Below are 57671 nucleotides of genomic sequence, written 5' to 3'. Positions count from 1 at the left end.
TCACTTCGCCGCGGGGTTCGACCACGAAGACCTGCGCACCGGCAAAGCGTGCGGAGAGTCGGTCGATGAAGGATGCTTGCTCTGCCATGGGGCTTGGCGTGCTCTTGTCAGGAGGAATGTCAGCGGGCGATGGTCTGCGTACGCCAGATCTTCTTCTGCAGCTGCAGGATCCCGTACACCAGCGCTTCGGCGGTAGGCGGACACCCGGGAACGTAGACGTCCACCGGGACCACGCGGTCGCAACCACGCACTACTGCATAGGAGTAGTGGTAGTAGCCGCCACCGTTGGCACAGCTGCCCATCGAAATGACCCACTTCGGGTCCGGCATCTGGTCGTAGACCTTGCGCAGCGCCGGGGCCATCTTGTTGACCAGGGTGCCGGCCACGATCATCACGTCGGACTGACGCGGCGACGGGCGGAACACCACGCCGTAGCGGTCAAGATCCAGGCGCGCCGCGCCGGCATGCATCATCTCCACCGCGCAGCAGGCCAGACCAAAGGTCATCGGCCACATCGAGCCGGTCCGCGCCCAGTTCAACAGCGCATCGACGCTGGTGGTCACGTAGCCCTTTTCGAGCAGCGGGTTGTCGCCTTCGGGGCGCAGGATGTCGTCGACCCGCCCTTCCGGGACCGGGTTGTTCATCAGGCCATCGAGAGTCTGAATCACTCCCATTCCAGCGCTCCCTTCTTCCAGACGTAAATGAAACCGAGGAAAAGCATGCCCACGAACAGGCCCATCGTGACCAGCGAACGCGCACCCAGTTCCATGAAGACCTGGGTCCACGGCACGATGAAAATGATTTCCAAGTCAAATACGATGAACTGGATCGCGATCAGGTAGTAGCGCACATCGAACTTCATGCGCGCGTCCTCGAAAGCCTCGAAGCCGCACTCGTACGGCGAGAGCTTTTCCAGATCAGGACGTCGTGGACCGAGGAATCGGCCGACCAGCATCAGCGCAACGCCGATACCGGTGGCAACGATCAGAAACAGCAGAGACGGCAAATATTCGGCCAGCACAGCGATTCTCTCTTGCCTCTGCCGCTGCGCCTGCAGGCGCTTTGGCATGGGGGAGTGGACGGACTCCGCACCCTGGCGCCGTGCGCGCCAGACGAAATCCGCTTACAAACAATGGTGCCCAAGAGGGGACTCGAACCCCTACGACTCTCGTCGCTACCACCTCAAGGTAGTGCGTCTACCAATTCCGCCACCTGGGCTTACGATCGCACCGGGGGTTACTTCCCAATGCGCCGCATATTGTAACCGTCTTCAGCGATTCTGGGTGCCTTCCGAAGGCTTTTCTTCACCAGAAGTTTTCGCTCCCGCCTCAGCCGGCACAGTGGCCTGCGGAACCGGCTGCTGGACCGGGGTCTGGACGGGTGCTGCCGGGGCCTTCGGCACGGCCGGCAACTCACCTGCCGGCGCTGCCGGCACGCTTTCCACCGGGGCCGACATCAGGCCCAGGTCCTGCTGCGCTGCCGGGCGCGAGCCGTGGCTGGCGTACCAGGCCATGAAGAGGCTGATGCCGAAGAACACCACGGCCAGCCACTTGGTCGACTTGGACAGGAAATTGGACGCGCCGCGCGCGCCGAACACGGTCCCCGAGGCGCCCGCGCCGAAACCCGAACCCGCGGCCGCGCCGGAACCACGCTGCATCAGGATGAGCGCGATCATGGCCACCGCCACCAGCACGTAGACCACATTGAGGATCAACATCAGCATTTCGAATCCGTCCTCGGACATGTCGCGCCGACGGTCGGTCGGCACATTATCTTGTTAGCGCCCGGCCGCCGCATCGACGATGGCCAGGAAGTCCGCGGCCACCAGGGAGGCGCCGCCCACCAGCCCACCATCGACATCGGGCTGCGCGAACAGTTCCCCAGCGTTGTCGGGCTTCACGCTGCCGCCGTAAAGGATCGGCAACGAATCAGCGATTCTAGCATCCAGCTTGGCCACTTCGCCACGGATGAAGGCATGGACCTGCTGGGCCTGCTCTTTGCTGGCGGTCCGGCCGGTGCCGATGGCCCAGACCGGCTCATAGGCGACCACGGCATGCTGGAAGCCGGAGGGGCCCACCAGGGCCAGCACCGGGGCCAGCTGGGCGGCGATGACCTGCTCGGTCTGGCCGGCCTCGCGCTGCTCCAGCGTCTCGCCCACGCAGAGCACCGGGACCAGGCCGGCATGCAGGGCGGCGGCGAACTTGCGTGCCACCAGCTCGCTGGATTCATTGTGGTACTGGCGGCGCTCGGAATGGCCGACCAGGCCATAGCGGGCGCCGACCTCGGCCAGCATCGAGGCCGAGACCTCGCCGGTGTAGGCGCCCTTCTCGTTGGAGCTCACGTCCTGGGAGCCAAAGGCGATGGCCCGGCCCTCGAAGTCCTCGACCAGTTCGCCCAGGTACGGCAGGGGCGGCAGGATGACCACCTCCACCCCATCGCGCGGCAGGCTGGCGACCAGGTCACTGACCAGGTCGGTGGCGAATTGGCGGCTGCCGTGCAGCTTCCAGTTACCGGCGACGATCTTGCGGCGCATGGCGGGGCTCCAGTTGGGTATCAACGGGCAATGATACCGGATGTAACGAATCAGCGCCCCGCCGAAAACGCTTACATTTCAAATGGATAATGATCTGTGGCTGGGTTTGGCGCGAAGAGCGCGGCTGTTCATTGTTGTCGGAGAGGGGGCCGGGTCCGGTACGCCCCTCCGGGACACGCACGTAAACCCATCCCTGGGGGCTTGTCGAAAACATCCATGTTTTCGACAGTCCCTCCGGGGCGTACCGGCCCCAGCCCCCTACAGATGATGGCGACCGGACGGCAGAAGCGGCCCATTCCGATCCGGTCGACGGACTGCTTGAGGGGTGAGGACCGGTGCACCCCGCAGCGACGCTCCAAAACATGGATGTTTTGGAGCAGCCCCCAGGGATGGGTTCACGGCGTGTCGCGGAGGGGTGTGCCGGGCCTCGCCCCGCGCTGATAGCAATGAGCAGCCGCGCCGTTCGCGACAAACAAAAAGGCCACCATGACGGTGGCCTTTTGGCAGCCTTCCGGGGCGTACCGACCAGCGGTCGGTACCTGCCGGTTCGGTCGGATGGGCGGTTACTTCAGCTTGATCTCGCGCAGGCGCTCTTCCAGGAAGCCGTGGGCAGTGATCGGCTCCGGGTAGCGGCTCGGGTTTTCCGGGGTGATGCAGGTCGGCAGCACGTCGATCAGGAAGTCCGGGTTGGGGTGCAGGAAGAACGGCACCGAGTAACGCGGCTGGCGCGCCTGCTCGCCCGGGGGATTGACCACGCGATGGATGGTGGACGGGTACACATGGTTGGTCAGGCGCTGCAGCATGTCGCCGATGTTGACCACGATGGTGTCCGCGTCGGAGGTGAACGGCACCCACTTGCCTTCGTGCGACTGCACTTCCAGCCCCGCCGCGCTGGCACCGACCAGCAGCGTGATGAAATTGATGTCGCCGTGTGCGCCGGCGCGCACGTTGGGAATGTTCTCGGCGGTGATCGGCGGGTAGTGGATCGGGCGCAGGATCGAGTTGCCGTTGTTGGTCTTGTCGGCAAAGAAGTCGATCGGCAGGCCGATGTGCAGCGCCAGCGCCGACAGGACCCGCGAGCCCAGGTTGTCCAGGGCCTGGTACAGGCCGTAACCGCGCTCACGGAAACCGGGAACCTCGGACGGCCACAGGTTCGGGGCCATCACGTCACGGTACTTGGAATCGTCCGGGATCTCGCGGCCGATGTGCCAGAACTCCTTCAGGTCGAAGTGCTGGGAGCCCTTGGCGGTTTCCACGCCGAACGGGGTGTAGCCGCGGGCGCCACCGCTGCCCGGCACGTGGTACTGGCGCTTGGTCTCCTCCGGCAGAGCGAAGAAGGCCTTGAAGACGTCGTAGGCCGCATCGATGTCGGCCTGCGGGATGCCGTGGTTGCGGATGCCCGCGAAACCCCATTCGCGGTAGGCCGCGCCCAGCTCTGCAACGAAGGCGTCGCGGTCACTGTCAAAACGGGTGATGTCGAGGGTCGGAATCTGGCTCACAGCGTTACCTGGCTTGTTCTTGGATGGACGAAGGGCCGCACCTGTGGCCCGGCTGAACATTGTGACAGATCGGGCTCATGCCGCCACCGATACATTGATACAAGCCGATACAATGCGCGCCACCCGGGCTGTGTGAACGGGCCAACGACGCTGCCGCCGCCACGCGTCCCCTCCTCTGCTGCAGCACTCGATCCGCCCTATGGACGCCACCTCGCCGGTTCCCGCTGAGCCCTCTTCCTTCGCTGGCAGCCCCCGGCAGGCCGACGCCGGTGCGCCCGTCGCCGATCCCCACGCTCAGGCCCTCGCGGCGGGCGCGGAGGCTGCCGGCCACCGCGTCATCCCGCTGAAGATCCTGCATACCGAAGCGGCCAAAGGCTTTGGCGGTCAGGAGATCTACATCTACCGGCACATGCTGGCCATGCGCGAGCGCGGCCATGACGTGTCGCTGCTGTGCCAACCCGGCGCGCGGCTCGGCGAAATCGCACGGGAAGCCGGGTTTACCGTGCACACCCTGAAGATGGGCGGCCTGCTGCGCCTGCTGCGCGGCATCGGCACGGTCTCGCGACTGGTGCGACGCCACGGCTACCACGTGGTCAACACGACCAGCCGGCGCGACAGCCTTATCGCCGCTGCCGGAGCGCGCCTGGGCGGCACGCCCCTGGTGGTGCGCTCGCGTCACCTGATGAGCCCGGTCAACTCACTGCTGACCTACACCGGCCTGCCGCACCGGGTCCTGACCGTCAGCAGCTTCGTGAAGCAGTTGCTGGTGACGCGCGGCATCGCCGGGGAGCGGATCGGCATCGTGCCGCCGATCGCGGTCCCGCCGCAGTGGACGCAGATCAACAAGGACGATCCGTGGCAGTGCCTGCAGGAGACCCGCACCGAGGTGCGGCGCGAACTCGGTTTCGACGAGGACCAGATCGTGGTCGGCTGCGTGGCGGTGCTGCGTGAGCCGAAGGGCCACGCCGACCTGCTGCACGCCATCGCCCCGCTCTGCCGCCGCCACCGCAACCTGCAGCTGGTGATCGTCGGCGACGGACAGCCGGTGATGGACCGCCTGCTGGCGCTGCGCGCGGAACTGGGCATCGCCAGCCAGGTGCACCTGCTGGGCTACCGCCTCGGCGCGTGCCGGCTGATGACCGCCTTCGACATCTTCGCGCTGGCCAGCCACAAGGAAGCGGCCGGCACCGTGTTCCTGGAAGCAGCTTACGTCGGCGTGCCGATCGTGGCCACGCGGGTGGGTGGCGTGCCGGAAATGGTGATGGAAGGGAGCAATGCTATGCTCGCGCCGCTTGGCGACCCGGCCGCGCTGACGCACGCGCTGCAGACGCTGGTCGAAGACCCGCAGGAGCGCCGCCGCATGGGCCGCGCCGGCTGGGAATGGATGCACAGCGCGCAGCGCTTCACGCCGGCCGGCCACACCGAAGCGACCGAACACTATTACCACCAGTGGTTGAAGGAACTTGGGCATGGCCAACGCTAGATCCGTCCCGGTGCTGATGCATCACCATGTATCGCCCTCGCCGGGCATGATCACCGTGTCCCCGGAGAACTTCGAAAGCCAGATTGCGTGGCTGGCCGCCGACGGCTGGACCTCGCTGACGCTGGAGCAGTACGCCGGCTTCCTCGCCGGCCAGCCGGTGCCGCGCAAGTCGATCGTGATCACCTTCGACGACGGCTACCTGGACAACTGGGTCTACGCGCACCCGATCCTGCTCAAGTACGGCATGCACGCGGTGGTGTTCGTGGTGACCGGCTGGATGGGCGATGGCCCGGAACGGCCGCATGCCGGCCAGACCGGCGCGACCCTGCCGGCAACACCGGACCATCGCGGCTGCGAAGCGGCGATCCTGGAACAGGACCGCGCCGACTCGGTGATGATGCGCTGGAGCGAGGCGCGCGCGATGATCGCCGCCGGCACCTTCGAAGTGCACTGCCACACCCATACGCATACGCGCTGGATGAAGCAGGCGATCAGCCGGGCGCAGAAATGCGTGGGTATCGAGAGCGACCTGTCGCGCGCGCGCGCGGTGCTGCAGCAGGAGCTTGGCAGCGTCTCGGACACGCTGTGCTGGCCGTACGGCGATTTCGACGAGGACTACGTGGCGATCGCACGGCAACAGGGCTTCACCCACCTGCATACCACCCATCCGTTCGGCCGCAATGTGGTGGGCGGCGATCCTGGCCACATCTATCGCTTCGCCATCCGCAACCGTCCGGCACGCTGGCTGCGCAAGCGGATCGCGTTGAGCTACCACCCGCTGATCGCGCCGCTGTTCAACCGCTTCAAGGCGAAACAGAAGAAGATGGCGCCGGGGCCGTAACGGCCCGGAAACGAACGCGTGCGCCACGAAAAAACCCGGCCGAGGCCGGGTTCTTCGTTTGCGCCGCCTGCGACATGTCAGGCCGCTGCGGCGGCCTTCACCGCATCGGACAGGTTGTCCAGCGTGGCCTGCATCAGGTCGCTGCTGTCCGCTTCGACGGTCACGCGTACCACCGGCTCGGTCCCCGACGGCCGCAGGAACGCACGACCGCGGCCCTGCACCGACTGCTGCGCGGCCGCGAGAGCGGCCTGCACGCTGTCGGACTGCACGACGGCCTTGGCCGAGACACCGGCCAGACGCACGTTGACGGTCTTCTGCGGCACTTTGTGCAGGCCCGACAGCGCCTGCCGCAGCGATGTATTCTCACGCCGCAGCACTTCCAGCACCTGCAGTGCGCTGACGATGGCGTCGCCCGTGGTGGCGCGGTCCAGGCACAGCAGGTGACCGGAGGCCTCACCGCCGAGCACGCCACCGCCTTCGACCAGCGCCTGGTGCACGTAGCGGTCACCGACGTTGCTGCGCAGGAACTGTATGCCCAGCCGCTCCATCGCCTGCTCGAGCCCGAAGTTGGTCATCAACGTGCCGACCACCGGACCGCGCAGGCGTCCATTGCCGCGCCAGGAGGGCGCCAGCACGTACAGCAGGTCGTCGCCATCGACCGGGTTGCCCTGATCGTCCGCCATCAGCACGCGGTCGCCGTCGCCATCGAAGGCGATGCCGAGATCCGCACCGGTCTCGCGCACCTTGGCGGCAAGGTTGTCGATGTGCATCGACCCGACGCCGTCATTGATGTTCACACCGTTCGGCTCGGCGCCGATGGCGACCACCTCCGCACCGAGCTCGCGGAACAGCAGCGGCGCGATGTGGTAGGTGGCGCCGTGGGCGCAGTCGAGCACGATCTTCAACCCGCGCAGGTCGAAGGCACGCGGCACGCTGGCCTTGCAGAATTCGATGTAGCGGCCCACCGCGTCCCGGGCGCGCATGGCCTTGCCGAGACGGTCCGATTCGGCGGTGGTGAACGGTTCGTCCAGCGCTGCTTCCAGTGCCAGCTCGGTGGCGTCATCGAGCTTCTCGCCATCGGCGGAGAAGAACTTGATGCCGTTGTCGTAATGCGGGTTGTGCGAGGCGCTGATGACGATGCCGGCGTCGGCCCCGAGCGTGCGGGTCAGGAACGCGACGGCCGGGGTCGGCATCGGCCCCAGCAGCTGCACGTCCGCGCCGGCGGCAACCAGCCCCGCCTCGAGCGCGGCTTCGAACATGTAGCCGGAGATGCGCGTGTCCTTGCCGATCACCACCACCGGGCGGTGGCCCGGCCGATGGCCGTTGCGCGCGGTCAGCACGCGACCGAGCGCGTTGCCCAGGCGCAGCACGAAATCGGCCGAGATCACCCCCTGGCCGACCCGACCGCGGATGCCGTCGGTGCCGAAATACCTGCGCGCGCCCATCAGGCAGCGGCGTCCGCGGCAGGCGCGGGCTGGCGGCCCAGCATGGCCAGCAGCTCGGACAGACGGTCACGCATTTCGCGGCGATCGCAGATCTGGTCGATCGCCCCATGCTCCAGCAGGAACTCCGAACGCTGGAAGCCTTCGGGCAGCTTTTCGCGCACGGTCTGCTCGATCACACGCGGACCGGCGAAGCCGATCAGCGCCTGCGGTTCGGCGATGTTGATGTCGCCCAGCATGGCAAACGACGCCGACACGCCACCGGTGGTCGGGTGGGTCAGTACCGAGATGTACGGCAGGCCGGCATCACGCAGGCGACCCAGCGCGGCCGAGGTCTTGGCCATCTGCATCAGCGAGAACAGGCCTTCCTGCATGCGCGCGCCGCCGCTGGCGGAGAAGCACACGTAGGGCGCACCGATCTCCAGCGCCTTTTCGGCGGCCAGCGAGAAGCGCTCCCCCACCACCGAGCCCATCGAACCGCCCATGAAGGCGAAGTCGAAGGCCGAGGCCACCAGCGGGCGGCCTTTCATCAGGCCCTGCATGGCAATCAGCGCGTCGTACTCGCCGGTGTTCTTCTGCGAGGCCTTGATGCGTTCGCTGTACTTCTTCTGGTCCTTGAACTTGAGCAGGTCCGTCGGGCCCAGGCGCGCGCCGATCTCGGTGGTGCTGTCGACGTCGAACAGCGCCGCCAGACGCGCGCGTGCGCGGATGGCCATGTGATGGCCACACTTGGGACAGACCTCGAGGTTCTCCTCCAGCTCGGGACGGTAGAGCGCGCTGCCGCAGCTGCTGCACTTCTCCCACAGGCCCTCGGGGACGCTGCGCTTCTTGCTGGGGACGTTGTCGGTGCGGATGCCAGACGGCATCAACTTGCTGAGCCAACTCATGCGGGATGCTACTTCCGTTCAGGGCGGCCCGGGGGCCGCAAAGGCCGACAGTCTAGCTCACCCGTACGGTGCCCGGGACCCCCTGCCCGTGCAGTAAAGCGGGCGTGAAAACCGTGCTGGGGCGTACGTTCGAGGGGGCGCGGCGGTCGGCGTTACCGCACGTCCAGCGCCTCGCGCAGCGGTTGCAGGAACGTCCGGGCCACGTGCGCGGCGGCAGCGGCATCACCGGTCCCGGCCAGGGCGGCAACCAGGGCGCTGCCGACCACGACACCATTGGCCTCCACCGCCATCGCCGCCGCACTGGCCGCATCCTTGATGCCGAAACCGGCCACCACCGGCACGTGGGAGCGCTGGCGCAGGTCGCGCAGGCGGGCGCTGGCGGCGCTGCTGTCCAGGCGGTCGGATGCACCGGTGACGCCGGCGAAGCTGACGTAGTACAGGTAGCCCTGGGCCATCGTGGACAGGGTGTCCAGCCGTGCATCGGCGGTGGTCGGCGAGGCCAGCAGGATCAGGGCCAGGCCTGCGGCCGCGAAGATGCTGCGGGTTTCGTCGGCCTCTTCCGGCGGCAGGTCCACCAGCAGCACACCGTCCACGCCGGCGCGGATCGCCGCCTCGGCAAAGCGTGCGGTGCCGTGGATCTCGACCGGATTCAGATACCCCATCAGTACCACCGGGGTGGCAGCGTCGTCATGTCGGAAGGCAGCCACGGTCTCCAGTACGTAGCGCAGCCCTGCACCACGCGCCAAGGCGCGCTCGGAGCTGCGCTGGATGGTCGGTCCGTCGGCCATCGGGTCGGAGAACGGGACGCCCAGTTCGATCACGTCCGCCCCCGCGGCAGCCAATGCGTGCATGACCGGCACGGTCGCCTCCAGGCCCGGGTCACCCGCGGTGATGAAGGGAATCAGCGCCTTGCGGCCGGAGGCACGCAGACGGGCAAAACAGGCATCGATACGGTCCACACTCATGTCAGGCACATCCTTCGAACGTTTCAACGGCGCCGCTGGCGCCCCAGTACATCTTCGTTATCGCCCCATCGACGATCTCCAGCCGGATCGCCAGATCCGAGCCCGGGTCCTGCCAGGTGAGGTACTCGCCCGCGTCAGGGACATAGGCATGCGGCTGCACGGTGCTGCCGCTGGGCAGGCGCCGCAGGGCGTCTTCGCGCGACATGCCCAGGCGCAGTCCGAACGGCCCGGGCTGGGTGATGGTCTCGCCCGATCCGTCCAGCAACGCCAGGTCGAAACGCAGCACGTGCTCATCCTGGATCATCATCGAAACGCCCTCGGGCAGACTGCCGCGCTCATAGAACTCGCAGCTCCCGGGCGCCCCGCCCTCGCTCAGACCCGCCGAATGCCACTGGTCATCGGCATCGGTCACGCTGAAGCGCTGCCCGATCACGATGTCGCCGGCATGGTCCAAGGCAACCGAGACCACCGCCGGAGCCGCGGCGTCGGGGGCAACCGGCTCGACGGCCGGTTCGGGCGCCGGGTCGTCCTCGATCGGGCGGTTGGCAATGTCGTCTTCGTTGCTTGCCGGCATCCGTGCCGGTGCGATCGCCGCGGGCGCCGCAGGCGCGGCCGGCAGCACCGGCGGGTCCGGCGGGGTACAGCCGGTCAGGCCGACCACGATCAGCAGCGCACTTCCCTGGCGCAGCAGGGGGGTCACAGCATCAGACCCTCGCGCGCGGCGATGGTGTGCACGTCCTTGTCGCCCCGACCGGACAGATTGCACAGCACCAGCTTGTCGCTGGGCAGCGCGCGCGCCAGCTTGATCGCCTGGGCGACCGCGTGGCTGGATTCCAGCGCGGCGAGGATGCCCTCGCTGTGGGCCAGTTGATGGAACGCGGCCAATGCTTCGTCGTCGGTGATACCGACATACTCGGCGCGACCGGCATCGGCCAGGAAGGCGTGCTCCGGGCCCACGCCGGGGTAGTCCAGGCCGGCTGAAACCGAGTGGGTTTCGATGATCTGCCCGTCGTCGTCGCAGATCACATAAGTGCGGTTGCCATGCAGCACGCCCGGGCGGCCGGCCGCGATCGAGGCCGCATGACGACCAGTTTCAATGCCGTCACCGGCGGCCTCGGCGCCGACGATGCGCACATCGCGATCGTTGAGGAAGGCATGGAACAGGCCGATCGCGTTGCTGCCACCGCCCACGCAGGCGGTGATCGCATCGGGCAGGCGGCCGTAGTCGGTGAGCATCTGCGCGCGCGCTTCGCGCCCGACGATGGCGTTGAAATCACGCACCATGCGCGGATACGGGTCCGGCCCGGCGACGGTACCGATGATGTAGAAGGTATCGCGCACGTTGGTGACCCAGTCGCGCATCGCTTCATTGAGTGCGTCCTTGAGCGTGGCCGACCCGGAGGTGACCGGCACCACCGTCGCCCCGAGCAGCTTCATGCGGTAGACGTTGATCTTCTGCCGCTCGATGTCGGTGGCGCCCATGTACACCACGCATTCCAGGCCCAGCCGCGCCGCCACGGTGGCGCTGGCGACGCCATGCTGGCCGGCACCGGTCTCGGCGATGATGCGCTTCTTGCCCATGCGCGCGGCCAACAGCGCCTGGCCGATGGTGTTGTTGATCTTGTGCGCGCCGGTGTGGTTCAGGTCCTCGCGCTTGAGCAGGATCTGTGCGCCACCGACCTGACGGCTGAGGCGTTCGGCGTGGTAGATCGGACTCGGCCGGCCCACGTAGTGGGTGAGGTCCTTGTCGTAGGCGGCGATAAAGGCCGGATCGCGGCGCGCCTCGTCATAGGCGGCGGCCAGCTCCTGCAGCGGCCCGATCAGGGTTTCGGCGACAAAGCTGCCGCCGTAACGGCCGAAATGCCCCTGGGCATCCGGATAGGCATGGAAATCGGCGATGGGGGATGCGGGGGTGGAGGACATGGCGCGACAACCGGTGGAGACAGGCTGACACTTTAACGCACGGGTCATGACAGTAATATCGACAATATCTGCCATGACCTGTCAGGAAAACTCACATGAGCACCTCCCCCCTGCCCCCGCTCAACGCCCTGCGCAGTTTCGAGGCAACGGCCCGGCTCGGCGGCGTGGGCCGCGCGGCCGCGTCGCTGCACGTGACGCATGGGGCAATCAGCCGCCAGTTGCGCGTGCTGGAAGACGTCCTGGGCGTGGCCCTGTTCGTGCGCGACGGCCGCGGACTGCGGCTGACCCCCGCCGGCACCGTGCTGCAGACCGCCTGTGAGGGCGCTTTCGCGCAGATCCGCGACGCGGTTGCGGTGATCAGTCGCGAGCAACGGCCGGGGCCGCTGGTGCTCGGCTGCAGTGGCAGCATTCTGGCGCGCTGGATGATTCCGCGGCTGCAGGCACTGCAGGCTGCCCTGCCCGGGCTGCCGCTGCACTGGTCGGCGCAGGATGGCAGCTTCACCGCCGACCAGCAGGCGCTGGATGCCATCCTGCTGCTGGCGCAACCGCCGTGGCCCCGCGGCTGGCGGGTGCGCGCACTGGCACCGGAACGGGTCGGCGTGGTGGTGAGTCCGCAGCACCCTGCCGCTGCGCGCCTGCGCGGGAAGCCGCCGCACGCGTTGCTGGACGAAACGCTCCTGCAGACCACCTCACGCCCGCAGGCGTGGCCGGCGTGGGCAACGTCGCAGGGACTGGACCCGGCGCGCCTGCAACTGGGCACCGGGTTCGAGCATCTGTACTACCTGCTGGAAGCGGCCGTGGCCGGGCTGGGCGTGGCGATCGCCCCCGAACCGCTGGTGGCCGACGACCTGGCGGCAGGGCGGCTGCTCGCACCGTGGGGGTTCGCCGCCACCGGCGGCTTCTGGGTGCTGGCAACGCCGGAGGGGACCCAGGATGCGCGGGTGGACGCCTTGGCGGACTGGTTGGCCGGACAACTGACGTGAACCGGTCTCCCGGCCCACGGTCGGGCGCTGCCGTCGAATGCCGCCGTGGAGGCTAATCCGCCTCGTGGCAGTCGGCGCGGCGCACTTCCTCGACGAACTTGCGCATCTTGTAGCCGTCCTTGATGCCCGGTTCGGTTTCGATGCCGCTGGACACATCCACGCCCCACGGCAGGGTGGCGACGATGGCATCGAATACGTTGTCCGGGGTGATGCCACCGGCCAGCAGGAAGGGACGGTGCAGGCCGGTGGGCAGACGCGTCCAGTCGAACGCGACGCCGGTGCCGCCGCCACCGCCCGGTGCGTGGCTGTCGAACAGGAAGCCGGCCGCGCCGGGATAGCGCAGCTGCAGCTGACGGGCGTTGACGTCGTCGCGCCCGCCCATCGCCACGGCCTTCAGATAGGGCATGTTGAAGCTGCGGCAGAACGACTCGTCCTCGTCGCCGTGGAACTGCAGCAGGGTTGGCCGCACGGTACGCAGCACTTCGCGGACTTCCTCCTTGGTGTTGTCACGGAACAGCGCGACCACGTCCACCATCGGCGCGATGGCCTGGCGCATTGCGCGGGCCTCAGCCGGCGCGACGCGGCGCCTGCTCTCGCGGGCAAAGATGAAGCCGACCGCGTCCACGCCCAGCTCGCCGGCCAGGCGGACGTCGCCGGCCCGGGTCATGCCGCAGAACTTGATGCGGGTGCGATAGAAGGAGCGGCTCATAAGGTGACCTCGGCGGGCAGATGCCAGTTGTCGGGATACAGGGGGCCAACGAACACCAGTCCCTGCGGGGGGGCGGTGGGACCGGCCACGGTGCGGTCCTGGCCAGCCAGCAGCTCGGCCATCCACGACACCGGCTTGTCCCCACAACCGATCAGAATCAGTGAGCCGACGATATTGCGCACCATGTGATGAAGGAATGCATTGGCCTGAACGCAGACCTCCACCACCTCATCGTGGCGGACCACGCTGATCGCCTGGAGCTCGCGGCGGGCATGCAGGGCCTCGCACTGGATGCTGCGGAAGGCACTGAAGTCGTTCTCGCCGAGCAGCGCCTGGCCAGCCGCGTGCATCAGCCCGGCGTCCAGCGGGCGACGTTCCCAGCTCAGGGTCTGGCGGTACAGCGCCGGCCGCACCTGACGGTTGAGCAGCCGATAACGGTAGCGTCGCGCCCGGGCCGAGAAGCGTGCGTGGAAGTCGTCGGCCACCGGCACGCACCAGCGCACGGCGATCGAACGCGGCAACCGGGTCGTGGTGCCCAAGGTCCACCCGCGCGGATCGCGCACCACGTCGGTATCGAAATGGACCACTTGGCATTCGCCGTGCACGCCGGCGTCGGTGCGGCCGGCGCACGTCACCTGGATCGGTGCATCGGCCACCGAGGACAACGCCTCCTGCAGGCTGGCCTGCACGCTGGGACACCCACTCTCGCCCAGCTGCTGCCAGCCCTTGTACTCACTGCCGTCGTATTCCACGCCCAACGCGTAGCGCATGCTCAACCTCTGTTTCGTCGGGGAACCGGGCCGGCGTCGGCCCGGGAATCAAGCGGGGAAACGACGGGCAAACGCGTCGTTCATCCCAGGCGCGCCAGCAGCTCGCGCGCTTCGGCCTGCATGTGCGGGTCCGCGCCCACGGCGACTTCCTGCAGCAGCGTGCGCGCGGTTTCGGCGTCGCCCAGGTCCAGGTAGGCGATCGCCAGCTCCAGGCGGTCGCGTCCCGGCGCGGGCCCGAACACGGTGCCATCGGCAGGCGCGTCCCCTGCCTCGATCGCATCGTGGCCTGCGGCGGCGATGTCCGTCGGGTCGGCGTCGGACACCGGCTCGGCCGGGTACTCGAACACGCCACGGAAGGACGGCTGCGCCGCCGCTTCCAGCGCATGCGCCGGCGGGCCCGGCAGCACCGGCGCGGCCTCGGGCGCGGCCTCGGCGACCACCTCGTCCTCGTCCACGGCCGGGCTGTCGCCGGTCACCGGCGCCAGCGCGAACACCGGCTCGCGGCGCAGGTCGTCGGCCAGCGGCGCTTCGTCCAGCGCGGCGACGTGTACGTTGTCGTCTTCGTCGGCCAGGCGCTGCTGCGCGGCCAGCTCATCCACGTAATCGGCGGCCGGCACGGCGGCGGCAAGTGCGGCACCGTCAAGGCCGTCACGCGACAGCGGCGGCAACGGTGAGGCTTTGCGACGGCGACCGAAGAGCCAGCCGACCACGCCCAGCACCAGGACGACCAGACCCAGCCAGTACCACCCACCCCCACTGCTGTCGCGTGACGACGGCGCCTGCGCAAGACGCTGCTGGGCAGCCGCCAGGTCGCTGTCCTTCATTGCGATGAGTGACTGCTGCTGGGTCTTGAGCTTCTCCAGTTCGGCCACCCGGTTGCGCAGCTCCTGGATCTCGGCATCGCGGGTGGCGACATCTTCCTTGGCCTGACGCAGTTGTTCGTTGCCCAGCATGTCACCCTCACTGCCGGCGGCGGTGCCGGTGGTTGTTCCTGCGGTGTGGTCGGCAGCGGCGACGGCCGGCGCGATTTCCAGACGGGCCCCCTGGCGCGGCGGCGTGGCAGCGGCAGCGCTGGCAGGGGCCGGTGCACTGGCGGCGGTGTCGGCCGGCTGCGGAATCGCTGCGCGCGACTGGCGCCACTGGGCGGTATGTTCACGCACGATCGCAGCCGCCTCGCCGGGATCGATGGCCGCGCCGCCGTTGCCGGCCGGACCGCGCAGCACCGCGCCCTGCTTGAGCAGGTTGACGTTGCCACGGATGAAGGCCTCGGGGTTGGCGCGCAGCAGCGCGATCATCGCCTGGTCGCGGCTGACGCCCTGCTCGCGTGCGACTGTCGCGGCGATCTGCGACAGCGTCTGGCCGCGCTGGACGGTAATGCCCTCGGCGCCCAGGGCGGCCGGGGCCGGCGGACGGTTGACGGTGGGGCGCGGTGCGGCCGCCGCCGTCCGCGGCGCGGGGGCCGCCGCAGCAGCGGCCGGCGGCACCACGGCTGGCGCAGGGGCCGGCTCACGCACGATGGCATTGGACAGGGCGCCGGCAGGCGCGACGATCTCCGGCTCGGCAACGGCGGCGGCGCTGTTGGGCGCATCGACCAGCGCCGAATACTCGCGCACCAGCCTGCCCTGCCCCCAATCAGCCTCGATCAGGAAGTTCAGCGACGCTGTCGCGACCGGCGCATGGCTGCTTACGCGGACCACGGCCCGGCCCTGCGCATTGCGGGTCAGCTCGAACTGCAGCTCGCTGACCAGGCCACTGGGCGGTTCCAGCCCGACGCGGGCGAAGGTGGCCGGCGACGCCAGCGAGACCCGAAGCTGTTCCAGTTCGGCCGGATCGGCCGAAATCACCGGAATCTCTGCCAGGAGTGGCTGGCCGGGCTTGGACAGCACACGGATATCGCCCAGGCCGAGGGCCAGGGCGGAGCTGCTGGCCAGGGCCAGCAGCAGCGTCGACACATACTTGAGCGGGCGCAATGCGCCCGGAGCCCGGTTCTTCATGGCGGCCAATATAACGGCTCCCCCCGTGATCGGCGATGATTCATGTGGTGCGGTCGGCGGCATCCCCATGCCGCCGCCGCCCACCCGCTCAACCTTCGGCGGCAACCAGCTCGGCCAGCTGCACGGCGTTGAGGGCAGCGCCCTTGCGGATGTTGTCCGACACGATCCACAGGTTGAGTCCGCGCGGATGCGACAGATCCTCGCGGATGCGGCCGACATACACCGCATCGTTGCCCGACGCATGCGTGACCGGCGTCGGATAGCCGCCGGCTTCATGCCGGTCGACCACTTCCACGCCCGGCGAACGCGACAGCAGTTCACGCGCGGCGTCGGGGGTGACCTTGTCACGGGTTTCGATGGTGACCGCTTCGGAGTGGCCGTAGAACACCGGCACACGCACGGCGGTGGGGTTCACCAGGATGCTGTCGTCGCCGAGGATCTTGCGGGTCTCCCACACCAGCTTCATTTCTTCCTTGGTGAAGCCGTTGTCCTGGAAGTCGTCGATGTGCGGGATCAGGTTGAAGGCGATCTGCACCGGGAAGCGCTGCGGGTCGATCTCCTGGAAGCTGAGCAGCTGGCCGGTCTGCTTGCCAAGTTCCTCCAACGCCGAACGCCCGCCGCCGGACACCGACTGGTAGGTGGCCACGTTGATGCGCTGGATGCCGTACTGGCGATGCAGCGGAGCCAGCGCCACCAGCATCTGCATGGTCGAGCAGTTCGGATTGGCGATGATGCCGCGGGGACGGTTCTTCAATGCCTCCGGGTTCACTTCGGACACCACCAGCGGCACGTCGTCGTCGTAGCGGAAGGCCGAGGAGTTGTCGATCACCACCGCGCCGGCCGCGGCGAACCTGGGACCGAACTCCTTGGAGACGCTGCCACCGGCCGAGAACAGCGCGATATCCACGCCGGTCGGATCGAAATCGGACAGGTCCTGGACCTTGATCTTCTCGCCCTTGTACTCGATCTCGCCGCCGGCCGAGCGCGAGGACGCGAGCAGGCTCAGGGTGGCGATCGGGAAATCACGCTCGGCCAGGATGGCCAGCATGGTTTCGCCGACAGCACCGGTGGCACCGACGACGGCGACGTGGAAACGACGATCAGGGTTGTTCATGGGGAACCTCGTGTGATGGGGTGCCGACCCAGGGCCGGCACTGTCGTGTCTGTTTGAAGGGCGTACCGGCCGACGGTCGGTACCTGCCCGCTGTGCAGGGAACGCGGAGTGGGTTCGGGGAACCTCGCGTGATGGACGCGGCGGTTCCCTATCGTTTTGCGTCGTCGGTTTTCTTGGCGCCCACGAAAGCCGCGCCGGCACGGGCAGCGTGCACGGCGTCGGCGTTGATCGCGCTTGGCGGACGCCCGGCATGGGGTCCCTTGTCCAGCGCGGCCGTCAGGTTGTCCACGGCCAGCTGCACCATCGCCCGGCGCGTGGCCTGGCTGGCGCTGCCGATGTGCGGGGTAAGCACCACGTTGCGCAGGGCCAGCAGTTCCGGACGGACCGTGGGCTCGCCGTCGAACACGTCCAGCCCGGCGGCCGCCAGGCGGCCATTGGCCAGCGCATCGGCCAGTGCCAGCTCGTCAACGATGCCGCCACGCGCGATGTTGACCAGGGTGGCGCCCGGCTTCATCTTCGCCAGGGCGGCCGCATCGATGATGTGATGCGAGGCGGCGCTGTACGGCAATACCAGTACCAGGTGGTCGGCCTGTGCCAGCAGCGTGTCCAGGTCGACGTACGTCGCGCCGACCTCGGCCTCGGTGGCCTCCGGAAGGCGTGACCGGTTGTGGTACAGCACACGCATGCCAAAGCCCAGGGCGCCGCGGCGGGCGATGCCCTGGCCGATGCGGCCCATGCCGAGGATGCCCAGCGTGCTGCCGTGGATGTCCGCGCCGAGCATGGTCCGGAACGACCACTGCCCCCACTGGCCCTCACGCAGCCAGCGCTCGGACTCGGTGATGCGGCGGGCGGCGGCCATCAACAGTGCGAAACCGAGATCGGCGGTGGTCTCGGTCAGCACGTCCGGGGTGTTGCTGGCCAGGATGCCGGCGGCGCTGAGCGCGTCGACATCCAGGTTGTTGTAACCCACCCCGACATTGGCGATCGCACGCAACCGCGGGGCGTTGGCGATCTCGGCCGCGCCGATGCGTTCGTTGAGGGTGATCAGCGCGCCGTCGGCACCTGCCAGCCGCGCGGCCAACTGCGATGGCGTGTAGCGGGTGACCTCTGCGGTCATGTCCAGGTCGAAGTACTGCCCGAGCCGTTCGACGACATCGTCGAACAGCGGCTGGCTGACCCAGACCCTCGGACGCGGATCAGCCATCGATGCTGCCCGGGATGCGCGGCGCGACCTCGCCCACGTCGCCGCACTGGGCCCGATGACGCAGGGCCTGGTCCATCAGCACCAGCGCCATCATCGCCTCGGCGATCGGGGTGGCGCGGATGCCCACGCAGGGATCGTGACGGCCGGTGGTGATCACCTCCACGGCCGCGCCGCTGGCGTCCACCGTGGCACCGGGCAGGCGCAGGCTGGAGGTCGGCTTGAGCACGATCGAGGCGGTGACCTGCTGGCCGGTGGAGATGCCGCCGAGGATGCCCCCGGCATGGTTGCTGGCGAAGCCGTCGGGGGTGATCAGGTCGCGGTGCCCGGTGCCCTTCTGGGCTGCGCTGGCGAAACCGTCGCCGATCTCCACGCCCTTGACCGCGTTGATGCTCATCAGCGCAGCGGCCAGTTCGCCGTCGAGCTTGCCGTAGATCGGTTCGCCCCAACCCGGCGGCACGCCATCGGCGACGACGTTGACGCGCGCGCCGACCGAATCGCCGGACTTGCGCAGGGCATCCATGTAGCTTTCCAGTGCGGGCACCTGCCCGGCCACCGGCCAGAAGAACGGGTTGTCTTCCACGGCCGACCAGTCGAAGCCGGTCGGCGTGATCTCGCCCAGCTGCGACAGGTAACCGCGTACGCGCACGCCATAGCGCTGCAGAAGCCATTTCTTGGCGATCACGCCGGCGGCCACGCGCATGGTGGTTTCGCGTGCGGACGAGCGACCGCCGCCGCGCGGGTCGCGGATGCCGTACTTCTGCCAGTAGCTGTAGTCGGCGTGGCCGGGACGGAACTGCTGGGCGATGTTGCTGTAGTCCTTGCTGCGCTGGTCGGTGTTGCGGATCAGCAGCGCGATCGGGGTACCGGTGGTACGCCCTTCGTAGACGCCGGACAGGATTTCCACGGCGTCTTCTTCGCGACGCGCGGAGGTATGCCGGCTCTTGCCGGTGGCACGGCGCTGCAGATCGTGGACGAATTCCGCAGCGTCGATCTCCAGGCCCGGCGGGCAGCCGTCGATCACGCAGCCGATCGCCGGACCGTGCGATTCGCCGAACGTGGTGACCGAGAGCAGCTTGCCGAAGGTATTACTGGACATGGGATACCGCATGACGGGGGAAGGCGGCGCGCAGAACGCGCGGCAGGTGGCGCACGGCGACGATGGCCGGCAGCAGGGTGAAGCTGAGGATGAACACCGGGCGGCCCCAGCCATCGCGCCAGCCGTCCGGGCTGCTGCCGATGCTGGCAATCACGGTGGCCACGGCGACCGCCAGGCCGATCACCAGCGCGACCGTCAGCGCCCGCGACAGCAGCGGGCGCCGTTGCAGCAGCGTTGCATCGACAATCGCGCAGCAGATCACGGCGGCGCCGCCAAGCAGGGCCGAGACGCCGTAGACCAGGCCCTTGAGGTGGTACCAGAGCTGTTCGCCGGGTGCGGCGGCATAACGGCAGTGCATCGTGTCGCCGCTGAAACAGGCGACGCCGCTCTGCAGGGACATCATCACGATGATCAGCGCGAACGGCAGCAGCAGCGCCAACGGCATCAGCAGGGCCAGATCGGCCCAGCGGATGCGCGCGGCGACGGCCGGCCTATCGGGCATTGGCCAGCTCGGTGATGCGGGTGCTGTGGGCGATGAGCTCGCGGCACTCAACGGCGAAGATGCCCATCTGGCCGACCTTGAACTCGATCCAGTTGAAAACCACCTCGGGCAGCAGCTTGGTCAGGTGGCGCTCGGATTCGCCCACCTCGCAGATCAGCAGGCCGTCTTCGCTGAGGTGCAGCGGCGCATCGCGGAGGATCTTCAGCACCAGGTCCAGGCCGTCGTCGCCGGCACGCAGGCCCATCTCCGGCTCGTGGGAGTACTCCGGCGGCAGGGCATCGGTCTCGTCGTTGGTGACGTACGGGGGGTTGGTGACGATCAGGTCGTAGTGACGGCCGGTGAGGCCGTTGAACAGGTCGGACTTGATCAGGGTGACGTTGTGGGCGTCGAGGCGTTCCTTGTTCTCGGCGGCCAGGGCCAGGGCATCATCGCTGAGGTCCACGCCATCCACCTCCCAATGCGGGTAGTAGTGGCCCATCGCGATGGCGATGCAGCCCGATCCGGTGCACAGGTCCAGCGCGCGGTGCACGTCACGGCCGGCCAGCCAGGGCTCGAAACCGGTTTCGATCAGTTCGGCGATCGGCGAGCGCGGCACCAGAGCGCGCGGGTCGCTCTTGAAGCTCAGGCCGGCGAACCAGGTCTCCCCGGTGAGGTAGGAGGCGGGCAGGCGCTCGGTGATGCGGCGCTCGAACAGGGCCAGCACCTCGGCCTTTTCCGGCGTGGTCACGCGGGCGGCACCATAGGCCGGGCCAAGGTCATGCGGGAGATGGAGCGTGTGCAGGACGAGCTGGGTCGCTTCGTCCAGGGCATTGTCGTAGCTGTGCCCGAAGGTCAGCCCGGCGGCGTTGAAACGGCTGGTGCCGTAGCGGATCAGATCGATGATCGTGTGGAGTTCGGCGGCCGTTTCGGCAGTCATGGCGGGGCAACAGACAAAGTGGCCCCCGATTATAGGCGACCCCATGCCGGGCAGCATCCGTTGCAGAAGAAACGGGTGGTGGGGACCCACGCTCTCCCCCTTCCCCCTTGCACCTGCCCTTCATTGCGCGCCAGTCCACCGCCGAGGGAACCCGTCCCGCCCAAAACAACCACCCAGGCCGCCGCCGCCCCTATCATGGTGGCCCCTTCCGGGAACGGGCCTTACATGTTCAATCGCAACGTCGGCATCATCCTGCTCATCGCACTGGCCGCCGGGCTCGGCCTGGTCGTGGCCCAGAAGGTGTTCGCGCCCACGCCGGCCGGCGACCGGCCGGCCACCACGTCGATCACCTTCTATCCGCAGCCGCGGCCCCTGCCCGACTTCAACCTGGGCCAGTCCGACGGCACGCGCCTGATCCCGGGCGAGCTGAAGGGGCATTGGACCCTGGTATTCCTGGGCTTCACCTTCTGCCCCGATGTCTGCCCGACCACCCTGGGCGACCTGGCGCAGGCCCAGAAGCAGTGGGAAGCGCTGCCGGAGACGCTGCGTCCGCGGCTGGTGTTCATCTCCGTCGACCCCGAGCGCGATACGCCGGCCCGCCTGGGCGAGTACGTACATGCGTTCCACAAGGACACCCTGGCCGCTACCGCCGACGTGCCGTCGCTGGAGCGGTTCGCCACCTCCCTGGGCTTCGTGTTCCAGAAGGTGCCCGGCAAGCACTTCGATGAGAACCCCGAGGATTACACCGTCGAACACTCGGCCAGCCTGGCCGTACTGGACCCGCAGGGCCGCCTGGCCGGCCTGATCCGCCCTCCCTTCAATGCGCCGGCCATCGCGCGCGACCTGCAACTGCTGACCGAGAAATCCGCCCCATGAGTCTGATGACCACGCTGAGCTACGCCCTGCCCCATCGTCTGCTGTCCTCGATGGCGCGGCGCCTGGCGTATTCCAGCAATCCGCGCATCTCGCGCTGGCTGATCGATACGGTCACCGCCAGGTTCGGCGTGAACCTGGCCGAAGCCGCCAATCCGGACCCGCGCAGCTACGCCACGTTCAACCAGTTCTTCACCCGCGCCCTGAAGCCCGGTGCACGCGTGGCCGATCCCGATCCGCGCACGCTGGTGATGCCGGCCGATGGCCGGATCAGCCAGCTCGGCGCGATCGAGGACGGGCGGATCTTCCAGGCCAAGGGCCAGTCGTTCACAGCCGCCGAACTGCTGGGCGACGCCGCCGATGCCGAGGTCTTCCGCCACGGCCTGTACGCCACCGTGTACCTCTCGCCGAAGGACTACCATCGCGTGCACATGCCGTGGACCGGCACCCTGCGCGAGACGGTGCACGTGCCCGGCCGGCTGTTCAGCGTCGGGCCGGCAGCGGTCAACACGGTGCCGGGGCTGTTCGCCCGCAACGAACGGCTGGTCTGCCATTTCGATACCGACTTCGGGCCGATGGTGTCGGTGATGGTCGGTGCGCTGCTGGTATCGGGCGTGGAAACGGTGTGGGGCGGCGAAGAGATCCCGCGCTATGGCGACACGATCACGCGCAAGGATTACCGCGGCAAGGGCATTACCCTGGCACGGTTCGCGGAGATGGCGCGTTTCAACTACGGCTCCACGGTGATCGTGCTGCTGCCACCAGGCGTGGCCGATTTCGCGCCGCACCTGGACGCCGAGCACGCCGTGCAGCTGGGCCAGGCGCTGGCGACGTTGCGCTGACCCCAACGCAGAACGCCCCGCTCCCGCGGGGCGTTTGCGCTGGCGGGCAGCGCCCGACGGGCGGTCAGATCTCGACCGGTCCGACGTCCATGCCGTCGTAGTCTTCCACGCCGTTCTGCTCGGCCAGGGTCTGCAGCTCGTGGTTGCGGGCATCCAGCGAGGCCTCGGTGTGCACCTCGGCGCGCTCCACGTGCAGCACGTGGTACGGCGCCTCGCCCTCCTCCAGCTCCGGCTCGAAGATCTCCACCAGGCTGTAGCCCATCGCGACCAGCTTCTCGGCCAGGCCATTGAGCGGTTCCGGGGTGGTGTTGACGAAGAAGTACCCCCACAGCATCGGGCCGTTGAGGTCCCAGTCTGTGTTTTCGCGGATGTTGGCGAACATCTCGTTGATTGCGGTGATATCCATCCTGCTTCCTTTGTCTGTGTACATGGGGGCCGTGGCGCGTTGCCACGGCCGATGATGGATGTCGGTTACCTGTCGCAGCCCTGCAGCTTGAGCGTCTGGCCGGGGCGCAGCGCGTAGCCCGGCGCCTTGAGACCATTGGCCCGCGCCAGCGCCGGCAGGTCGCACTGGTACCTGGCGGCGATCCCGCCCAGGGTATCGCCCTTGGCCACCTTGTGGCTGCGCACCGGCTTGGCTTTCGGCTTGGCCGACGCACGCGGCACGGCCACCGGAGCGGTCGGCGTGACCGCCGGAGCGCTGTCCCGTGCTTCGGCGATCGGCACCACGCTGCCCACGGCCACATTGCCGGTGTAGGTGGCGGCCGACGGGCGCACGATGGCGGCGTTGAGGTCGGCGGTGATCAGCGTACGCGCCAGGTCCGCGCGCGGGCCGCTGACGCAGTAGCGGTTGTAAAGCCCGGCGATGCGCGTGGTGGCGTTGATCGTGGTGCCCGCCGGAATCCAGCCGTCCGCTTCGTAACGCGGGTTGAGATTGCGCAGCACACGCATGTACCCGTCACGCGTGCCGGCACTGCCCAGGCAGATGGTCAGTTCGTAGATGGTGGTCGACTTGGCCAGGCGCAGAGTGGCCGGCTGCGCGCTGATTTTGGGGAACTCCACACCGTACTGCTGCGGGTGCAGGTAGATCCAGGCCGCCGCAATCACCATCGGCACGTAGTCTTTGGTCTCGCCGGGGAACTGGTTGTAGACGCTGTCGCTCCAGAAGCCCTGGCCCGCGCTCTGGCGATACACCCGCGCCGCACGGCCTTCGCCGCCGTTGTAGGCGGCCAGCGACAGTTCGATGTTCTTGTTGAGCTCGCGCATACGCTCGTTCATGTACGAGGCACTGGCCTCGGCCGCGCTGCGTGCATCGAAGCGGGTGTCAAAGCCGGTGCCATCCGGGCCGAGCCCGAAACGGCGGCCGGTGGCCGGCATGAACTGCATCAGACCGGCCGCACCGGCGCGTGAGGAGGCGTGCACGCGGCCATTGGATTCCTTGGCCATGATGCCGAACAGCAGCGCCTCGGGCAGGCCACGCTTCTCCCACTCCGGCCACATCACCGCACGCAGGTTCTGGTAGTTCTCATAGCTGGTGAGCAGCGCCGGACGCATATCGGTGAGCCAGCGGCGGATGCCCGCCTGCACGGCCGGGTTGTACTCGACCATGCTGTCGAAGGCGTGGCGCTTGTCGTTCAGCAGCGCGGCCGCGCGCGCCGCTTCGGGCACATCGGCCGCCAGCGGCCCGACGTGGTCCGGATCGGCCTCGAGCAGGACGCCATCGGCAACCAAGGCATCGGCGTCTTCGCCCTGGCCATCGGCGGTGTTCTTGAGCAGGCGCTTGTAGGTGGTCAGCAGATTGCTGACCTGGCAGCCCTTCTGGGCCACACAGGCGCTGATCACATCCTCCATGTCCTCCAGCGCCGCATCGGCCTCGTTGCGGCCCTTGGGGTCGGCGTTGGCCACCAGCACCAGCGCGTCGCCGTAGCGCTTCTCCGCCGCTGTCATGCGCTGCTCCAGCGCTTCGATCTTCACCCGGTCGCGGGCCGAGACCCGCTGGGCATGTGCCTCCGGCACCAAGGACACCATCGCAGCGAGCGCCAACAAAGGCCAAGCGCGGACAAGCAAGACAGGAACGGGCATTTTTGGCACTGTGTGCGAGAGATGGGGCAGAGTAGCCGCGGCCATCGCATCGGGGCAACCCGCTCATCGCCGCGCCTGCCGCCACTGTCTGCAATCCCGCGCATTCACACAACGAGTTGACCATGAACCCGATTCTACTCGGCAAAGGCATCACCGACGACATTCCGGTCACCCTGCTGCCGCGCCTCGGCAACCGCCACGGACTCGTGGCCGGCGCCACCGGCACCGGCAAGACCGTGACCCTGATGACCCTGGCCGAAGGCTTTTCGCGGCTGGGGGTGCCGGTGTTCCTGGCCGATGTGAAGGGCGACGTATCCGGCCTCGCCGTCGGCGGCGCGGGCGGCGATGCGCTGCTGCAGCGTGCCCACGACATCGGCGTGGCCGACTACGCCCCGGCTGCCAGCCCGGCGATTTTCTGGGATCTGTACGGCAAGCTCGGCCACCCGGTGCGCACCACCGTGAGCGAGATGGGCCCGACCCTGCTGGCGCGGATACTGGAACTCAACGACACACAGGCCGGCGTGCTGGACATCGTGTTCAAGCTGGCCGACGACCGTGGTCTGCTGCTGCTCGACCTGGACGACCTGCGCGCCCTGCTCGGCCTGGTCGCCGAGGAGCGCAAGGACATTTCCACTGACTATGGCCTGGTCAGTGCGCAGACCGTGGCCGCCATCCAGCGCTCACTGCTGCGCCTGTCGCAGGACGGTGGCGAAGCGTTCTTCGGCGAACCGGCGCTGGAGCTGGCCGACCTGATGCGGGTCAATCACGACGGCCGCGGCGTGATCGGCATCCTCGCCGCCGACCAGCTGGTGCTCAAGCCGCGGCTGTATTCGACGTTCCTGCTGTGGCTGCTGTCGGAGCTGTTCGAAACGCTGCCGGAGGTGGGTGATCTGGACAAGCCCAAGCTGGTCTTCATCTTTGACGAGGCGCACCTGCTGTTCGACGACGCGCCGCCGGCGCTGGTGCAGCGGATCGAGCAGGTAGTGCGGCTGATCCGCTCCAAGGGCGTGGGCGTGTACTTCTGTTCGCAGTTCCCCGACGACGTCCCGGCCAACATCCTCGGGCAGCTCGGCAACCGCGTGCAGCATGCGCTGCGTGCCTTCACCCCGCGCGACCAGAAGGCGGTGAAGGTGGCAGCCGAGACCTTCGTCCCCAATCCCAAGCTCGATGTCGCCGCCACGCTGGCCAGACTCGGCACCGGCGAGGCGCTGGTCTCCACGTTGCAGGACAAGGGCATCCCCTCGCCCGTGCAGCAGACCCTGATCGCGCCGCCACGCTGCCGCATGGGCACCATCACCGAGACCGAACGCGCCCAGGTACGCGCCGGCAGCCCGGTGGGCAGCCGCTACGACACCGCCATCAACCGCGAGTCGGCCGCCGAACTGCTGGCCCAGCGCGCGCAGAAGGCGGTGCAGCAGGCCGATGCCCCCAAAGCCCGCACGCGCGAGCAGGACGACGCCCAGGCCGGCGGCTTCGGCCAGTCGATCAAGGATGCGATCTTCGGCACCAAGCGCCGCCAGGGCATGATCGAAACGATGGCCAAGCAGACAACGCGCACCGTCGGCACCAGGCTCGGCAACCAGATCGTGCGCGGCATCCTCGGCGGCATCTTCGGCGGCAAGCGTTGAACCGCGTCACCTCACCACGAAAGAAGACCTGATGTCGCGTTGGCGTCCCCCTGCGGAAAAGAGTACGGCCCTGATCACCGCGCAGGGCCACCAGCGGCTGAAGGCCGAGTTGGACGATCTGTGGCGGGTGCGCCGGCCGGAGGTGGTCAAGGCGCTGGCGGCCGCTGCGGCCGAAGGCGACCGTTCGGAGAACGCCGAGTACACCTACCGCAAGAAGCAGCTGGGCGAGATCGACCGCCGCGTGCGCTACCTGACCAAGCGGCTCGAGTCGCTGCGGGTGGTTGATACCGTTCCGAGCGATCCGCAGGCGGTGTTCTTTGGCGCGTGGGTGGACCTGGAGAATGTGGACAGCGGCGATGTCAGCCGCTATCGCATCGTGGGACCGGACGAGACCGATGCGGGTGCAGGCTGGATCAGCATCGATTCGCCGCTGGCGCGTGCGCTGCTCAGGAAGCGCGTGGACGACGAGTTCGAGGTGGAGCTGCCGAGCGGCCGGACCGGATTTGCGGTTCTGGCGGTGGCGTATGGAGCGCACGGGGTGGAGTAGTCCGCCCGTTGATCGGCGGGTACGTCCTGCCCTCGCGCCGTGGCCTGAAGTAGTCGACCTGGCGGTAGAACGCCGCATCCTGCAGCCCATGCCAACCCGGGATGCCCATCAGCGGCAGCGGTCGCAGGTCCAGCGGGTCGCACAGCCGTTCGCCGTGCATGATGGCCTGCGCCACCTGCGCCACCGCCTGCGCATCGTCTTCGGCTTCTGTCAGCAGGCATTTGCCCACCAGCCGCCGCCCGGGCAGCAATGCCTGCTCCATGAGGGCATGGCCGAACACTGCGGCCACGGCAATATCACCGTTGCGCCATGCGTCGGCACCTTGCACGAACAGCGCATCCCAGTCATGCCGGTCCCACGCGCCTGCCAGTGCCGCATCGCGCACCCGGACGACGACACCGGTCTCATCGAACTGGGTCAGCGCGGCCTGTGCGCGCGTCCGCCCTCCCGGCGCATCGCGATGGAGGTCACGGCATTGGCGCGCGTTGAGCGCGTGCTTGATCTGCGGATAGCGCGCCCAGACCAGCGCATTGAACAGGTCATGCCAGTTGCACGGACGAGTCGCGATACGGCCTTGCGCAATGCGCTGCTCGTAATGCAGTCCATCGGCGAGCAAGGCGTCATCCTGCTCGACCAGTTGCCTGCCCGGCAGCGCCAGGCGGACGTCCAGGGCATCGATGGCCGGCCAGTCACCGGCCACCATCAGATCTTCGTAGGCCGCGTATGCCGTAAACAGGGGGTGACCGAAGCACGCCCGGTCCACCTGTGCACGCGCCGGCGCAAGGAAACGCCGGCGGCCAACCGCCTCGCGGGCGGCCGCGTCGGTCACAGCACCTTGATGTCGAGCCGCGTCTTGGCCGCGTCTTCGTCGATCAGCGCATCGCCGTACAGGTCGTGCTCGTCGCTTTCGGTGATTTCCACGTCCACGAACTGGCCCACGCGCAGACGCGCCTCGTCGGCATTCTGGATGTGCACCAGACCATCGATTTCCGGTGCATCGGCCTTCGAGCGCGCCACGGCGATGCCGTCCTCGATCACATCCACCAGGCACTGCTGCACAGTGCCGATCCTGGCCTCCAGGCGCGCCGCGGAAATCTCGGCCTGGCGGGCCATGAAGCGGGCCAGGCGCTCCTGCTTCACTTCCTCGGGCACCGGGTCGGGCAGAGTGTTGGCGGTGGCACCCGTAACCGGCGAGTACGCGAAGGCGCCCACGCGATCCAGCTGCGCTTCGTCAAGGAACGACAACAGGTCCTCGAACTCGGCCTCGGTCTCGCCGGGGAAGCCGACGATGAAGGTCGAGCGCACGGTGATGTCCGGGCACAGCTGGCGCCAGCGCTGCACGCGCTCGAGGGTCTTGTCGACCGCGCCGGGGCGCTTCATCAGCTTGAGGATGCGCGGGCTGGCATGCTGGAACGGGATGTCCAGGTACGGCAGGATCCGGTTCTCGGCCATCAACGGCACGATCTCGTCCACGTGCGGGTACGGGTACACGTAGTGCATGCGGGTCCAGGCGTCCAGTTCGGACAGGCCTTCGCACAGGGCTTTCAGACGGGTCTGGTAAGCCTTGTCGCGCCACATGCGCTCGGCGTACTTCACGTCCACGCCGTAGGCCGAGGTGTCCTGGGACACCACCAGCAGTTCCTTGACGCCGCCGCGCACCAGCCGCTCGGCTTCGCGCAGCACCTCGTCGACCGGGCGCGAGACCAGCTTGCCGCGCATCGAGGGAATGATGCAGAAGCTGCACGTGTGGTTGCAGCCCTCGGAAATCTTCAGGTACGCGTAGTGGCGCGGGGTCAGCTTGATGCCGTAGTCGGGCACCAGGTCCACGAACGGGTCGTGCCTGGGCGGCAGCGCGGCGTGCACCGCCTCCATCACGCTCGTGTAGTCCTGCGGGCCGGACACCGCCAGCACGTTCGGGTAGGCCTCCCGGATCTGCTCGGGGCGCTTGCCCAGGCAGCCGGTGACGATCACCTTGCCGTTGGCGTTCATCGCCTCGCCGATCGCATCCAGCGATTCGGTCACCGCCGAATCAATGAAGCCGCAGGTATTGACCACCACCACATCGGCCGAGTCGTAGGACGGCACAATGTCGTAGCCCTCGGACCGCAGCTGGGTGAGGATGCGCTCGGAATCGACCAGGGCCTTCGGGCAGCCAAGGCTGACGAAGCCGACTTTGGGGTTCAGCTGGGACATGGATCAGGACTCTGGGGGCCTGGGTCGGAATGACCTGGGGCCGGAAACGGCGGCAAGTATACCGGCGTTGCACGCCCAGCCCTGAACCGGATCGCGGGCGAAGCCGCCAGACCCGGCATGACCGGCGACACCGCGCTAACCGGTGCGGGGCCGATAATGACGCCCTTCAGCAACGGGAGTCTCGCATCATGGGTGAGTGGGTCACGCTCGATACGCATCACGGCCCGGTCCGCGCCTGGCAGGCCGAACCGGACGGCAAGCCCCGTGGCGGGCTGGTGGTCATCCAGGAGATCTTCGGTGCCAACGCGCACATCCGCGAAGTGGCCGAAGGCTTCGCCGCCAAAGGCTATGCGGTGCTGGCACCGTCCTTCTTCGACCTGGTCGACGGCCCGGCCGCCGATCCCGACACCCTGCCCTACGACCCGGATGGCGTGAAGCGGGGGCTGGAGCGGGTCACCGCCCTGGGGGTGGAGAAGGCCCTGGAAGTCGTCCGCGCCGCCGCCTCGCGGCTGGCCCCGGCCGGCAGGGTCGGTACCGTGGGTTACTGCTGGGGCGGCAGCATCGCGCTGCTGGCCGCGCTGCGCCTGGGCCTGCCGTCGGTCAGCTACTACGGCGCACGCAACGTGCAGTTCCTCGACGAAACGGCCAAGGCACCGGTGATGTTCCACTTCGGTGCCCAGGACAGGAGCATCCCGCCGGAGGCGATCAAGGCCCACCGCGAGAAGCTGCCGCAGATGGCCACCTTCGTCTACCCGGCCGACCACGCCTTCAACCGCAATGTCGGACATGCGTATGATCCAGACAGCGCCGCCCTGGCGCTGGAACGCACCCTGGACTTCTTTGCGGAGCATCTTGGATGAGCGAGTTCGAACTGGATTCACGCCTGGCCACCGATAGCGTACTGGTAGCAGAAGGGCCGTTGTCGCAAGTGCGGCTGATGAACGACGAGCGGTACCCGTGGTTGATCCTGGTGCCGCGCCTGGCCGGCATCACCGAATGGATCGAGCTGGACGGCGAGCAGCAGGACAAGCTGCGCACCGAGTTGAACCGGGCCTGCAAGGCCCTCAAAGGCACCGACGGCGTGGAGAAGATCAACATCGGCGCGCTGGGCAATATCGTCCGCCAACTGCATTTCCACGTCATCGGCCGCCACGTCGGCGATCCGGCGTGGCCCGGGCCCGTCTGGGGCCACGGCCAGGCCCACCGTCACGATCCGGACGTGCTTGCCGAGCGTGTCGCGTACTGGAAGGAACGGCTAGGATATCCGGCCCACTCCTGACGGACCCTGCCCTGATGCGTTCGAACCTGATTGCCGCCATCGTCCTGATCCTGGTGGGCCTGTTCCTGCTGGCCAGCAACTTGGGTTGGACCAACATGAACATGGGCCGCCTGATCCTCACCTGGTGGCCGGTGATCCTGGTGGCGGTGGGCATCGGGCTGCTGTTCGGCCGCGGCAAGTAATGCGGCGGCGATGAACGGAAAAAGCGCGGATTGCTCCGCGCTTTTTTCGTTTACGGGGGGGTAGAGAGCCGACCTGCCGCTCAGGTGCGCGGCAGGGTCACGCCGGTCTGGCCCTGGTACTTGCCGCCGCGATCCTTGTAGGAGGTCTCGCAGATATCGTCCCTGTCGGCCTGGAAGAACAGCATCTGCGCCACGCCTTCGTTGGCATAGATGCGCGCCGGCAGCGGCGTGGTGTTGCTGAATTCAAGGGTGACATGGCCTTCCCACTCCGGCTCCAGCGGGGTCACATTGACGATGATCCCGCAGCGCGCGTAGGTGCTCTTGCCCAGGCACACCACCAGCGTGTCGCGCGGAATGCGGAAGTACTCCACGGTGCGGGCCAGCGCGAAGCTGTTCGGCGGAATGATGCACTCGTCGCCGACGATGTCCACGAAGCTGCCCGGATCGAAATGCTTCGGGTCGACAATGGTGGAATTGATGTTGGTGAACACCTTGAACTCGCGCGAGCAGCGCACGTCGTAACCGTAGCTGGAGGTGCCGTAGCTGACGATGCGCTCGCCATTGGCCTGCTTGACCTGGCCGGATTCGAACGGCTCGATCATGCCGTGCTGTTCGGCCATCTGGCGGATCCAGCGGTCACTCTTGATGCTCATGTAGGGGTCCTGAAGGGCAAGGGGCAGGTCGGGGCCGGGCACGATTCTAGCAGCCGGCCCCGGCGCCGGTCAGAGCAGCGAGGACAGGATCGGAATGCTGGCCCGCGGGCGCTTGCCCATCTCTTCCACCAGCCGTTCGGCCGCCCGCAGATAGGCCTGCGCGGCCGGCGAGTCCGGTGCGGCGGCGACGATCGGGGTGCCCGCGTCGCCCTGCTCCCGGATGCCGATGTCCAGCGGCAGCGAGCCGAGCAGCGGCACGCCGTACTGCGCAGCCATGCGCTCGCCACCGCCCTGGCCGAACAGGTGCTCGACGTGGCCGCAGTTGCTGCAGGTGTGCACGGCCATGTTCTCGACCAGGCCCAGCACCGGCACCTCGACCTTCTCGAACATCTTCAGCGCCTTCTTCGCATCCAGCGTGGCGATATCCTGCGGCGTGGTGACGATCACCGCACCGGCCAGCGGAATCTTCTGGGTCAGCGTCAGCTGGATGTCGCCGGTGCCCGGCGGCAGGTCGATCAGCAGGTAGTCCAGGTCGTCCCACAGCGTGTCGTTGAAGAACTGCGTCATCGCCGACGTCGCCATCGGACCGCGCCAGATCATCGGCGTCTCGTCCTCGATCAGGTAGCCGATGGACATGGTCTCCACGCCGAACGCGCGCAGCGGTTCGATCGACTTGTTGTCCGGGCTCTCCGGGCGCCCGCTCAGGCCGAGCATCATCGGCACGCTGGGGCCGTAGATATCAGCGTCCAGAAGGCCGACGCGCGCGCCCAGACGGGCCAGTGCGACCGCCAGGTTGACGGCCGTGGTGGACTTGCCGACACCGCCCTTGCCCGAGCCAACGGCGATCACGTTGCGGATGCGCGGATGCGGCGTCAGCCCCTTCTGCACCTGGCTGGCATGGGGACGACGAGACTGGCTGGCACTCACTGCGGGCACTCCGGAAACGCTTCAGGGGAACCCAACACTATACAACCTTGACGGTGCCTGACTAAGAATCGCGATTGCTACGAATCCATGCAATTTTCGTTAAGTTCATGTTACGGTCGATTGGCACCACGTTGAGCGTTTTCTGCGCGTTTTCGGGAGGGAATCATTGACGTCGTGCATTCGTATCTGCTCTATGGACTATCAATGAATTACCCACGCAATACTGCTCGTCGCAACACCCTCGCTGCTGCACTGTTCTCTGCCCTGATCGCCACCGCGGCCGCACCGGCCCTGGCACAGGACCAGGCCACGACGCTGGACAAAGTCACCGTCACCGGCTCGCTGATCCCGCAGACCGATATCGAAACCCAGACCCCGGTGATGTCCATCACCGCGCAGGACATCCAGACCCGCGGCTTCACCAGCGTGGCCGAAGTGCTGCAGCAGTCCTCGCTGACCACCGGCGGCCTGCAGGGCGGCCAGACCTCCGCCTCGTTCACCCAGGGCGCCGAAGCGGCTGGCATGTTCGGCCTGAACCCGGGTTACACCAAGTACCTGATCAACGGTCGTCCGATGATGTCGTACCCGGCGCTGTACAACGGCGGCGATACGTTCAACAACATCAGCGGCATTCCGATCGACATCGTCGAGCGCATCGAAATCCTGCCGGGCGGCCAGTCCTCCCTGTACGGCTCGGACGCAATCGCCGGCGTGGTCAACATCATCCTCAAGGAACGCATGGAAGGTGGCACGCTCACCGTCCGTGGCGGCACCTACAGCGAAGGCGGCGGCAACAACCTGCGCGTCAGCGCGGCCCACGGCTTCAGCGCCTTCGATGACCGCTTCAACGCACTGGTCAACGTGCAGATCGAGTCGAGCAACCCGATCTGGGGCTACCAGCGCGACCTGACCAGGACCACCAATGCCAACGGCTACACCGCACAGGTGCCGGGCAACGACTTCGCGGTCATCGACGCCGACACCAACCGCCTGTACATGATGGATCCGACCAACTGCGCCAGCGTCGCCGGCCAGTTCGGTGGCACCACCGTGATGGGTTCGCGCGCCTCGGGCCTGTCCTGCGGCTCGGTGTACGGCGCCGGCTACAAGACCGTGAAGAACGGCAAGGACAGCGGCCAGTTCTATTCGGCAATGACCTTCGACGTCAACGACGACCTGCAGTTGTTCGCCGACGTGCTGTACAGCAAGGAAAAGACCGAATACACCTCCGGCTCGAACTACCTGTGGTGGGGCACCAAGAGCACGATGGGCGGTTTCTACGACCAGTCCTCGGGCAAGGTGGTCAACCTGCAGCGCGCCTTCGCGCCGGAAGACATCGGCGGCCAGGGCTACAAGGACGTGCTCAACAGCGATGAGAGCCGCTCCTACCAGGTGACTCTGGGTGCCAAGGGTGTCTTCGGCGACTGGGACTACAGCGCCAGCTTCACCCGCGGTGAGTACAAGCTCACCGAGAACAAGTTCATGCGCTGGAAGGACCCGATCAACAACTACTTCGCCGAGCACGTGCTGGGTCCGGTACTGGGCACCACCGCCGACGGCTGGGACATCTACAACCCGAACTGGGGCGCGTTCTACTCGGCGATCTCGCCGGAAGATTTCGCCAGCTTCACCGGCTACGCGCACAACCGCAGCCGCACCTGGCAGAACCTGGCCCGCGCGCAGGTCACCAACGGTTCGCTGTTCTCGCTGCCGGGCGGTGACGCCGGCTTCGCGGTCGTCGTCGAAGGCGGCAGCGAAGGCTGGGACTACTCCCCGGACCAGCGCCTGCTGGACGGCCAGGCATGGGGCTCGTCGGCCGTGGCCGGCAACGGCCACCGCAGCAACTACGCGGTGACCTCCGAGCTGCGCATGCCGCTGCTGGAATCGCTGACCGTGACCGCCTCGGGTCGCTATGACGCGTTCAAGATCGCCGACAACACCGTCGACAAGGCCACCTACAGCCTGGGTCTGGAATACCGTCCGCTTGAAAGCCTGCTGTTCCGCGGCAAGTACGGCACCGCCTTCCGCGCGCCGACCCTGTCCGATGCCTTCCAGGGCACCAGCGGCTACTACGCCAACAACTCGACCGACTACTACCGTTGCGGCCAGCTGGGCTACACCCCGGGCAACACCGCCGACTGCCGTTACGACAACAGCGTCTCGGTGTACTCCGAGCGCGCCGGCAACCCGGACCTGGAGCCGATCACCGCCGACGTGTGGAACGCCGGCCTGGTGTGGGCGCCGATGCCGACCCTGTCGATCTCCGCCGACTACTACAACTGGAAGATCGAGAACGAAGTCGACACGGCCAGCACCGACCAGCTGCTGCTGGCCGAGTACTACTGCCGCAACAGCCTGCCCAACGCCGCCTCGGCCAGCTGCCAGAACGTGGCCGACTGGGTCGTGCGCGACGCCGCCGGCAACCTGAGCAGCCTGTACACGCCGAAGATGAACGTCGCGCGCCAGAACCTGCAGGCCGTGACCGTTGGCTTCAAGTACCTGCAGGACATCGGCCGCTTCGGCGCGCTGCAGTTCTCGGGCAACTACACCAACATGCTCAAGCGTGAAGTGCAGTCCGAGCCGGGTGAAGATTTCCAGGATCTGCTGGGCAATCCGATCGCGATGTGGAACTACGACAACTACGCCAAGGTGCGCAGCGATGCCGCCGTGGCCTGGTCGATCGGCAAGTTCACCACCACCGCCTACGCCAACTATGTCGGCAAGACGCCGAACTACCTGGCCGGTCTGAACGGTTACGACTACACCCACCCCGCGTCGGGCAAGTCGGCAGGCAAGTGGGGCTCGTACACCACCTACAACCTGAGCGTGAACTACCGTGCACAGGACGATCTGACCCTGTCGGTGATGGTCAACAACGTGTTCAACAAGATGCCGGAAGGCCAGGTGTACAGCTACCCGGGTACCTCCGGCACGCCGTACAACAACGCCTTCTACAGCATCTACGGCCGCGCCGTGTACGCGCAGATGAAGTACGACTTCGGCAAGTAATCGCCGCGTCAACCCCGCTTCAGGGCCCCGCTTCGGCGGGGCTTTTTTTTGCGGTGTGAAACTCGATCTGACGATCAATCTCAATTGTTAATACTGCGTGTAAATTCACTTGCCACTCATGATGGTGCAGATCGCATTTTTTATGGAATTCGCAACCACTTGTTTTTACCCGCTTTTTTACCTGCCTCGCACATTCACGCGCGCCGATTAATTGACAACCCTGCGGCATCCACGTTAAGCCTGCGTTACTTTCCCTGACAGCCGTCCGTACAACCGAGTGTCATCCCCACGGAAGGGAAAGCTTCGACTTCACCACAACACGGGTATCCACATGTCCTGCCAAGGTTTGAAGATTTCGCGTCACCCGCTCACCGCCGCCGTTCTCTCCGGCCTGCTGTTTGTCAGCGCCAGCGCCCTCGCGCAGGACAACGAGCCTGCGACCAACCTGGATCGCGTCACCGTCACCGGTTCGCTCATTCCGCAGACCCAGATCGAAACGCACACCCCGGTGCTGACCGTCACCGCCGAAGACATCCAGACCCGTGGCTTCACCAGCGTGGCCGAAGTGCTGCAGCAGTCCTCGCTGACCACCGGCGGCCTGCAGGGCGGGCAGACCGCCGCCTCGTTCACCCAGGGTGCCGAGGCGTCGGGCATGTTCGGCCTGGATCCGGGCTACACCAAGTACCTGATCAACGGCCGCCCGATGCTGCAGTATCCGGCGCTGTACAACGGCAGCGACGCCTTCAACAACCTCAGCGGCATCCCGATCGACATCGTCGAGCGCATTGAAATCCTGCCGGGCGGCCAGTCCTCGCTGTACGGTTCGGACGCGATCGCCGGCGTGGTCAACATCATCCTCAAGGAGCGCATGGACGGCGGCGTGCTCAACGTCCGTGGCGGCGCCTACTCCGAGGGCGGCGGCAGCAACTTCCGCTTCAGCGCGGCCAAGGGCTTCAACAGCGCCGATGACCGCTTCAACGCACTGGTCAACGTGCAGTACGAAAAGAGCAGCCCGATCTGGGGCTACCAGCGCGATCTGACCCGCACCAACAATGCACACGGTTACAGCCCGCAGGTGCCGTCCAATGACTTCCTGGTGTACCTGCCTGCCGACCGCAACCGGTTCGTGATGATGGACCCGACCCGCTGCGCGAGCGTTGCCGGGCAGTTCGGCGGCACCACCGTACTGGGCACCCGTGCCTCCGGCGAGTCCTGCGGCTCGGCCTATGGCGCCGGCTACCGCACGCTGAAGAACGACAAGGAAAGCAGCCAGTTCTACAGCTCGATGACGTTCGATGTGAACGACAACTTCGAGCTGTTCGCCGATGCGCTGTACAGCCTGGAAGAGGTCAAGTACACCGCCGGTTCGGGCTACACCTTCTGGGGCAGCGACCTGAGCTTCGGTGCCTTCTACGACCAGGGCACCGATCAGTACATGAACCTGCAGCGCGCGTTCGCGCCGGAGGACATCGGGCCCAACGGTTACAAGGACATCCTCAACACCGACCGCAACAAGGCCTACCAGTTCACGTTGGGCGGCCGCGGCACGTTCGGCAACTGGGACTACAGCGCCAGCTTCAGCCGTGGCGAGTACAAGCTGACCGAACGTGGCTTCGTGCGCTGGGCCGATGCGATCGACAGCTACTTCGAGGACCGCGTGCTGGGCCCGGTGCTGGGCACCACCGATGACGGCTACAACATCTACAACCCGAACTGGACCGCGTTCTACTCCACGCTGCCGGCCGGCGACTTCCAGAGCTTCACCGGCTTTACCACCAGTGAAAGCCGCACCTGGCAGAACCTGGGGCGCTTCCAGATCACCAACGGTTCGCTGTTCACCCTGCCCGGCGGCGATGCCGGTTTCGCCGTGGTGGCCGAAGCGGGCAGCGAAGGCTGGGACTACACCCCCGACGCGCGCCTGATGGATGGCACGGTGTGGGGCACCACCTCGGTGGCCGGTGCCGGCCATCGCAGCAACTACGCGCTGACCACCGAACTGCGTCTGCCGCTGCTGGAATCGCTGACCGTGACCGGCTCGGGGCGCTATGACGCGTTCAAGATCGCCGACAACACCGTCGACAAGGCCACCTACAGCATCGGCGTGGAGTACCGCCCGATCGAGAGCCTGCTGTTCCGCGGCAAGTACGGCACCGCCTTCCGCGCGCCGACCCTGCCCGATGCCTTCCAGGGTGAGAGCGGCTTCTACGCCAACGGTGCGGTGGACTACTACCGCTGCGGCCAGCTCGGCTATGACCCGGCCGATACCGTCGGCTGCCCCTACGCGCAGGAATCGGTGTTCGGCACCCAGGCCGGCAATCCTGACCTGGAACCGATCACCGCCGATGTCTGGAACGCAGGCATCGTATGGGCGCCGATGAGCAACCTGTCGCTGTCGGTGGACTACTACAACTGGAAGATCGAGAACGAGGTGGACAACCTCAGCTCGGACCAGCTGCTGCGCGCGGAGTATTACTGCCGCAACAACCTGGACAACGCCACGTCGGCCACCTGCGACAACGTCGCCGACTGGATCACCCGCGATGCGGCGGGCAACCTGGAGCAGATCTTCACCCCGAAGCTCAACGTGGCCCGCCAGAACCTGCAGGCGGTCACCGCCAGCTTCAAGTATGTGCAGGACATCGGCCGCTTCGGCTCCCTGCAGTTCACCAGCAACTACACCAATATCCTGAAGCGTGAACTGCAGCCGCAGCCGGGCGACAACTACCTGGACCTGCTGCGTGACCCCTACGCGATGTGGTACTACGACGCGTACGCCAAGGTGCGCACCGACGGCTCGGTCGGCTGGGCCAAGGACAAGTGGACGACCACGATGTACTTCAACTACATCGGCAAGACGGCCAACTACATGTCCTATCTGGGCGAGAGCTTCGACTACGTCCATTCGTCCGGCTACAAGGCCGGCAAGTGGGGCTCCTACACCACCTACAACCTGAGCGTGAACTACCGGGCACTGGACAACCTGACCCTGTCGGTGATGGTCAACAACGTCTTCAACAAGATGCCCGACGGCCAGGCCCACAGCTACGCGGGCAACATCGCTTCGCCGTACAACACCTACATGTACAACCCGTATGGCCGGGCCATCTACGTGCAGGCCAAGTATGACTTCGGCGTGAGCAGCAACTGACCCGGACCCGACCGGCCACGCTGCCGTGTCGCTCCGGGCCCCCGTCTTCGGACGGGGGCCTTTTTTTGTGTCGGACTGTGTCGGCGAACCGCCCGATTGCGCAAAACGACACGAAGTCACCTATTCATAGTTCACTCATAAAGACAGGATGAGCAAACTGTATGACAACCAAGCGATTGTATTTATTGCACTTTTCTTAAAACGAGGGGCTTGATTCGTTCATTCGCGTGATGGTCATGTACATTTCTTGTTAATTGCATGTTAGGTTCGAATGACGCTAGGACGGCGACTGAACCTACACAAAACGGCCACCACGGAATGAGGCCGTCTCACTTCACCAGGGGATTCATAGATGACCAACCACAGCATCCGGCACATCCGCCACCCGCTGACCAGCGCCCTGCTGGCCGGCCTGGCAGTCGCCGCCGGTTCGGCACCCGCGTTCGCGCAGGAAGCCGGCACCAACCCGATCGACCTCGACAAAGTGACCGTAACCGGCTCGCGCATCGCGCGTACCGGCTTTGTGACCCCGTCGCCGGTGACGGCGATCACCGCTGAGGAAATCCGCAGCACGGGCGCGCTGAACATCGGCGACCTGATGAACAAGATGCCGCAGTTGACCCCGAGCTACTCGCTGGGCAACTCGACGCGTTTCATCGGTACCGCTGGTCTGGGCCTGATGGATCTGCGCGGCATGGGTCCGTCGCGTACCCTGGTGCTGGTCAATGGTCGTCGCCACGTGGGCGCCAGCCCGGGCTCGACCTCGGTCGACGTCAACACGATCCCGGTGGAATGGATCGAGCGCGTTGAAGTGATCACCGGCGGTGCCTCGGCCGTGTACGGTGCCGACGCCGTGGCCGGCGTGGTCAACTTCATCATGAAGAAGAGCTTCGAAGGCTTCGAGCTGCGTGCCCAGGCGGGCCAGGCAGACGAAGGCAGCTTCGACCGCTCGTTCGTCAGCTTCTCCGGCGGCAGCGACTTCGCCGACGGCCGCGGCAGCGCCGCCATCGCGCTGGAATACAGCAAGCAGGGCCGCTTCGGCCGTGGCGACCGTGAAATCGGCCGTCGCTACCAGGTCTCGGTGCCGAACCCGAACTACGACCGCACCAAGCCGCCGAGCGAAAGCAATCCGCAGACCATCCTGGCAAGCCCGGGTGGCAACCACTCCATCTCGTACGGCGGTACGATGGATCTGGGGCCGATGACGATCTCGCGTACCGGCACCCGCACCACGGCGTTCAGCCCGTCCAACCGTTACCTGTTCAACGATGACGGCACCTTCCGCAAGAACCGCTACGACGGCACCATCGTCAGCGCCACCAGCTGCGTGGACTGCGACTTCGCCGACCTGAACGCCGTTGCCGACCTGCAGCCGTCGTTCGACCGCGTCAGCTTCAACACCGTGCTCAACTTCGAACTGAACGACAACCACCGTCTGTTCTTCGAAGGCAAGTACACCAAGACCGAGTCGGAGTTCTACGGCCAGCCGGCGTTCGACAGCAGCCTGCGTCTGCGCCGCGACAACGCGTACATCTCCAACGATCTGCGCGCGCTGATGGATTCGCGCCGCGTGACCGTGACGAACGCCGATGGCAGCACCACCAATCGTGCGATCTCGACCGACAGCAACAACGCGGAAAGCAATCTGATCCTGGCCCGCTTCAACGTCGATGCCGGCCGTCGCGGCGAGCAGATCGAACGCCAGACCACCCGCGCCGTGCTGGGCCTGGAAGGCAACCTGGGCGAAGAGTGGACGTATGAAGCGTCGGCCAACTTCGGCCAGACCACCATCGACCGCATCAACCTGAACAACCGCATCAACGAGCGTTGGCACGCCGGTATGGATACCGCCCTGGATTCCAGCGGCCGTGTCGTCTGCCGTGCCTCGCTGGACCCGAACGCGATCAACCCGAACACCGGGCAGCGCTACAACCAGGCTCTGATCGCCGGGTGCGTGCCGTTCTCGGTCTTCGGCAACGGCGCCATTTCCAAGGAAGCGGCCGAGTGGTTCAACACCCGTTCGCTGAACCAGTCCAAGCTGAAGCAGCAGGTGTTCAGCGCCTCGGTCGCCAACAACTCGCTGTTCTCGCTGCCGGCCGGCGACGTCGGCTTCGCTGGCGGTGTCGAGTACCGCAAGGAACAGAGCCAGGAAAACACCGACGCCCTGTCGGCGCTGGGCCTGACCTTCCTCAACGCCATTCCGAGCCGCGGCGGTGAGTACGACGTCAAGGAAGTGTTCGCGGAAACCACCGTGCCGCTGCTGGCCGACCTGCCGCTGATCCGCCGACTGAACCTGGATCTGGCCGGCCGCTGGTCGGACTACAACTCCATCGGCGACACCAAGACCTGGAACGTCGGCCTGGATTGGGAAATCCTGAGCAGCCTGCGCGTGCGTGGTACCTACGCCAGCGCCGTGCGTGCCCCGAGCATCGGCGAGCTGTACAACCCGCAGTCGCAGAACTTCGCGACCATCGCCGACCCCTGCAGCACGCTCAGCACCAACAGCAACCGTCCGGCGACCGCCAAGGACCCGGCTCTGCGCGCTGCCAACTGCGCCGCGCTGGGCATCCCGGCCAACTGGGTTGACACCTACTCGGCCAACCGTCCGGGCGTCAGCGGCGGCAATCCGAACCTGAAGCCGGAAGAAGCCAAGACCCTGTCGTTCGGCTTCGTGTGGCAGCCGGAGTTCCTGGAAGGCTTCGGCATGTCGATGGACTACTGGCGCGTGACCCTGACCGACGCGATCGGTTCGGTCTCCGCCCAGACCCTGGCCACCCGCTGCGTGGATTCGCCCGGAGGCGTGCAGAACAACCCGTTCTGCGATTCCATCAAGCGCGCCCCGGTGGGCGGCTACACCTCGCCGACCGGCACCGCGTTCCCGGAATACAGCATCTACAACTGGGTCGCGATCTCGGAAAACCTGGCCAAGTCGCGTCGCGTCGGCGTCGACCTGGAAATGGACTACCGCTTCAACCTGCTGGGTGGCTTCACCACCATGCGCCTGGTCGGCACCCGTCTGATCCAGTCGCGTGAGTGGGCCTTCCAGTCGTTCCCGGACGAGTTCACCGAATACGTCACGTACTACACCGATCCGCGCTGGCGCGGTCAGTTCACCACCACGTACAAGCGTGGTGACTGGCGCGCTTCGTGGGACATGACCTACGTCGACGGCAACCTGCGCGTCACCCCGGACAGCTACAACTCCAACCCGGGTTCGCAGAGCCCGATCCGCAACCCGTCGTACCTGTACCACAACATGCAGGTCGGCTATAAGTTCCCGAACTCGGGCATCGACGTCTACGTGGGCGTGGACAACGTGTTCGACAAGGATCCGCCGGTGAACTACTTCGGTGCCGACGCCGGTGCCGCCCTGTACGACAGCATCGGTCGTTACATGTACATGGGCATCACCTACAAGTTCTGATCCATCCAGAACCGCACCACGAAAAAGCCCGGCATCCGCCGGGCTTTTTCTTTGGCTGCGCCGCTAGTCGGCGAGGATGGCGCGGGCGGCGTTGTGGCCCGGCGCACCGGTGACGCCGCCTCCGGGATGGGTGCCCGCACCGCACAGATACAACCCCGGCAACGCCCCCCGGTAGTCGGCCTGACCCAGCATGGGTCGCGCACTGAACAGCTGGTTGAGGCTGAGCGCGCCGTGGAAAATGTCGCCACCGATCAACCCGAAGGTGCGCTCCAGATCCAGGGGACTGAGGCTCTGCCGTCCCAGCACCGATGCGGCGAATCCCGGCGCGTGGCGCTCGACCGTGGCGATCATCAGGTCGGCGACTTCTTCACGATGGTCGTCCCAGTGCCGGCCGTCCGGAAGCTGGGGCGCGACGTGCTGGCAGAACAGGCTGGCCACGTGTTGCCCCGGCGGCGCCAGCGACGGGTCCAGCGTGCTGGGAATCAGCAGCTCGACGACCGGTTCGCGCGACCACCCGTGCGCCCGCGCGTCCTGCCAGGCGCGGTCCATGTAATCCAGGCTGGGGGCGATGATGATGCCGGCAGTGAGGTGATCGCCCGGGCCGGGCAGGCAGGTGAAGGACGGCAGGTGCGACAGCGCCACGTTCATGCGGAAGGTACCGGACCCACAGCGCCAGTGGGCCATGCGCTCGCGGGTGGCCTCGGGCACCTCGGCCGGCGCCAGCAGGCGTTCGTACAGCAGTTTCGGATTGACGTTGGCGACCACGCTGCGCGCGCCGATGCGCTCGCCGGCCAGCGTTTCCACGCCGACCGCACGACCGTGTTCAACCAGGACGCGGCGCACGCCCGCGCCGGTGCGCACGGTGGCGCCGGCCGCGGTCGCCGCCGCCGCCATCGCCTGGGTGATCGCGCCCATCCCGCCGAGCGCGTGGCCCCAGGCGCCCTTGACGCCGTTGCTCTGCCCGAAGGCGTGATGCAGCAGGACGTAAGCGGTGCCTGGCGCATGGGGACTGGCATAGTTGCCGACGATGCCGTCGAAACCGAACAGCGCCTTGATCGGTTCGCTTTCAAACCAGCGGTCCAGGTATTCGGCGGCGGAAATGGTGAACAGGTCCAGCAGCTCCTGGCGCAGGGCCGGCGACAACGCGTACAGCTGCCTGCCCAGCTTGCCTGCCTGCCACAACGCCGGCAGCGCATGCAGCCAGCCGCCCTCGCCCACGTTCGGCGGCGGTTGCAGCGCGAGCGCGCGCAGCACGTCGGCAAACACCTCCAGGCGCTGCTCATACAGTGGCAGGCGTTCGGCATCGCGGGCGGAAAAGCGCGCCACTTCGGCCGCGGTCCTGCCCTGCCCGGCGAGCAGATAGCGGTTATCCGGCAGCGGCAGGAAATTGTTGATGCGGCGCGGTACCACCTGCAGTCCGTGGCCGGCCAGGTCCAGGTCCGCGATCACCTGCGGCTGCAGCAGCGACACCGTGTACGACGCCACCGAATTGCGGAAGCCGGGATGGAAGGTCTCGGTCACCGCAGCGCCGCCGACCGTGGCCCGGCGCTCCAGGATCAGCACGCGTTTGCCGGCGCGGGCCAGATAGGCGCCGCACACCAGGCCGTTGTGACCGGCGCCGATGATGATCGCGTCCCACGTCCGGGCCGATGCGTGTCCCATAGGCACTATATACACCGCCGGATGGGCCGCTGCCCGGCCGTCGGGGGCGTGCCGATCCCGGCCGGTCGCTGTACCCGGCCCGGGCATTGGCCGCCTGCCTGTCCCCCTTGACCACCGGCCATGACCTTCGACACCCTTGCAGGCTGGGCCACCGGCGTATCGTCTGGCCCACGGCCCTCCCGGGGGCACTCCGCATGACTCATCGGCCTGGAGGCCATTCAAGTGATCGCTCGCACACCCAAGATTGTTCTGCTGACCCTGGCGGTCTCGGCCGCGCTGGTCGGCTGCGGCAAGACCGAAACGCCCGCTGCGGACAGCGCCGCCTCCACCGCCACGCCGGCGCCCGCCGCTGCTCCCGCACTGACGCTGGACGAGGCCAAGCTGCCGGCGTACAACGCCTTCCACCCGTCCGACCTGGATACCAGCCTGGATGCGTGCACCGCGTTCGGCGACTACGTCAACAGCAAGTGGCTGGCCGCCAACGAGATCCCGGCCGACCGCACCAGCTGGGGCGCCTTCACCATCCTCGACGAGCGCTCGGTGACCGTCCAGCACCAGCTCGCCGAGCAGGTGGCCGCGATCAAGAACCCGACCGGCATCGAGAAGATCGTCGGCGACTTCTGGGCGTCCGGCATGGACGAGGCCAAGATCAACGCACAGGGCATCGAGCCGCTGAAGGCCGACCTGACCGCGATCGACAGCCTGCAGAACAAGGACGCCATCGCCGACTACCTGCGCAGCAGCGCGGCCAAGGGCCAGAATGTGCTGTTCGCCTTCGGCCCGGAAGCGGACTTCAAGAACTCCAGCATGAACATGGCGTACGCCAGCCAGGGCGGCCTGGGCCTGCCTGACACCACCTACTACACCGACGCCAGGTACGCCGACAAGCTGAAGGCCTACCAGGCTCACGTGGCCAAGGTGCTGGAGCTGTCCGGCGTGGCTGCCGCCGACGCCGCCAAGCAGGCGGCCGACGTGGTCAAGTTCGAGACCCGCCTGGCCAAGGCCTCCAAGTCCAGCGTGGAGCTGTCGCGCAACGTCGAGCTGAACTACAACCCGGTCACGGTGGCCGACGCCGACAAGCTGACCCCGAACTTCAGCTGGAGCAAGTTCTTCGAGGCCCAGGGCGTTGCCACGCCGGAGACGTTCTCGCTGGCCATGCCGGCCTTCCACCAGGAAGTGAGCAAGGCGCTGGGCGATACCGACCCGTCGGTGTGGCGCGCCTACCTGCGTTTCCGCACCGTGGACACCGCCTCGCCGTACCTGGCCGACGCCTTCGTGCAGGAAAGCTACGACTTCTACGGCAAGATCCTCAACGGCCAGAAGGAAATGAAGCCGCGCTGGAAGCGCGTGCTCGGCACCATCGAGGATGATGCGGGCGAAGCCTTCGGCCAGCTGTACGTCAAGGTCGCCTTCTCCCCGGAAGCCAAGGCGAAGATGGAAGTGCTGGTCAAGAACCTGGCTGCCGCGCTCAAGGAACGCATCCAGGGCCTGACCTGGATGAGCGATGAGACCAAGGCCAAGGCCATCGCCAAGTGGGAGACCTTCACCCCGAAGATCGGTTATCCGGACAAGTGGCGTGACTGGAGCGGCCTGACCACCACCCGCGACAGCTACCTGGGCAACGTGCGCGCGGCGGACGAGTTCAACTACAGGTTCGCGCTGTCCAAGATCGGCCAGCCGGTCGACAAGACCGAGTGGGGCATGACCCCGCAGACGGTCAACGCGTACTACAACCCGCTGCAGAACGAGATCGTGTTCCCGGCCGCCATCCTGCAGCCGCCGTTCTTCGATCCCAAGGCCGACGACGCGCTGAACTACGGCGGCATCGGCGCGGTGATCGGCCATGAGATGACCCACGGCTACGACGACCAGGGCAGCCGCTTCGGGCCGACCGGCAACTTCGAGAACTGGTGGACTCCGGCCGACACCAAGAACTTCAGCGGCCTGACCGGCAAGCTGGTCAAGCAGTTTGACAGCTACAAGGTCGGCGACCAGCACGTCAACGGCAGCCTGACCCTGGGCGAGAACATCGCCGACCTGGGCGGCCTGGCCACTGCCTACGACGCGCTGCAGAAGGCGTCGGCCGGCAAGGAAGATCCGAAGATCGACGGGTTCACCCGCGACCAGCGCTTCTTCTTCAACTGGGCCACCGTGTGGCGCACCAAGTACACCCCGGAAAACGCCAAGGTCCGCCTGGCCACCGATCCGCACGCCCCTTCGCAGTTCCGCGCGATGGGCGCGCCGTCGAACCTGCCGAGCTTCGCGGCCGCGTTCCAGTGCAAGGCCGGTTCGCCGATGGTCCGCACCGGCGACCAGCAGGTGGTGATCTGGTAAGCCCTGCCTGACCTGTTGAACCCGCAAAGGCCCGGATTTCCGGGCCTTTGCTTTTGGGCCCGACGAAGGGTGCGCCATGCATGCCGCCGTGCGGTGCGGCTTGGTACACTCGCGCGATCTTCAATCCTCGATGGATTTGCTTTACATGCCCAACTTCCGTCCGCTCGCCGTCGCGCTGGGCCTCAGCCTGGTCACCCTGGTCGCCGCCAACGACGCCCATGCCGCTCCCAAGAAAAAGGCCGCCCGCGCGCCGGCCGCCAGCGCGCAGTGCACCGATTTCTACGAGGCGACCAATGCCGCCTGGCTGAAGTCCAACCCGGTGCCGCAGGTGGGAGCCACCACGGCGTTGGGCCTGATGGCCGAGCGTACCCGCGTGCAGCAGCGCGAACTGCTGGATGCCGCGATGACGGCCCCGCAGGGCAACGTGCAGAAACTGCTGGGTGACTTCTGGGCCAGCGGCCTGGACGAGGCCGCGGTCGAGGCCGACGGCTCCAACCCGATCGCCCCGCTGCTGACCCGCATCAACGCGATCAAGAAGGCCAAGGACGTGCCGGCCTCGATCGCCGCGCTGCACCAGGTGGGCATCCCGGTGGCCTTCAACTTCGCACCGGACGTGGACCTCAAGGCGCTGGACCGCCACATCGGCTACTTCATGCAGGGCGGCATGGGCCTGCCCGACCCGGCGTTCTATACCCGCACCGATGCCGACACCGTGGCGTTGATGGGCCGCTACCGCACCTACGTCAAGCAGATCCTGGCGCTGACCGGCACGCCGGCGGCCAAGCTGGATGCCGAGTCGCAGGCGGTGATCGCGCTGGAGACCGAGCTGGCGCGCAACGCGCAGTCGCTGGCCGGCATCAACAACCCGTTCAACAACTATGCGCCGATCTCCACCAAGGAACTCACCGGCCGGTACCGCAACCTGCAGCTGGATGCGTTCCTCAAGGTGCAGGGTGTCAATGACGACCTGGTTTCGCTGTCCGATCCGGCGCTGTTCAAGCAGCTCGACGGCATGGTCACCCGGATCAAGCCGGACCAGTGGAAGGCCTACCTGCGCTGGCGCGTGGGCGATGCGATGGCACCGTACCTGTCCAAGGCCTACCGCGACGCCGAATTCGAGTTCCGCGGCCGGGTGATCCGCGGCGAGACCATCGCCCCGGCGCGCTGGGAGCAGACCCTGGATGCCATCAACGTGGCCGCCGGCCCGATGCTTGGCCGCGAGTACGCCAGCAAGTACCTGTCGGCCGATGACCGCCGCCAGGCCGCGCTGATCGTGGACAAGCTGCGCGAAGTGCAGATCGAAGCGGTCAAGCGCAGCACCTGGATGAGCGCGGACGCCAAGACCGAGGCACAGGCCAAGCTGGCCGCGATGAAGATCGAAATCGGCACCCCGCTGCGCGACCTGGATTACACCGTGCAGCCGATGGGCCGTGGCAGCTTCGGCGGCAACATGCTGATCGCCTCGACCTGGCGCCACCGTGAGGAAATGAAGCGCATCGGCAAGGGCAACGCGGACCGCCGCTGGGACGTGCTGCCGCAGCAGCCGGCACTGGCGTATGACATCGCGCAGAACCGCCTGATCGTCACCGCCGCCGTGCTGCAGGGCCCGGTATTCAACGCCAAGGCCGACACCGCCGACAAGTTCGGCAGCTTCGGTGCGCTGGTCGCGCACGAGCTGACCCGCGCCATCGACGCCAAGGGCGCACTGGTGGATGCCAAGGGCGAACTGCGCAGCTGGTGGACCCCGGCCGACAAGACCGCCTGGACCCTGTTCGGCAACCGCGTGGCCGCCCAGTACAGCGGCTACGAGTTCCCCGGCGTCAAGGGCGCCAAGGTCAACGGCGAGCTGACCCGCGAAGAGAACCTGGCCGATCTGGCCGGCCTGGAACTGGCGTGGGAGGCTTACAACGCGGTCGAACCGAACGCCAAGCCGGCCGCCCGCCAGGGTTTCTTCCGTGCCTGGGCCACCCTGTGGCCGCAGCAGCTGTCGCCGAACGAAGCGGCGCAGCGCGTGACCTCGGACATCCTGGCGCCGGGCCGCTGGCGCACCAATGGCCCGCTGTCCAACCTGCCGGCATTCGGTGCGACCTTCAGCTGCAAGCCGGGCCAGCCGATGCAGCGCGTGGATGGCGACCAGATCAAGGTCTGGCGCTGAGCCTGTCGCGGTGAGGTAACGAAGAAGGCGCCCACCGGGCGCCTTTTTCGTTGCGGCCTGCCCGCGCCGCACGGGACTACCGCTCTGGCTGCAGGGGGCCGCTGTATGCGGCGATCAGGCCGGTGACCGGCACGGCGATCTCGACGACGAACACGAAGCGCGTCGAAGGCGCTGCCCAGCACGTGCCGGTACAGACCTGCGACCGTCATCTGACGGCCCTGCCCCGTCCTACTTGACCCGACGCAGATGGTTGGGCCGCGGGCCGCCCGGCGGGCGACGGTTGAACGGCGGCTGGCCGCGCCAATAGCGGATCAGCAGCCAGCCGAACAGCATGCCGCCGAGGTGGGCGAAGTGGGCCACGCCGGGCTGCCAGCCGGTGGCGCCCAGCATCAGCTCGATCGCACCGAACACGATCACGAAGGTGCGTGCCTTCATCGGAATCGGCGGGAACAGCAGCATCACCCGCTGGTTCGGGAACAGCATGCCGTAGGCCAGCAGCAGGCCGAACACGCCACCGGACGCGCCCAGCACCGTGGCCGGGTTTTCCATCATCATGCCAACCACCAGTTGGCACAGCCCGGCGCCGACCACGCAGACCAGGTAATAGGTGAGGAACCGCTTTTCACCCCAGGTCTGTTCCAGCGGCGCGCCGAACATGAACAGTGCGAGCATGTTGAAGAACAGGTGGCCCACGCTGCCATGCAGGAAGCCGTAGGTCAGCAGCTGCCAGGGCTGGAAATTGCCGCCCGGCGAGAACGGATCGAATCCGCTGCGCAGCGGCTGCAGCATGAACGGCTCGAACGTGCCGTTGCCGAGCAGGAACGGCTGCTGCAGCAGAAACAGCAGAATGTTGGCGATCAACAGCGCCTTGGTGACGGTGGGCAGTCGCGGGAACATGGGGGCATCCTTTGGAACCGTGTGCATCATAGCGCGGCCCGTTCACCCCCGACCCGGCCCGGGCGAACGCTCAGCCCGGGCCCCACAGCGCCGCGTCCAGATCATCGGCGCTGCGCGGCATGTGCTTGACCCTGCCGCGTTCGATCGCCACGCCTTCGGCGCGCAGCCGCTGGGTCTGTTCACGCCAGCCACGCGATCCCTCCGGCATCGCGATGCGCCCGTCAGAGCGCAGCACCCGATGCCACGGCAGGTCGGGGTCCTCGTTCTGCCCGAGCACGCGCGCGGTCAATCGCGCCCGGCCCGGCAATCCGGCCCTGGCCGCCACCTGGCCATAGCCCATCACCTGCCCTCGCGGAATCGCCCGGATCACCGCCAGGATGCGTTCACGGGCCTGGGCCGCCGGATCATCGCCTGCCGGCGGGGGCGCGCCCGTCACGCGCGCACGCGGCTGACCAGCAGCACGCCGACCAGTACCAGCGCGGTCCCCAGGATCTGCCAGGGACCCATCGGTTCGTCGAGCAGCCATAGACTCATCACGATGGTGGATACCGGCCCGAGCATACCGACCTGCGCAGCCAGCGACGAGCCGATCCGCTTGACCGCCAGCATGATCGCCAGCACCGGCAGGACGGTGCACACCGTCGCATTGAGCAGCGACAGCCCATACACCGGCGCCGGCGCCTGGCCGAGCGCGGCCAGCGGGTGCAGCAGCGCGAAGTGCAGTACGCACAGCACGCATGCGACGCAGCTGGCATAGGCGGTCAGGCGGATCGCACCGATCCGCGCCACCACTTGGCCGCTGCCGAACAGGTACAACGCATAGCTGAGTGCACTGGCGAATACCAGCGCACTGCCCAGCACGATGCGTCCGCCCTCCAGCTGCAGGTCGTGGCCAAACGCCAGCAGCACGCCGAGATAGCTCAGCACGAGCGCGGCGAGCTGCCAGCGGCCGGGGCGCTTTTTCAGCAGCACCAGGCTGATCAGCAGCACCAGGGTCGGATTGAGATAGAGGATCAGCCGTTCCAGGGTCACGCTGATGTACTGCAACCCCTGGAAGTCGAGCAGGCTGGACAGGTAGTAGCCGGTGAAACCCAGCCACACCACCCTGCCCCGATCCGCCCATGACAGCGCCGTGGCGCGCCGCGCCGACCATACCGCGAGCGCGGCGAACAGCGGAAAGGCCATCAGCATGCGCAGCGCCAGCAGCGTGGTCGCATCCACGCCATGCCGGTAGGCCAGCTTGACGATCACCGCCTTGCCGGACGCCGCGATCGCACCGACCGCGGCCAGCGCGATGCCACCGGCGGCGATGCGGCTGGACGAGGTGGGAAGCGACGACACGGTGGGCGGCATCAGGACGGCGGGCAGCCGCGCGCGCGGCTGCAACAGAGGAATCGGGACGGGATTGTCGCACGCGTCCGACGCGACGGCCTTGCTGGAATGGCCGTGTTATCGCATCAGCACGACTTCCTCGGCCGAGGTCGGATGGATCGCCACGGTGGCATCGAACTGCGCCTTGGTCGCCCCCATCTTCACCGCCAGCGCGAAGCCCTGCAGGATTTCATCGGCCGCCTCGCCAAGCAGGTGCACGCCCACCACACGCTCCTCCTCGCCCACGCAGACCAGCTTGAACAGGCTGCGCTGGGTACCGTCGGCCAGTGCCTGCAGCATCGGGCGGAAGTTGCTGCGATACACGCGTACATCGCCGTACCTCGCGCAGGCCTCTTCCTCACTCAGCCCCACCGCGCCGAGCGCGGGGTGCGAGAACACCACGCTGGCGACGTTCTCATAGTCCATCTTCGCCTGCGGCTGGCCGCCGAACAGGCGATCCATCAGCGTGCGCGCCGCGGCGATGGCGACCGGGGTCAGACCGACCTTGCCGGCAATGTCGCCCACCGCGTGCACGCTCGGCACGGCCGTGGTCTGCCATGCGTCGACCTCCACCTCGCCCTTGTCGCCCACCACCACGCCCAGCGCTTCCAACCCGAGGTCGGCACTGTTGCCGCGGCGACCGGTGGCGAAGAACAGCGCGTCGAACTGCCCGTCGGCAGGCCCGTCATGGCCCAACGCCACCACTGCATCGCCGTCGCGCTGCAACTCGCGCAGGCGATAGCCGAAATGCAGCTGCACGCCCTGGTGGCGCAGGTTGTCGGCGAGCTGCGCGGTCAGCTCCGCGTCGAACCGTTCCAGCAGGCGGTCGCCACGCACCAGCAGTGTCACCCGGCTGCCCAGCGCCTGCAGCAGGCCGGCCAGCTCCACGGCGATGTAGCCACCGCCGACAATGGCCACGCGCGCCGGGGCACTGCACAGGTTGAAGAAATCATCGGAGACCAGCCCAAGCGCCGCCCCCGGAATATCCGGGCGCTGCGGATGCGCGCCAGTGGCGATCAGGATGTGCTCGGCACTGATGCGCACGCCGTCGCTGCATTCCACGGTATGCGCATCGACCAGACGGCCGCGGCGCGGCACGCGGACCACCTTGTTCTCGTCCAGGCGCTTGAGATAACTGGCATGGATGTTGGCGATGTACGCCTGGCGGTGCACCACCAGTTCCTTCCAGTCCAGCGCCGGACGCAGCGGAACATCAAAGCCCATTGCCGCAGCCAGGCCGATGCGCCCGGCCAGATCGGCCGCCAGCCACATGGCCTTCTTCGGCACGCAGCCGACGTTGACGCAGGTGCCGCCGAGTTCACCGGGCTCCAGCATGGCCACCCGGCGACCGTGCTGCGCGGCGCGGAAGGCCGCCGCCAGGCCACCGGAGCCGCCCCCCAGCACGATCAGGTCATAGTCGTAGTGCGTCGTCATTGGCAGTACTCGAACAGATGGCAGGTGGACGGTCGCCCACCTTCAGACAGGACCCCGAGCATGCCACGCCCGGCCGCGAGCCATGCGTGACGATACCGGGCTCACGCGCGCGCGTCGCCTCGGCGCAGGGGCGGCCACTGCAGGTAGGTCATGGCGCGCCACACCCATTCCAGCGGACCGAAACGGAAGTGCCGCAGCCACCAATGGCTGACGAGTACCTGCACGCCGAACAACGCCAGCGCGAACGGCACCTGCCACAGCCGCGGCAACTGCTCGAACAGGCCCAGGCCGTATCCGTAGAAGATCCACGTGCAGACCAGCGACTGGCCGATGTAGTGGGTGAGCGCCATCCGCCCCACCGGCGCCAGCCAGTGCAGCCGACCGCGCACGCGCACGACCCAGGCCAGGTAGCCCAGGCACATCAGCAGGCTGGCCACCGACGACAGCGCGTAGGCCGCCCCACTGGCCGGCGTGAATGTGCCCGGCGCCAGATACGGCACCCAGTACGCACTCACCAGCATCAGCGCCAGCCCCACCGGCAGCGCGACCCAGCGCAGCGCCGCGTACAGGCCGGCGAAACGTGCCGGCTCGGCCAGTGCGCCGCTGCGCGCGAACCAGCTGCCGATCAGGAACATGCCCAGCACTTCCGGCCCGACGATCATGATGCCCGACAGCATCGCGCCAAGGTCGCTGAAACGCTGCGCGACGGCCTGGCTCCAACTGCCGTAGCCATACGCCTGCCGCTGCAGTTCGATGGTCTGCTGGGCCTGCAGCATCGCTTCGCGCGTCTGCCCGCCCGGATCGCCACTGGCAACCAATGCGCCCATCAGCGCGCCCATCAGCAGCAAGAGCACGGCCGCAAGCAGGTAGCTGCCCACACCCATCACCGGCAGCCAGCTGCGCGGCGCCTCGCGGCAGGCCAGCAGCGGCAGCGAGATCAACGCGTACATCACCAGGATGTCGCCGGACCACACCAGCAGTGCATGGCACAGGCCGATCAGCAGCAGCGCGGCGCTGCGACGCAGGTAGAAAGGGGTGAATTCGCGGCCGGCGGCCGCCGCACGCTGCGCCATCACCGAGAAGCCGGCGCCGAACAGCAGCGAGAACAGGGTGAAGAATTTGCCCTGGACGAGCACGTAAATGGCCGCGTCGGTCCAGTAGTCGGCACCCTGCCAGTGCGGATCGATGCTGGTGAAGGACAGATCCAGCGGACCGCTGAGCGCTTCGATGTTCATCAGCAGAATGCCCAGCAGGGCGAAACCGCGCAGGATGTCGATCACCGCGATGCGCTCGCCGACACCGATCGGCTGCAAGGAAGGAGCGGCTGCGTTCACGGGCGTTCCGGGGGCAAGGGCGGACAGTATGGCGCCGCAGACGCGGCATGGCGGCGCCGCAGACGCAGACGGCCCGCCGAAGCGGGCCGTTGCGGTACAGCGCGTTGGCGGAAAATCAGTGCTGGTGGCCGCCGTCGCCGTGCACGTGGCCGTGCTCGATTTCTTCCTTGCTGGCTTCGCGCACTTCAACGATCTCCACATCGAAGTGCAGATCCTTGCCGGCCATCGGGTGGTTCAGGTCGACGTCGACCACGCTCATGCCGACCTTCTGCACGGTGACCGCGCGCGGGCCGAAGTTGGTCTGCAGCACGACCTGCTGGCCCGGCACCAGGCGGGTGGTACCGAAGTGCTTCTTGGGCACGCGCTGGCTCAGGCCGTCACGGCGCTCGCCGTAGGCATCGGCCGCCTTCACGTCGACGGCGAAGGTCGCGCCGGCTTCCTTGTCCATCATGGCGTTTTCCAGGCCCGGGATGATGTTGCCGTGGCCGATCAGGATCGCCAGCGGATCACGATCCCTGGAGCTCTCGATCGGCTCCTGGCCGAGTTCCGAGACGGTGTAATGGAAACGGACGACGCGGTCTTTTTCGATCTTCATGCGCAACTCTGTCTGGGACTGCCATCGGGCAGACGGGTGAGGCGGGTTGTCGCCCGCCGGATACGCCGCCATGATGACGGCCATCTAAGGTGGCGCATTATCCGGACAACATGCAGCTGACGCCAGTTTCGCCCGCAACCCGCCTGCCCGTCCGCCGGGCGCTGGCCCTGCTCGCGGTCGCCCTGCTCGCCGGTTGCGGTGGCGGCAAGGCGGTCCGTCCCTCGTCCCCGCCCGCCGCCAGCCAGGTCTGGCCCACAGTGGCACCGAGCGACCCGGCGGCGGCCAACGCCGTGCTGATGCGCGCCATCGGTCTGGTCGGCACCCCGTATCGCTACGGCGGCAACACGCCCGAGTCCGGCTTCGACTGCAGCGGCCTGGTCGCCTACGTGTACAGGGAAATGCTGGACCTGCGCCTGCCGCGCACCTCGCGCGACCTGGCTGCCGTCCAAGGGCCGAAGATCGACCCGCAGCGGCTGGCGCCGGGCGATCTGGTCTTCTTCGGCAGCCGCGGCAGCGTCTCGCACGTCGGCATCTATGTGGGTGAAGGGCGGTTTGTCCACGCCCCCAGCACCGGTGGAACGGTGCGGCTGGATTCGCTCGGTGGCGCGTACTGGAAGGACCATTACACAGGGGCGAAACGTGTCCTGCACTAAGCTGAACAGGGGTAAGGTCCAAATTTGTGACGAATATCACACCTAGTAAAACGAAAATTTAACGGAATTTGTACCAAATCACAGGTCTTACACGGCATGATCACCCATCGTTTTTATTCAGTGACCGCCGCGTGACGACAGACGACCTGACTTGCAAAGGCCAGACCGCCGCTTCCCGGCGAAGCGCCCGACCCGCCCTCCTCGCTTTCGCGCTCTGCCTGGCCAGCCTTCCGGCCTGGGCCCAGACCGCTCCGACGACCGGCTCCGAGGCTGCTGCACCCGCCGTCACCGCTACCCCCGATTCCACCGCGCCGGCCCGTCCCAAGGCTGAAGCGCCGGCCCGCAGCAAGGCCGATGCCGCTGCCAGCGCCACCCTCGCCGCCCTGCTTCCGCACCTGGCGGCCAACGACACCATTCCCCTGATGGACCGCTCGGCGATGGTCGCCGGCGATCTGAGCCGCCTGCTCGCCAATTACGACGCCAGCACCGGCGCCGTGGTCGGCAGCGCCGCCGACAACGGCAAGGTGCAGTCCCTGCTGCGCCGCGCGATGACCCTGCTGGGCACCCCGTACCGTTGGGGCGGCACCTCGCCGGACAGCGGCTTCGACTGCAGCGGCCTGGTCGGTTACGTGTTCCGTACCGCTCTGGGCATCGAACTGCCGCGCGTCTCGCGCGAGATGGCCCATGACGGCGAGGCCGAACTGATCAACGACCGCAACGCCTTGGCAGCCGGCGACCTGGTGTTCTTCGGCCGCAAGGGCCGGGTCGACCACGTCGGCATCTATGTCGGTGAAGGCCGCTTCCTGCACGCCCCCAGCACCGGCAAGGACGTCCGTGTGGACAGCCTGGTCACCGGTTACTGGAGCGCCAAGTTCATGCAGGCCCGTCGCGTCGAGCTCTGAGCCTGCCGCCACCGCCCGCCGGGAAAGCCGCTGCCTTGCAGCGGCTTTTTTTTGGTTTCCGAACCGGCCCTTGCCGCTGGCCGGTACCGCCGCCAACCGGCGTTGTTCCTTCTGTCGTGCAGGCATTCTTCGCTGGCGATCTCCCCGTGCCAAACGCCGGGGAGTAGCGGACCGGGCGTGGGGCGGCACGTTCGGAGCACCCGTCCAGGACCTGATGCCGCCCCTGTTCTTCTCGACAAGGTGACGCATGGCGGCAGTCCCTGAATTCCCGGCCCGGTGTGTGATCTGGTTTGGGCGCCCCCTGGCCAACGAACGTGCCGCGCTGGCGGCGGCAGGCTGGCAGGTCCGGGGCGTGGCGCCCGAGCAGTGCGCCAGCATCGGCATGCGTGGCAGCGACCAGATCGTCGGTCTGCTCGACCTGCGCGATGGCGTGCCGGCCCAACTGGCCCCTCTGCAGCAGTTGCTGGTGGAGCATCGCCACATGAGCCTGCTGGCGATCGTTCCCTCCACCGGGCTGCCCCCCTCGCCGGCCGTGGACGCGCTGCTGGAGGCCTGCGTGGCCACCTATCGTGCCCCGGTGGACATGCCGCACCTGGTGCTGCGCCTGCAGGAACTCGCCGACGGCGACGGCGCGCGCAGCGGACCCGGTCCACAGGCACTGATCGGCGACAGTGCGGTGCTGCAGGTCACCCGCGCGGCGCTGCGCAAATTCGCGCCGGTGGAGCTGCCGGTGCTGATCACCGGCGAAACCGGTACTGGCAAGGAACTGGCCGCGCAGGCGTTGCATGCGTTGTCGCCCCGCCACGCGCACCCGTTCATGGCGGTCAACTGCGGGGCCATCCCGGCCGCCCTGGTGCAGTCGGAACTGTTCGGGCACGAGCGCGGTGCCTTCACGGGCGCGGCAGCGCGGCGGCTCGGCCTGTTCGAAACCGCCAATGGTGGCACGGTGCTGCTGGATGAGATCGGAGACCTGCCGTTGGACGCACAGACCAGCCTGCTGCGTGTGCTGCAGGAAGGCACGGTCGAACGCGTGGGCAGCAACCGCCCGCTGGCCGTGGACGTGCGCGTGCTTGCCGCCACCCATGTGGATCTGGAAACGGCGGTGGAACAGGGCCGGTTCCGCCGCGATCTGTTCTACCGGCTCAACGTGCTGCGGCTGCCGTTGCCCCCCCTGCGCGAGCGCGGCAGCGACATCGTGCTGCTGGCCCGTCACTTCCTGGACAGCTTCCGCCACCGCCATGCCACCCGCGCGCGCGGCTTCAGCGCCGACGCATTGCGTGCGCTTGAGCGCTTCCACTGGCCGGGCAATGTCCGCGAGCTGCTCAACCGCGTGCAGCGCGCGGCGATCGTCGCCGAAACCGAGCTGATCAGCGCCACCGACCTGGAACTGGGGCAGCCGCTGCTGCCGACCGCGCACCGCGGCCTGCACGACGCCCGCCAGGTGGCCGAGCGTGAAACGCTGCTGCATGCGCTGCGCCAGAGCGACTTCAACATCAGCGCCTGTGCCCGCACGATGCAGGTCTCGCGGGTCACCATCTACCGCCTGTGTCGCAAGCACCAGCTGGCCCTGCCGGAACTGCGGTAGGGCCTGGCGTCGAGATGCCTTACAGCATGTACGGCACCTTGAACGCCAGGGTGAAGTCCGGCGCGTCCGGCGTCAGGCCGATGCCGAGCAGGCTCACCAGCGTGGTGTTCTGATTGAGCGCATAGGTGATGCCGAGGTTGAGCGTGCCGGCATTGGCGTCGCTGCCGATCACCTTCAGCCACTGGCCGTTGCGATACCGCGTGGAGGCGCGCGCACTGAGTTTGTCGCTGAAGGAGATGCTGAGGCTGGTGCGCTCATTGAATGCGAAGGCGACGCCGGCACCGAAGTAGTACGAGCCGCCGAGCTTCACGTCGCCGGGGTTGACCGTATCCGGATTGGCATCGATGTCGTCGAAACTGCGCGGGAAGGAATGGATGTAGCCGATGTTGGCGAACAGGATCGCCGGATCGGCGGTCTTCACCGCCGACAGGCCGACGTTGGCCTGCCATACGCCATTGCCGGTGGGCTGCTGCTCGGGGACCGCAAAGCGGATGAAGTCGTCGTCATCGCGTTCCAGCACCTTCCAGTCCAACCCGTACGGCGCACGCCCGGTGGGCGCGGTGGCCCCCACGGTCAGCACCGTCTCCGGCCACCGCCCGTGTTCGGAAAACAGCTTGTAATTGGCGCTGACGCCGATATCGCCGATTCCGTTGCCGGTGGTTTCCTCCTGCGCGATCGCCGCGGCCGAGCCACCGGCACCGCCCTTCTGGAAGACCGTCTTTCGCGCCAGGTAGGGCACGTCCATGTTCAAGGTCAGGCGCGGGCTGACACCCCAGCGCGCGGCCAGGTTGTAGGTCAGCGTGTCGGACTCCACGTTCTCGATGGCGATGTTGCCGAGGAAGATCGCGTCCAGGGCAAGGAAGCCGTTGAGGCTGAGCTGCTTGCGATCGTAGCGGGCGTAGGTGAGGCTGTTTTCCAGGGTGAAGCGACGGCTGAACAACGCGGCCTGCTGCTGCTTGACGTCATCCACGCTGCGCCGCGATTCCTGTTTGGCCTGCCGCGCCTCTTCGGCGCTGCTCGCATAGCCCTCGCCGCCCACCGGTGCCGCCGGTGTGCCGGCAGGCAGTGGCGGGGGTGCCGCAGCACCCGCCGCCGCGACCG

The 57671-nt window shown here is 67.2% G+C and carries 50 protein-coding genes, 1 tRNA gene and 2 pseudogenes (2 of these 53 running past the window's edge); 19 read left to right on the top strand and 34 right to left on the bottom strand.

Annotation, left to right across the window (positions count from 1 at the left end):
- The 7 genes from ACPEH8_RS05360 to ACPEH8_RS05330 form a co-directional block, all read right to left on the bottom strand.
- On the bottom strand, positions 1-88 hold the beginning of the coding sequence (locus ACPEH8_RS05360; protein ID WP_017354658.1) for an NADH-quinone oxidoreductase subunit C. It extends 662 nt beyond the left edge of the window; only the first 88 of its 750 coding nucleotides appear in the window; the start codon lies at positions 86-88; its stop codon lies off the left edge, out of view.
- Between the two features lie 31 nt (positions 89-119).
- Positions 120-674, bottom strand: coding sequence for a NuoB/complex I 20 kDa subunit family protein (locus ACPEH8_RS05355; protein ID WP_017354657.1), 555 nt, complete (start codon positions 672-674; stop codon positions 120-122).
- Positions 665-1021: an NADH-quinone oxidoreductase subunit A gene (locus tag ACPEH8_RS05350; RefSeq protein WP_026070543.1), complete on the bottom strand. Its 357-nt coding sequence runs from the start codon at positions 1019-1021 to the stop codon at positions 665-667. Before ACPEH8_RS05350 ends, ACPEH8_RS05355 begins: the two co-directional genes overlap by 10 nt.
- A gap of 112 nt (positions 1022-1133) precedes the next feature.
- Positions 1134-1218 (bottom strand) — tRNA-Leu (locus ACPEH8_RS05345).
- 52 nt (positions 1219-1270) lie between these two features.
- On the bottom strand, positions 1271-1723 hold the full coding sequence (secG, locus tag ACPEH8_RS05340; protein WP_026070542.1) for a preprotein translocase subunit SecG: 453 nt from the start codon (positions 1721-1723) through the stop codon (positions 1271-1273).
- 54 nt (positions 1724-1777) lie between these two features.
- Positions 1778-2533, bottom strand: coding sequence for a triose-phosphate isomerase (tpiA, locus tag ACPEH8_RS05335; protein ID WP_017354654.1), 756 nt, complete (start codon positions 2531-2533; stop codon positions 1778-1780).
- Positions 2534-3096: 563 nt separating this feature from the next.
- Entirely contained in the window at positions 3097-4032 is a 936-nt protein-coding gene (locus ACPEH8_RS05330) for an isopenicillin N synthase family dioxygenase (RefSeq protein WP_017354653.1), read from the bottom strand.
- 199 nt (positions 4033-4231) lie between these two features.
- Between ACPEH8_RS05330 and ACPEH8_RS05325 the strand changes: the two genes are divergently transcribed.
- Together ACPEH8_RS05325 and ACPEH8_RS05320 are read left to right on the top strand one after the other, a co-directional pair.
- Complete coding sequence (locus tag ACPEH8_RS05325) at positions 4232-5515, top strand: glycosyltransferase family 4 protein (RefSeq protein ID WP_246863967.1); 1284 nt, start codon at positions 4232-4234, stop codon at positions 5513-5515.
- Positions 5502-6356 (top strand): polysaccharide deacetylase family protein, encoded by an 855-nt coding sequence (locus ACPEH8_RS05320; protein WP_017354651.1) that lies wholly within the window; start codon positions 5502-5504, stop codon positions 6354-6356. The genes ACPEH8_RS05325 and ACPEH8_RS05320 overlap by 14 nt, the downstream gene beginning before the upstream one ends.
- Before the next feature lie 77 nt (positions 6357-6433).
- Here the strand turns inward: ACPEH8_RS05320 and glmM are convergent, their stop codons facing one another.
- The 5 genes from glmM to trpB form a co-directional block, all read right to left on the bottom strand.
- Positions 6434-7801, bottom strand: coding sequence for a phosphoglucosamine mutase (gene glmM, locus ACPEH8_RS05315; RefSeq protein ID WP_262071679.1), 1368 nt, complete (start codon positions 7799-7801; stop codon positions 6434-6436).
- Positions 7801-8685 carry an acetyl-CoA carboxylase, carboxyltransferase subunit beta gene (gene accD, locus ACPEH8_RS05310; protein WP_017354649.1) on the bottom strand — a complete coding sequence of 295 codons (885 nt, stop codon included), beginning with the start codon at positions 8683-8685 and terminating at the stop codon, positions 7801-7803. The genes glmM and accD overlap by 1 nt, the downstream gene beginning before the upstream one ends.
- Before the next feature lie 152 nt (positions 8686-8837).
- Entirely contained in the window at positions 8838-9650 is an 813-nt protein-coding gene (gene trpA / locus ACPEH8_RS05305) for a tryptophan synthase subunit alpha (RefSeq protein WP_423666227.1), read from the bottom strand.
- A 1-nt stretch (position 9651) separates the two neighbouring features.
- Positions 9652-10350, bottom strand: a complete 699-nt coding sequence (locus ACPEH8_RS05300; protein ID WP_423666226.1) for a hypothetical protein — start codon at positions 10348-10350, stop codon at positions 9652-9654.
- The gene (trpB, locus tag ACPEH8_RS05295) at positions 10347-11573 is read right to left on the bottom strand and encodes a tryptophan synthase subunit beta (RefSeq protein WP_017354646.1); all 1227 of its coding nucleotides are present in this window, start codon (positions 11571-11573) and stop codon (positions 10347-10349) included. Before trpB ends, ACPEH8_RS05300 begins: the two co-directional genes overlap by 4 nt.
- Before the next feature lie 95 nt (positions 11574-11668).
- Between trpB and ACPEH8_RS05290 the strand changes: the two genes are divergently transcribed.
- Positions 11669-12556: a LysR family transcriptional regulator gene (locus ACPEH8_RS05290; RefSeq protein WP_153165186.1), complete on the top strand. Its 888-nt coding sequence runs from the start codon at positions 11669-11671 to the stop codon at positions 12554-12556.
- A gap of 52 nt (positions 12557-12608) precedes the next feature.
- Here ACPEH8_RS05290 and ACPEH8_RS05285 read toward each other — a convergent pair whose 3' ends face one another.
- The 8 genes from ACPEH8_RS05285 to prmB all read right to left on the bottom strand — a co-directional run bounded on the left by ACPEH8_RS05285 (position 12609) and on the right by prmB (position 20861).
- Complete coding sequence (locus ACPEH8_RS05285; RefSeq protein ID WP_017354644.1) at positions 12609-13265, bottom strand: phosphoribosylanthranilate isomerase; 657 nt, start codon at positions 13263-13265, stop codon at positions 12609-12611.
- Positions 13262-14035 carry a tRNA pseudouridine(38-40) synthase TruA gene (truA, locus tag ACPEH8_RS05280; protein ID WP_017354643.1) on the bottom strand — a complete coding sequence of 258 codons (774 nt, stop codon included), beginning with the start codon at positions 14033-14035 and terminating at the stop codon, positions 13262-13264. Before truA ends, ACPEH8_RS05285 begins: the two co-directional genes overlap by 4 nt.
- Before the next feature lie 80 nt (positions 14036-14115).
- Positions 14116-16029, bottom strand: coding sequence for a FimV/HubP family polar landmark protein (locus ACPEH8_RS05275; RefSeq protein WP_423666224.1), 1914 nt, complete (start codon positions 16027-16029; stop codon positions 14116-14118).
- 88 nt (positions 16030-16117) lie between these two features.
- On the bottom strand, positions 16118-17143 hold the full coding sequence (locus ACPEH8_RS05270; RefSeq protein ID WP_017354297.1) for an aspartate-semialdehyde dehydrogenase: 1026 nt from the start codon (positions 17141-17143) through the stop codon (positions 16118-16120).
- A 148-nt stretch (positions 17144-17291) separates the two neighbouring features.
- Positions 17292-18347: a 2-hydroxyacid dehydrogenase gene (locus tag ACPEH8_RS05265; RefSeq protein WP_017354298.1), complete on the bottom strand. Its 1056-nt coding sequence runs from the start codon at positions 18345-18347 to the stop codon at positions 17292-17294.
- Complete coding sequence (gene aroC, locus ACPEH8_RS05260) at positions 18340-19443, bottom strand: chorismate synthase (protein WP_017354299.1); 1104 nt, start codon at positions 19441-19443, stop codon at positions 18340-18342. Before aroC ends, ACPEH8_RS05265 begins: the two co-directional genes overlap by 8 nt.
- On the bottom strand, positions 19433-19945 hold the full coding sequence (locus ACPEH8_RS05255) for a hypothetical protein (RefSeq protein WP_153165189.1): 513 nt from the start codon (positions 19943-19945) through the stop codon (positions 19433-19435). The genes aroC and ACPEH8_RS05255 overlap by 11 nt, the downstream gene beginning before the upstream one ends.
- The gene (prmB, locus tag ACPEH8_RS05250) at positions 19935-20861 is read right to left on the bottom strand and encodes a 50S ribosomal protein L3 N(5)-glutamine methyltransferase (RefSeq protein ID WP_017354301.1); all 927 of its coding nucleotides are present in this window, start codon (positions 20859-20861) and stop codon (positions 19935-19937) included. The genes ACPEH8_RS05255 and prmB overlap by 11 nt, the downstream gene beginning before the upstream one ends.
- Before the next feature lie 225 nt (positions 20862-21086).
- Between prmB and ACPEH8_RS05245 the strand changes: the two genes are divergently transcribed.
- Together ACPEH8_RS05245 and asd are read left to right on the top strand one after the other, a co-directional pair.
- Positions 21087-21737 carry an SCO family protein gene (locus ACPEH8_RS05245; protein WP_153165190.1) on the top strand — a complete coding sequence of 217 codons (651 nt, stop codon included), beginning with the start codon at positions 21087-21089 and terminating at the stop codon, positions 21735-21737.
- Complete coding sequence (gene asd / locus ACPEH8_RS05240) at positions 21734-22576, top strand: archaetidylserine decarboxylase (protein ID WP_017354303.1); 843 nt, start codon at positions 21734-21736, stop codon at positions 22574-22576. The genes ACPEH8_RS05245 and asd overlap by 4 nt, the downstream gene beginning before the upstream one ends.
- A 64-nt stretch (positions 22577-22640) precedes the next feature.
- On the opposite strand, the gene ACPEH8_RS05235 is transcribed toward asd, so the two are convergent.
- On the bottom strand, positions 22641-22982 hold the full coding sequence (locus ACPEH8_RS05235; protein WP_017354304.1) for a ribonuclease E inhibitor RraB: 342 nt from the start codon (positions 22980-22982) through the stop codon (positions 22641-22643).
- Positions 22983-23047: 65 nt separating this feature from the next.
- Entirely contained in the window at positions 23048-24658 is a 1611-nt protein-coding gene (locus tag ACPEH8_RS05230) for a transglycosylase SLT domain-containing protein (RefSeq protein ID WP_423666222.1), read from the bottom strand.
- Between the two features lie 65 nt (positions 24659-24723).
- Between ACPEH8_RS05230 and ACPEH8_RS05225 the strand changes: the two genes are divergently transcribed.
- Together ACPEH8_RS05225 and greB are read left to right on the top strand one after the other, a co-directional pair.
- Entirely contained in the window at positions 24724-26286 is a 1563-nt protein-coding gene (locus ACPEH8_RS05225; protein WP_262071702.1) for a DUF853 domain-containing protein, read from the top strand.
- A 31-nt stretch (positions 26287-26317) separates the two neighbouring features.
- Entirely contained in the window at positions 26318-26833 is a 516-nt protein-coding gene (gene greB / locus ACPEH8_RS05220) for a transcription elongation factor GreB (RefSeq protein ID WP_017354307.1), read from the top strand.
- Here the strand turns inward: greB and ACPEH8_RS05215 are convergent.
- Positions 26733-27662, bottom strand: coding sequence for a DUF3025 domain-containing protein (locus tag ACPEH8_RS05215; protein WP_017354308.1), 930 nt, complete (start codon positions 27660-27662; stop codon positions 26733-26735). The genes greB and ACPEH8_RS05215 overlap by 101 nt on opposite strands.
- On the bottom strand, positions 27659-29026 hold the full coding sequence (gene rimO / locus ACPEH8_RS05210; RefSeq protein WP_153165193.1) for a 30S ribosomal protein S12 methylthiotransferase RimO: 1368 nt from the start codon (positions 29024-29026) through the stop codon (positions 27659-27661). The genes ACPEH8_RS05215 and rimO overlap by 4 nt, the downstream gene beginning before the upstream one ends.
- A gap of 188 nt (positions 29027-29214) precedes the next feature.
- Between rimO and ACPEH8_RS05205 the strand changes: the two genes are divergently transcribed.
- Genes ACPEH8_RS05205 through ACPEH8_RS05195 form a run of 3 tightly spaced genes read left to right on the top strand, consistent with a single transcriptional unit; the run spans position 29215 to position 30487 of the window.
- Positions 29215-29886 carry a dienelactone hydrolase family protein gene (locus tag ACPEH8_RS05205; RefSeq protein ID WP_017354310.1) on the top strand — a complete coding sequence of 224 codons (672 nt, stop codon included), beginning with the start codon at positions 29215-29217 and terminating at the stop codon, positions 29884-29886.
- Positions 29883-30305: an HIT domain-containing protein gene (locus ACPEH8_RS05200; protein WP_017354311.1), complete on the top strand. Its 423-nt coding sequence runs from the start codon at positions 29883-29885 to the stop codon at positions 30303-30305. The genes ACPEH8_RS05205 and ACPEH8_RS05200 overlap by 4 nt, the downstream gene beginning before the upstream one ends.
- Before the next feature lie 14 nt (positions 30306-30319).
- Positions 30320-30487: a LiaI-LiaF-like domain-containing protein gene (locus ACPEH8_RS05195; RefSeq protein WP_017354312.1), complete on the top strand. Its 168-nt coding sequence runs from the start codon at positions 30320-30322 to the stop codon at positions 30485-30487.
- Positions 30488-30567: 80 nt separating this feature from the next.
- On the opposite strand, the gene dcd is transcribed toward ACPEH8_RS05195, so the two are convergent.
- Positions 30568-31140, bottom strand: a complete 573-nt coding sequence (gene dcd, locus ACPEH8_RS05190) for a dCTP deaminase (protein ID WP_017354313.1) — start codon at positions 31138-31140, stop codon at positions 30568-30570.
- A gap of 69 nt (positions 31141-31209) precedes the next feature.
- On the bottom strand, positions 31210-32067 hold the full coding sequence (gene apbC, locus ACPEH8_RS05185; RefSeq protein ID WP_017354314.1) for an iron-sulfur cluster carrier protein ApbC: 858 nt from the start codon (positions 32065-32067) through the stop codon (positions 31210-31212).
- Positions 32068-32271: 204 nt separating this feature from the next.
- On the opposite strand from apbC, the gene ACPEH8_RS05180 reads away from it, so the two are divergent.
- From ACPEH8_RS05180 to ACPEH8_RS05165, 4 genes and pseudogenes are all read left to right on the top strand, one after another.
- Positions 32272-35076, top strand: coding sequence for a TonB-dependent receptor plug domain-containing protein (locus tag ACPEH8_RS05180; protein WP_017354315.1), 2805 nt, complete (start codon positions 32272-32274; stop codon positions 35074-35076).
- Positions 35077-35407: 331 nt separating this feature from the next.
- On the top strand, positions 35408-38224 hold the full coding sequence (locus ACPEH8_RS05175; RefSeq protein WP_026070475.1) for a TonB-dependent receptor plug domain-containing protein: 2817 nt from the start codon (positions 35408-35410) through the stop codon (positions 38222-38224).
- 352 nt (positions 38225-38576) lie between these two features.
- Positions 38577-39800, top strand: a pseudogene (locus tag ACPEH8_RS05170) (TonB-dependent receptor plug domain-containing protein); the annotation flags it as partial.
- A 78-nt stretch (positions 39801-39878) separates the two neighbouring features.
- Positions 39879-41648, top strand: a pseudogene (locus ACPEH8_RS05165) (TonB-dependent receptor domain-containing protein); the annotation flags it as partial.
- 63 nt (positions 41649-41711) lie between these two features.
- Here ACPEH8_RS05165 and ACPEH8_RS05160 read toward each other — a convergent pair.
- The gene (locus tag ACPEH8_RS05160; protein WP_153165236.1) at positions 41712-43310 is read right to left on the bottom strand and encodes a phytoene desaturase family protein; all 1599 of its coding nucleotides are present in this window, start codon (positions 43308-43310) and stop codon (positions 41712-41714) included.
- Positions 43311-43535: 225 nt separating this feature from the next.
- On the opposite strand from ACPEH8_RS05160, the gene ACPEH8_RS05155 reads away from it, so the two are divergent.
- A complete protein-coding gene (locus ACPEH8_RS05155; protein WP_210433846.1) occupies positions 43536-45644 on the top strand; it encodes a M13 family metallopeptidase in 2109 nt (702 codons plus the stop codon).
- 145 nt (positions 45645-45789) lie between these two features.
- Complete coding sequence (locus ACPEH8_RS05150; protein ID WP_026070743.1) at positions 45790-47799, top strand: M13 family metallopeptidase; 2010 nt, start codon at positions 45790-45792, stop codon at positions 47797-47799.
- Positions 47800-48027: 228 nt separating this feature from the next.
- Here the strand turns inward: ACPEH8_RS05150 and ACPEH8_RS05145 are convergent, their stop codons facing one another.
- The 6 genes from ACPEH8_RS05145 to ACPEH8_RS05120 all read right to left on the bottom strand — a co-directional run bounded on the left by ACPEH8_RS05145 (position 48028) and on the right by ACPEH8_RS05120 (position 53430).
- Positions 48028-48696 (bottom strand): rhomboid family intramembrane serine protease, encoded by a 669-nt coding sequence (locus ACPEH8_RS05145; RefSeq protein ID WP_017355812.1) that lies wholly within the window; start codon positions 48694-48696, stop codon positions 48028-48030.
- A gap of 70 nt (positions 48697-48766) precedes the next feature.
- Positions 48767-49132, bottom strand: a complete 366-nt coding sequence (locus ACPEH8_RS05140) for an MGMT family protein (protein WP_229296534.1) — start codon at positions 49130-49132, stop codon at positions 48767-48769.
- Complete coding sequence (locus ACPEH8_RS05135) at positions 49129-50049, bottom strand: DMT family transporter (RefSeq protein WP_026070741.1); 921 nt, start codon at positions 50047-50049, stop codon at positions 49129-49131. The genes ACPEH8_RS05140 and ACPEH8_RS05135 overlap by 4 nt, the downstream gene beginning before the upstream one ends.
- Positions 50050-50145: 96 nt before the next feature.
- Complete coding sequence (gene gorA, locus ACPEH8_RS05130) at positions 50146-51501, bottom strand: glutathione-disulfide reductase (protein WP_136003172.1); 1356 nt, start codon at positions 51499-51501, stop codon at positions 50146-50148.
- Positions 51502-51602: 101 nt separating this feature from the next.
- Complete coding sequence (locus ACPEH8_RS05125) at positions 51603-52862, bottom strand: DUF418 domain-containing protein (RefSeq protein WP_423666335.1); 1260 nt, start codon at positions 52860-52862, stop codon at positions 51603-51605.
- Positions 52863-52950: 88 nt separating this feature from the next.
- Positions 52951-53430, bottom strand: coding sequence for an FKBP-type peptidyl-prolyl cis-trans isomerase (locus ACPEH8_RS05120; RefSeq protein WP_026070739.1), 480 nt, complete (start codon positions 53428-53430; stop codon positions 52951-52953).
- A gap of 110 nt (positions 53431-53540) precedes the next feature.
- On the opposite strand from ACPEH8_RS05120, the gene ACPEH8_RS05115 reads away from it, so the two are divergent.
- From ACPEH8_RS05115 to ACPEH8_RS05105, 3 genes are all read left to right on the top strand, one after another.
- Positions 53541-54083 carry a C40 family peptidase gene (locus ACPEH8_RS05115; protein ID WP_026070738.1) on the top strand — a complete coding sequence of 181 codons (543 nt, stop codon included), beginning with the start codon at positions 53541-53543 and terminating at the stop codon, positions 54081-54083.
- 131 nt (positions 54084-54214) lie between these two features.
- The gene (locus tag ACPEH8_RS05110; RefSeq protein ID WP_017355805.1) at positions 54215-54985 is read left to right on the top strand and encodes a C40 family peptidase; all 771 of its coding nucleotides are present in this window, start codon (positions 54215-54217) and stop codon (positions 54983-54985) included.
- A 247-nt stretch (positions 54986-55232) separates the two neighbouring features.
- Positions 55233-56570: a sigma-54 interaction domain-containing protein gene (locus ACPEH8_RS05105; RefSeq protein ID WP_136003171.1), complete on the top strand. Its 1338-nt coding sequence runs from the start codon at positions 55233-55235 to the stop codon at positions 56568-56570.
- A gap of 19 nt (positions 56571-56589) precedes the next feature.
- Here ACPEH8_RS05105 and ACPEH8_RS05100 read toward each other — a convergent pair whose 3' ends face one another.
- Positions 56590-57671, bottom strand: the 3' portion of a protein-coding gene (locus ACPEH8_RS05100; protein ID WP_017355803.1) for a hypothetical protein. The gene runs 229 nt beyond the window's last position; the window shows 1082 of its 1311 coding nt (coding positions 230-1311); its start codon lies beyond the right edge, outside the window; the stop codon is at positions 56590-56592.

Origin of the sequence: Stenotrophomonas sp. NPDC077461 (assembly GCF_049545475.1) — a bacterium.
In the GTDB taxonomy this organism is placed as follows: domain Bacteria; phylum Pseudomonadota; class Gammaproteobacteria; order Xanthomonadales; family Xanthomonadaceae; genus Stenotrophomonas; species Stenotrophomonas nematodicola.
The sequence above is the reverse complement of the archived record's forward strand: the minus strand, read 5'-3'. Positions and strand labels throughout refer to the sequence as shown.

Bases quoted from the DNA above. Each gene is read 5' to 3' on its own strand.
- ACPEH8_RS05355 (WP_017354657.1), bottom strand. From the start codon at position 674: ATGGGAGTGATTCAGACTCTCGATGGCCTGATGAACAACCCGGTCCCG.
- secG (WP_026070542.1), bottom strand. From the start codon at position 1,723: ATGCTGATGTTGATCCTCAATGTGGTCTACGTGCTGGTGGCGGTGGCC.
- tpiA (WP_017354654.1), bottom strand. From the start codon at position 2,533: ATGCGCCGCAAGATCGTCGCCGGTAACTGGAAGCTGCACGGCAGCCGC.
- ACPEH8_RS05325 (WP_246863967.1), top strand. From the start codon at position 4,232: ATGGACGCCACCTCGCCGGTTCCCGCTGAGCCCTCTTCCTTCGCTGGC.
- ACPEH8_RS05320 (WP_017354651.1), top strand. From the start codon at position 5,502: ATGGCCAACGCTAGATCCGTCCCGGTGCTGATGCATCACCATGTATCG.
- glmM (WP_262071679.1), bottom strand. From the start codon at position 7,801: ATGGGCGCGCGCAGGTATTTCGGCACCGACGGCATCCGCGGTCGGGTC.
- accD (WP_017354649.1), bottom strand. From the start codon at position 8,685: ATGAGTTGGCTCAGCAAGTTGATGCCGTCTGGCATCCGCACCGACAAC.
- trpA (WP_423666227.1), bottom strand. From the start codon at position 9,650: ATGAGTGTGGACCGTATCGATGCCTGTTTTGCCCGTCTGCGTGCCTCC.
- trpB (WP_017354646.1), bottom strand. From the start codon at position 11,573: ATGTCCTCCACCCCCGCATCCCCCATCGCCGATTTCCATGCCTATCCG.
- ACPEH8_RS05290 (WP_153165186.1), top strand. From the start codon at position 11,669: ATGAGCACCTCCCCCCTGCCCCCGCTCAACGCCCTGCGCAGTTTCGAG.
- ACPEH8_RS05285 (WP_017354644.1), bottom strand. From the start codon at position 13,265: ATGAGCCGCTCCTTCTATCGCACCCGCATCAAGTTCTGCGGCATGACC.
- truA (WP_017354643.1), bottom strand. From the start codon at position 14,035: ATGCGCTACGCGTTGGGCGTGGAATACGACGGCAGTGAGTACAAGGGC.
- ACPEH8_RS05275 (WP_423666224.1), bottom strand. From the start codon at position 16,029: ATGAAGAACCGGGCTCCGGGCGCATTGCGCCCGCTCAAGTATGTGTCG.
- ACPEH8_RS05270 (WP_017354297.1), bottom strand. From the start codon at position 17,143: ATGAACAACCCTGATCGTCGTTTCCACGTCGCCGTCGTCGGTGCCACC.
- ACPEH8_RS05265 (WP_017354298.1), bottom strand. From the start codon at position 18,347: ATGGCTGATCCGCGTCCGAGGGTCTGGGTCAGCCAGCCGCTGTTCGAC.
- aroC (WP_017354299.1), bottom strand. From the start codon at position 19,443: ATGTCCAGTAATACCTTCGGCAAGCTGCTCTCGGTCACCACGTTCGGC.
- ACPEH8_RS05255 (WP_153165189.1), bottom strand. From the start codon at position 19,945: ATGCCCGATAGGCCGGCCGTCGCCGCGCGCATCCGCTGGGCCGATCTG.
- prmB (WP_017354301.1), bottom strand. From the start codon at position 20,861: ATGACTGCCGAAACGGCCGCCGAACTCCACACGATCATCGATCTGATC.
- ACPEH8_RS05245 (WP_153165190.1), top strand. From the start codon at position 21,087: ATGTTCAATCGCAACGTCGGCATCATCCTGCTCATCGCACTGGCCGCC.
- asd (WP_017354303.1), top strand. From the start codon at position 21,734: ATGAGTCTGATGACCACGCTGAGCTACGCCCTGCCCCATCGTCTGCTG.
- ACPEH8_RS05235 (WP_017354304.1), bottom strand. From the start codon at position 22,982: ATGGATATCACCGCAATCAACGAGATGTTCGCCAACATCCGCGAAAAC.
- ACPEH8_RS05230 (WP_423666222.1), bottom strand. From the start codon at position 24,658: ATGCCCGTTCCTGTCTTGCTTGTCCGCGCTTGGCCTTTGTTGGCGCTC.
- greB (WP_017354307.1), top strand. From the start codon at position 26,318: ATGTCGCGTTGGCGTCCCCCTGCGGAAAAGAGTACGGCCCTGATCACC.
- rimO (WP_153165193.1), bottom strand. From the start codon at position 29,026: ATGTCCCAGCTGAACCCCAAAGTCGGCTTCGTCAGCCTTGGCTGCCCG.
- ACPEH8_RS05205 (WP_017354310.1), top strand. From the start codon at position 29,215: ATGGGTGAGTGGGTCACGCTCGATACGCATCACGGCCCGGTCCGCGCC.
- ACPEH8_RS05200 (WP_017354311.1), top strand. From the start codon at position 29,883: ATGAGCGAGTTCGAACTGGATTCACGCCTGGCCACCGATAGCGTACTG.
- ACPEH8_RS05195 (WP_017354312.1), top strand. From the start codon at position 30,320: ATGCGTTCGAACCTGATTGCCGCCATCGTCCTGATCCTGGTGGGCCTG.
- dcd (WP_017354313.1), bottom strand. From the start codon at position 31,140: ATGAGCATCAAGAGTGACCGCTGGATCCGCCAGATGGCCGAACAGCAC.
- ACPEH8_RS05180 (WP_017354315.1), top strand. From the start codon at position 32,272: ATGAATTACCCACGCAATACTGCTCGTCGCAACACCCTCGCTGCTGCA.
- ACPEH8_RS05175 (WP_026070475.1), top strand. From the start codon at position 35,408: ATGTCCTGCCAAGGTTTGAAGATTTCGCGTCACCCGCTCACCGCCGCC.
- ACPEH8_RS05160 (WP_153165236.1), bottom strand. From the start codon at position 43,310: ATGGGACACGCATCGGCCCGGACGTGGGACGCGATCATCATCGGCGCC.
- ACPEH8_RS05150 (WP_026070743.1), top strand. From the start codon at position 45,790: ATGCCCAACTTCCGTCCGCTCGCCGTCGCGCTGGGCCTCAGCCTGGTC.
- ACPEH8_RS05145 (WP_017355812.1), bottom strand. From the start codon at position 48,696: ATGTTCCCGCGACTGCCCACCGTCACCAAGGCGCTGTTGATCGCCAAC.
- ACPEH8_RS05135 (WP_026070741.1), bottom strand. From the start codon at position 50,049: ATGCCGCCCACCGTGTCGTCGCTTCCCACCTCGTCCAGCCGCATCGCC.
- gorA (WP_136003172.1), bottom strand. From the start codon at position 51,501: ATGACGACGCACTACGACTATGACCTGATCGTGCTGGGGGGCGGCTCC.
- ACPEH8_RS05120 (WP_026070739.1), bottom strand. From the start codon at position 53,430: ATGAAGATCGAAAAAGACCGCGTCGTCCGTTTCCATTACACCGTCTCG.
- ACPEH8_RS05115 (WP_026070738.1), top strand. From the start codon at position 53,541: ATGCAGCTGACGCCAGTTTCGCCCGCAACCCGCCTGCCCGTCCGCCGG.
- ACPEH8_RS05105 (WP_136003171.1), top strand. From the start codon at position 55,233: ATGGCGGCAGTCCCTGAATTCCCGGCCCGGTGTGTGATCTGGTTTGGG.